This window comes from Dyadobacter ginsengisoli DSM 21015, assembly GCF_059568735.1.
Genome location: NZ_JCANTY010000005.1, coordinates 692,058 through 749,728, shown reverse-complemented (window position 1 = coordinate 749,728; position 57,671 = coordinate 692,058). Strand labels below are relative to the sequence as shown.

Annotated in this window: 45 protein-coding genes and 1 pseudogene (2 of these 46 cut by a window edge); 31 read left to right on the top strand and 15 right to left on the bottom strand. The window is 50.2% G+C overall.

From position 1 onward, the window contains the following. On the top strand, positions 1–3,688 hold the 3' portion of the coding sequence (locus tag BP71_RS21650) for a PVC-type heme-binding CxxCH protein (protein ID WP_496383056.1). It extends 221 nt beyond the left edge of the window; 3,688 of the gene's 3,909 nt are visible here — the last part of the coding sequence; its start codon lies off the left edge, out of view; it ends in the stop codon at positions 3,686–3,688. 1 nt (position 3,689) lies between these two features. Beyond that, a complete protein-coding gene (locus BP71_RS21645; RefSeq protein ID WP_496383054.1) occupies positions 3,690–4,628 on the top strand; it encodes an alpha/beta hydrolase in 939 nt (312 codons plus the stop codon). A 47-nt stretch (positions 4,629–4,675) separates the two neighbouring features. On the opposite strand, the gene BP71_RS21640 is transcribed toward BP71_RS21645, so the two are convergent. After that, the gene (locus BP71_RS21640) at positions 4,676–7,282 is read right to left on the bottom strand and encodes an ABC transporter permease (RefSeq protein WP_496383052.1); all 2,607 of its coding nucleotides are present in this window, start codon (positions 7,280–7,282) and stop codon (positions 4,676–4,678) included. A gap of 29 nt (positions 7,283–7,311) precedes the next feature. Then, a pseudogene (locus BP71_RS21635) lies at positions 7,312–7,458 on the bottom strand (PadR family transcriptional regulator); the annotation flags it as partial. Between the two features lie 589 nt (positions 7,459–8,047). Here BP71_RS21635 and BP71_RS21630 point away from each other — a divergent pair. The 22 genes from BP71_RS21630 (at position 8,048) to BP71_RS21525 (ending at position 33,919) form a co-directional block, all read left to right on the top strand. Beyond that, positions 8,048–9,001 (top strand): TraB/GumN family protein, encoded by a 954-nt coding sequence (locus BP71_RS21630; RefSeq protein ID WP_496383050.1) that lies wholly within the window; start codon positions 8,048–8,050, stop codon positions 8,999–9,001. A gap of 75 nt (positions 9,002–9,076) precedes the next feature. After that, a complete protein-coding gene (locus tag BP71_RS21625; RefSeq protein ID WP_496383048.1) occupies positions 9,077–10,684 on the top strand; it encodes a tannase/feruloyl esterase family alpha/beta hydrolase in 1,608 nt (535 codons plus the stop codon). Between the two features lie 360 nt (positions 10,685–11,044). Then, entirely contained in the window at positions 11,045–14,161 is a 3,117-nt protein-coding gene (locus BP71_RS21620; protein ID WP_496383046.1) for a SusC/RagA family TonB-linked outer membrane protein, read from the top strand. 14 nt (positions 14,162–14,175) lie between these two features. Next, positions 14,176–15,654: a RagB/SusD family nutrient uptake outer membrane protein gene (locus BP71_RS21615; protein ID WP_496383044.1), complete on the top strand. Its 1,479-nt coding sequence runs from the start codon at positions 14,176–14,178 to the stop codon at positions 15,652–15,654. Between the two features lie 39 nt (positions 15,655–15,693). Continuing rightward, complete coding sequence (locus BP71_RS21610; RefSeq protein ID WP_496383042.1) at positions 15,694–16,458, top strand: phytanoyl-CoA dioxygenase family protein; 765 nt, start codon at positions 15,694–15,696, stop codon at positions 16,456–16,458. A 35-nt stretch (positions 16,459–16,493) separates the two neighbouring features. Continuing rightward, positions 16,494–17,546: a hypothetical protein gene (locus tag BP71_RS21605; RefSeq protein WP_496383040.1), complete on the top strand. Its 1,053-nt coding sequence runs from the start codon at positions 16,494–16,496 to the stop codon at positions 17,544–17,546. Between the two features lie 52 nt (positions 17,547–17,598). Then, entirely contained in the window at positions 17,599–18,861 is a 1,263-nt protein-coding gene (locus tag BP71_RS21600) for an MFS transporter (protein WP_496383038.1), read from the top strand. Between the two features lie 87 nt (positions 18,862–18,948). Further along, positions 18,949–20,109 (top strand): sialidase family protein, encoded by a 1,161-nt coding sequence (locus BP71_RS21595; protein ID WP_496383036.1) that lies wholly within the window; start codon positions 18,949–18,951, stop codon positions 20,107–20,109. A 46-nt stretch (positions 20,110–20,155) separates the two neighbouring features. Further along, positions 20,156–21,370, top strand: a complete 1,215-nt coding sequence (locus tag BP71_RS21590) for a sialidase family protein (RefSeq protein ID WP_496383034.1) — start codon at positions 20,156–20,158, stop codon at positions 21,368–21,370. Between the two features lie 26 nt (positions 21,371–21,396). Continuing rightward, the gene (locus BP71_RS21585) at positions 21,397–22,110 is read left to right on the top strand and encodes a GDSL-type esterase/lipase family protein (RefSeq protein WP_496383032.1); all 714 of its coding nucleotides are present in this window, start codon (positions 21,397–21,399) and stop codon (positions 22,108–22,110) included. Between the two features lie 14 nt (positions 22,111–22,124). Continuing rightward, the gene (locus BP71_RS21580) at positions 22,125–22,910 is read left to right on the top strand and encodes an SDR family oxidoreductase (protein WP_496383030.1); all 786 of its coding nucleotides are present in this window, start codon (positions 22,125–22,127) and stop codon (positions 22,908–22,910) included. A gap of 58 nt (positions 22,911–22,968) precedes the next feature. Then, a complete protein-coding gene (locus BP71_RS21575) occupies positions 22,969–23,913 on the top strand; it encodes a hypothetical protein (protein WP_496383029.1) in 945 nt (314 codons plus the stop codon). Positions 23,914–24,031: 118 nt separating this feature from the next. After that, entirely contained in the window at positions 24,032–24,838 is an 807-nt protein-coding gene (locus BP71_RS21570; protein WP_496383027.1) for an HpcH/HpaI aldolase family protein, read from the top strand. A gap of 33 nt (positions 24,839–24,871) precedes the next feature. Beyond that, positions 24,872–25,825, top strand: coding sequence for an aldo/keto reductase (locus BP71_RS21565; protein ID WP_496383025.1), 954 nt, complete (start codon positions 24,872–24,874; stop codon positions 25,823–25,825). A gap of 9 nt (positions 25,826–25,834) precedes the next feature. Next, positions 25,835–26,737: a Gfo/Idh/MocA family protein gene (locus BP71_RS21560; RefSeq protein WP_496383023.1), complete on the top strand. Its 903-nt coding sequence runs from the start codon at positions 25,835–25,837 to the stop codon at positions 26,735–26,737. An 85-nt stretch (positions 26,738–26,822) separates the two neighbouring features. Beyond that, entirely contained in the window at positions 26,823–27,602 is a 780-nt protein-coding gene (locus BP71_RS21555) for an SDR family oxidoreductase (protein WP_496383021.1), read from the top strand. Positions 27,603–27,712: 110 nt separating this feature from the next. After that, positions 27,713–28,096, top strand: coding sequence for a RidA family protein (locus BP71_RS21550; protein ID WP_496383019.1), 384 nt, complete (start codon positions 27,713–27,715; stop codon positions 28,094–28,096). An 11-nt stretch (positions 28,097–28,107) separates the two neighbouring features. Beyond that, on the top strand, positions 28,108–29,088 hold the full coding sequence (locus BP71_RS21545) for a 3-hydroxyacyl-CoA dehydrogenase family protein (RefSeq protein ID WP_496383017.1): 981 nt from the start codon (positions 28,108–28,110) through the stop codon (positions 29,086–29,088). A gap of 29 nt (positions 29,089–29,117) precedes the next feature. Beyond that, positions 29,118–30,416 (top strand): aspartate aminotransferase family protein, encoded by a 1,299-nt coding sequence (locus tag BP71_RS21540; protein ID WP_496383015.1) that lies wholly within the window; start codon positions 29,118–29,120, stop codon positions 30,414–30,416. A 41-nt stretch (positions 30,417–30,457) separates the two neighbouring features. Continuing rightward, a complete protein-coding gene (locus BP71_RS21535) occupies positions 30,458–31,336 on the top strand; it encodes a 3-hydroxyacyl-CoA dehydrogenase family protein (protein ID WP_496383013.1) in 879 nt (292 codons plus the stop codon). Between the two features lie 7 nt (positions 31,337–31,343). Then, on the top strand, positions 31,344–32,429 hold the full coding sequence (locus BP71_RS21530) for a dipeptidase (RefSeq protein WP_496383011.1): 1,086 nt from the start codon (positions 31,344–31,346) through the stop codon (positions 32,427–32,429). Positions 32,430–32,548: 119 nt separating this feature from the next. Next, a complete protein-coding gene (locus tag BP71_RS21525) occupies positions 32,549–33,919 on the top strand; it encodes a hypothetical protein (protein WP_496383009.1) in 1,371 nt (456 codons plus the stop codon). 31 nt (positions 33,920–33,950) lie between these two features. On the opposite strand, the gene BP71_RS21520 is transcribed toward BP71_RS21525, so the two are convergent. Both BP71_RS21520 and BP71_RS21515 read right to left on the bottom strand, forming a co-directional pair. After that, positions 33,951–34,820, bottom strand: coding sequence for an AraC family transcriptional regulator (locus BP71_RS21520; protein WP_496383007.1), 870 nt, complete (start codon positions 34,818–34,820; stop codon positions 33,951–33,953). Between the two features lie 177 nt (positions 34,821–34,997). Then, entirely contained in the window at positions 34,998–36,305 is a 1,308-nt protein-coding gene (locus BP71_RS21515; RefSeq protein WP_496383005.1) for a BNR-4 repeat-containing protein, read from the bottom strand. Positions 36,306–36,915: 610 nt separating this feature from the next. Here BP71_RS21515 and BP71_RS21510 point away from each other — a divergent pair. Next, positions 36,916–37,278, top strand: coding sequence for a hypothetical protein (locus BP71_RS21510; RefSeq protein ID WP_496383003.1), 363 nt, complete (start codon positions 36,916–36,918; stop codon positions 37,276–37,278). A 182-nt stretch (positions 37,279–37,460) separates the two neighbouring features. On the opposite strand, the gene BP71_RS21505 is transcribed toward BP71_RS21510, so the two are convergent. Continuing rightward, entirely contained in the window at positions 37,461–38,435 is a 975-nt protein-coding gene (locus BP71_RS21505; protein WP_496383001.1) for a c-type cytochrome, read from the bottom strand. Between the two features lie 164 nt (positions 38,436–38,599). Between BP71_RS21505 and BP71_RS21500 the strand changes: the two genes are divergently transcribed. The 4 genes from BP71_RS21500 (at position 38,600) to BP71_RS21485 (ending at position 41,505) form a co-directional block, all read left to right on the top strand. Continuing rightward, entirely contained in the window at positions 38,600–39,139 is a 540-nt protein-coding gene (locus BP71_RS21500; protein WP_496382999.1) for an LVIVD repeat-containing protein, read from the top strand. Positions 39,140–39,183: 44 nt separating this feature from the next. Further along, complete coding sequence (locus BP71_RS21495) at positions 39,184–39,954, top strand: LVIVD repeat-containing protein (protein WP_496382997.1); 771 nt, start codon at positions 39,184–39,186, stop codon at positions 39,952–39,954. An 87-nt stretch (positions 39,955–40,041) separates the two neighbouring features. Next, positions 40,042–40,266 (top strand): hypothetical protein, encoded by a 225-nt coding sequence (locus tag BP71_RS21490; protein WP_496382995.1) that lies wholly within the window; start codon positions 40,042–40,044, stop codon positions 40,264–40,266. Positions 40,267–41,118: 852 nt separating this feature from the next. Continuing rightward, positions 41,119–41,505 carry a VOC family protein gene (locus BP71_RS21485; RefSeq protein ID WP_496382994.1) on the top strand — a complete coding sequence of 129 codons (387 nt, stop codon included), beginning with the start codon at positions 41,119–41,121 and terminating at the stop codon, positions 41,503–41,505. A gap of 12 nt (positions 41,506–41,517) precedes the next feature. Here the strand turns inward: BP71_RS21485 and BP71_RS21480 are convergent, their stop codons facing one another. The 10 genes from BP71_RS21480 to BP71_RS21435 all read right to left on the bottom strand — a co-directional run bounded on the left by BP71_RS21480 (position 41,518) and on the right by BP71_RS21435 (position 54,169). Further along, positions 41,518–43,938 carry a TonB-dependent receptor domain-containing protein gene (locus BP71_RS21480; RefSeq protein ID WP_496382993.1) on the bottom strand — a complete coding sequence of 807 codons (2,421 nt, stop codon included), beginning with the start codon at positions 43,936–43,938 and terminating at the stop codon, positions 41,518–41,520. Next, positions 43,919–45,268: an HTTM domain-containing protein gene (locus BP71_RS21475; RefSeq protein ID WP_496382991.1), complete on the bottom strand. Its 1,350-nt coding sequence runs from the start codon at positions 45,266–45,268 to the stop codon at positions 43,919–43,921. The genes BP71_RS21480 and BP71_RS21475 overlap by 20 nt, the downstream gene beginning before the upstream one ends. Positions 45,269–45,278: 10 nt before the next feature. Beyond that, entirely contained in the window at positions 45,279–46,403 is a 1,125-nt protein-coding gene (locus tag BP71_RS21470; RefSeq protein ID WP_496382989.1) for an imelysin family protein, read from the bottom strand. Positions 46,404–46,489: 86 nt separating this feature from the next. Then, a complete protein-coding gene (locus tag BP71_RS21465; RefSeq protein WP_496382987.1) occupies positions 46,490–47,692 on the bottom strand; it encodes a DUF4856 domain-containing protein in 1,203 nt (400 codons plus the stop codon). Positions 47,693–47,924: 232 nt separating this feature from the next. Beyond that, a complete protein-coding gene (gene msrB / locus BP71_RS21460) occupies positions 47,925–48,494 on the bottom strand; it encodes a peptide-methionine (R)-S-oxide reductase MsrB (RefSeq protein WP_496382985.1) in 570 nt (189 codons plus the stop codon). A 97-nt stretch (positions 48,495–48,591) separates the two neighbouring features. Further along, positions 48,592–49,320, bottom strand: a complete 729-nt coding sequence (gene bshB1 / locus BP71_RS21455; protein WP_496382983.1) for a bacillithiol biosynthesis deacetylase BshB1 — start codon at positions 49,318–49,320, stop codon at positions 48,592–48,594. A 13-nt stretch (positions 49,321–49,333) separates the two neighbouring features. Then, a complete protein-coding gene (locus BP71_RS21450) occupies positions 49,334–50,410 on the bottom strand; it encodes a peptidoglycan DD-metalloendopeptidase family protein (RefSeq protein ID WP_496382981.1) in 1,077 nt (358 codons plus the stop codon). A gap of 78 nt (positions 50,411–50,488) precedes the next feature. After that, positions 50,489–51,451, bottom strand: coding sequence for a thioredoxin-disulfide reductase (trxB, locus tag BP71_RS21445; protein WP_496382979.1), 963 nt, complete (start codon positions 51,449–51,451; stop codon positions 50,489–50,491). Positions 51,452–51,626: 175 nt separating this feature from the next. Further along, positions 51,627–53,633, bottom strand: a complete 2,007-nt coding sequence (locus BP71_RS21440; protein ID WP_496382977.1) for an OmpA family protein — start codon at positions 53,631–53,633, stop codon at positions 51,627–51,629. Continuing rightward, positions 53,588–54,169, bottom strand: coding sequence for a 7-carboxy-7-deazaguanine synthase QueE (locus tag BP71_RS21435; RefSeq protein WP_496382975.1), 582 nt, complete (start codon positions 54,167–54,169; stop codon positions 53,588–53,590). The genes BP71_RS21440 and BP71_RS21435 overlap by 46 nt, the downstream gene beginning before the upstream one ends. Positions 54,170–54,342: 173 nt before the next feature. Between BP71_RS21435 and mnmE the strand changes: the two genes are divergently transcribed. Together mnmE and BP71_RS21425 are read left to right on the top strand one after the other, a co-directional pair. Continuing rightward, positions 54,343–55,710 (top strand): tRNA uridine-5-carboxymethylaminomethyl(34) synthesis GTPase MnmE, encoded by a 1,368-nt coding sequence (gene mnmE, locus BP71_RS21430; protein WP_496382973.1) that lies wholly within the window; start codon positions 54,343–54,345, stop codon positions 55,708–55,710. 189 nt (positions 55,711–55,899) lie between these two features. After that, positions 55,900–57,671 carry the 5' portion of an NACHT domain-containing protein gene (locus tag BP71_RS21425; protein WP_496382971.1) on the top strand. The gene runs 823 nt beyond the window's last position, so the window shows 1,772 of its 2,595 coding nt (coding positions 1–1,772); its start codon is at positions 55,900–55,902; its stop codon lies off the right edge, out of view.

The window sequence follows — 57,671 nt, the reverse complement described above, 5'->3', positions numbered from 1 at the left end:
CATGGGATGGAGTGCGGATGAAGTGGGTTTACAGCCGCGCCCGCTCAATTTTCCGGGTTTTGGAGAAAAAACGAAAAGGCTGACCGAAGGCCAGAAGGAGGTGAAATTCCAGGGTTTTACGCACGAGGGCGAGCGCATTGTGATGCCCGTTGCACTCAATTTCGAGGGCTTGAACCAGGATCTTTACGATCAGAAAGCAGACATGATCTTCCTCTGTTTTGGGATGAATGAAGCATTTAAAGGTCCTGCCGGTTTGCTGCAGTTTGAGAAAGACCTCAATGCATTCATTCAAAACCTGCAAAAGAATCGATATAACGGTCGTTCTGCCCCTGCGCTGGTGCTCGTCTCTCCGATCGCGCATGAAGAGTTGGGTGTGAATTTTCCAAATCCTGCCGAGCACAACAGAAATCTGGAATTGTATACCAAAACCATGCAGAAAACAGCTTCCGCAAAAGGTCTTTATTTCATCGACCTGTTCACGCCTTCATTTGCTAAGATGAAACAAAAAGGGCAGGAAAAGCTGACCATCAACGGCATTCACCTGACCGGGAACGGTTACAGGTTCGCTGCCGAATGGATGGGCCAATCGCTGGGTTTCGGAAAAACCCCCGACCTGAACACCGACAACAGCAAAAAGCTTTTGGCCGTGATCAAAATGAAGGACGATCATTTTTTTTACCGCTGGCGTGCCGTGAATGGCGAATATATTTACGGTCGCAGAAGAGAGCCGTTTGGCGTCATTGCCTTTCCTCCGGAGCTTCGGAAAATAAACCAGATGACCTCATCGCTGGATTCGGTGATCTGGGAAATGGGGAAAAGTAATGGTGGCGAAGCTTATCAAAAAGCCGTAGAAATCGTCGATAGGCGTGGAAAACCCGTTGACCCGATGCTCACCCCTGACATTCCGATGACCGGCCGGCAAGGTGAAGCCGCGAAAGCGGCCGCTCATGCGCATCACGAAAAAATGTGGCCCGCGACCACCGATAAGTTCAAGCTGCCAGCCGGTTACGAGATCAATCTCTTTGCCTCAGAAAAGGATTTTCCGATCGAAAAACCGGTGGCCATGAACTTTGATGCACGTGGCAGGCTGTGGGTAGCGACGATGCCTACTTACCCGCAATATTTTCCCGGTATTCCCGTCCATGATAAAATTGTGATCCTGGAAGATACCGATGCGGATGGGAAGGCCGATAAGCACACCGTTTTTGCCGACGACCTTTACCTTCCGCTGGGTTTTGAATTTGGCGATGGCGGCGTTTACGTGTCCCAGGAACCGGATATCGTGTTTTTGAAAGACACAAATGGCGACGATAAAGCGGATCTCCGCGAAGTGGTTCTGACCGGCTTTGGCTCCGAAGACAGCCATCACGCCACGCACGCGTTCACATTCGGGCAGGACGGTGCTTTGTATTTCAATGAAGGGACATTCCTGAATTCACAGGTAGAAACGCCTTATGGCCCGATCCGCTCTTATGCCGGCGCTACTTATCGGTATGAGCCGCGGACCGCGAAACTCACGCATTACATTTCGTATCCCTATTACAATCCCTGGGGCAGTGTTTTTGATAAATGGGGCATGCATTTGATTGGTGACGCGTCCGACGGCTCCAATTATTTTGCTCCGCCCATGACCGGGAACGTCACTTATCCGGACAAGCATCCGCGCATTGAAATGTTCACGGAAACGCGGGTGAGACCCACTGCGGGTATCGAAATCGTTTCCAGCAGACAGTTTCCGGACGAAGTGCAGGGTGATTTTTTAGTCAATAATAACATTGGTTTCCAGGGGACCAAGCAGCACCGGATCATTCCACGCGGCTCAGGCATTGGCAGCAAGGAAGTAGAAGCGATCCTTCAATCCGAAGACCCGAATTTTCGGCCTATTGACATTGAATTTGGCCCTGACGGCGGCCTGTACATTGTGGACTGGTATAATCCGCTGATTTCGCATGGTGAAAATCCGCCGCGCGATCCAGCCCGGGACAAATCGCATGGCCGGGTTTGGCGGATTACTTACAAAGGCAAACCAGCGCTTAAGGTAACCGACGTTTCAAAGCAAAGCATTCCGGAATTGCTCGATAACCTGAAAGCCTATGAAGACCGATTCCGCTATCGTTCCCGGGCACAGATCAGAGAAAAGAAAGCGGCGGAAGTGTGGCCGGAATTAAAAAAATGGGTGGCCGCATTGGATAAAAATGATCCGCAATACGAACATAACCTGCTGGAAGGATTGTGGCTTTATCAGGATTTTAATGTGGTTGAACCAGGCATTCTCAAAACTTTGCTTCACGCAAAAGAGCCTCAGGCGCGCGCGGCCGCCACGAAATTGCTCCTCTACTGGCGCGACCGCATTCCAGGCTCGCTGGAAATGATGCGCGCCCGACTGAATGACGAATCAGCGCGGGTTAGGATAGAGGCCATTGTGGCGCTGAGCTATTTTAATTCTGAACAGGCAGTAACCGCAGCGACGGATATTTTCAAATATCCAACCGATTATTATATGGAGTATGCCATGCATGAAACATTCCGGTTTTTGAAACCGATTTGGCTGGCGGGTATGAAACAAGGCAAGAGCTTTGGGGAAAACCAGAAACAAGCCCATCGTTATCTTCTGAAATTGGCTAATGCGCAGGAACTCGCCTCCTTACCCCAAACGTCCGATGTGCTGACGGCGATGCTGACCAGGTCCGATATTGACGGGGCAAAAAAGCAGGAAGCTGTAAACCGCCTGGCCAAAGTTCAGAAAACAGGCAAGGTTAATGTGCTGTTAAATGCAATTCGCGACGAAGAAATGAGCAGAAAAGGGAATCAGCAAAGTGCCGTTCAGCAAGAGTTGGTCAAACTGTTACTGGCGTCCAAGCCGTCGGAACTGAAAGAGAATCAGGCAGAATTAACACAATTGATCGGCCGGGACACCAGCCTGACCATGCAGGCAACCGGTTTTGCAGCCCTGATCACGGCCGGGCAGCCGGACCAGTCTTTGCAAAAAGCCATTCAGGAAAAAACAGCCGCTTATCTGACAGGAATTGCAATGTTGACGAACGTCGACCTGAAAGTTTCCTTTTACAAAAAAGTGAAAGATCTGGCCCCAAGCGCACCTGCGACGGCCTATCCTTTGCTGATGCGAATGACAATGGAAAGCGAGGCTAAGACGCAGCCAACCAGAGATCTGATAGCAGCGCTTAGCACCACGCCGGAATCAATTCAGAATTCTCGGGCATTTGCGGACGCCATTACGGCTATGAAAAACATGGTGAATGGTGTTCCGGAAAAAGACAGGAAAGATGTATTGTCCATGCTGGAAAACATGGGGACTATCGAAATAAAGCTCGTAGCCATTGAAGCGAAAATGGCCTTTGACAAAAAAGCGCTGAGTGTCCCTGCCGGAAGAGCTGTCACATTGGTGTTCGAAAACCCCGATCTGATGCCGCATAATGTTGTGATTGTCAAGCCGGGTACCGCCGAAAAAGTAGGCGAAGCAGCAGATGCAATGGCGAGTCTGAAAGATGGTTTTGAAAAGAACTTTGTACCGTCAACACCCGATGTGCTGTTTGCAACGCCGTTGGTGAACTCAGGCAAATCGTTCCGGCTTGAATTCAAGGCTCCGGATCAAGCTGGCGAATATCCGTTTATATGTTCATTTCCGGGGCATTGGAGGGTGATGACGGGCATACTTACTGTGAAGTAATATGAAGCAAAATGCATTTCCCATTTCCATAGCGACCAGCCGAAAATGGGGCTTGATAATACTGATGTTAACACTGGTCAGGACGATGGTTACGGCACAAACTGTGATCAGGCTGTATTCCGGACCGATTCCGGGTGCGATCCCTTCCGAAAACAGGGAGTTCAAAAAGCCGGATGCATTGGTGGATTCACTGACTTTGAAAGTGTCGGTTCCGGATCTTACCGTCTTTGCACCGCCCAAAGGGAAAGCAAACGGGATTGGGGTCATTATCTGTCCGGGAGGCGGTTACGGGGTTCTGCTCACCAAACGCGAAGGGAGTGACGTGGCGAGGGCTTTCAATCGGCTCGGTGTCACCGCATTTGTGTTGAAATACCGGCTTCCTGATGATCGCATCATGACAGACAAATCGATAGGGCCTCTTCAGGATGCACAGCAAGCTATCCGGCTGGTTCGGGAGCGGGCGGAGGAGTTTGGCATTAAGAGCAACAAGATTGGCATCATGGGCTTCTCTGCGGGGGGACACCTGGCCTCATCCGCCGGCACTCATTTCGGGACACGTTATATAGACCCGCATGGTAAAACGAGCTTACGTCCCGATTTTATGATATTGATTAACCCGGTAGTCAGCTTCAACGATACGACCGGACATATCGGCTCTCGTGATAATTTGCTGGGCCGGGGCGCTAGTGATGCCAGAATAAAACTTTTTTCGAACGAACTGCAGGTTGATTCGCTCACGCCGCCTGCGATCCTGATCCATAGTGGTACGGACGTCGTAGTGCCTGTTGCCAACAGCTTAATGTTCTACGATGCGCTCAGAAAAAGGGCCGTAAATGGCGCTATCCATGTCTACTCTAAAGGAGAACATGGCTTTTTGACCTATCCGTCATTCAGTGAATGGTTCGGGCGGGTCTCGGAATGGTTGGAGGCTTCCATGTAGCTCATTCGATTTTAAGGCGGGTACCAACAAAGACTGTTTATTGAAAACTATTCACTCCGCAAACTCTTAACCGGATTCATCAGCGCCGCTTTAATACTCTGGAAGCTGATCGTAAACAATGCGATCCCAGTCGCCACTATTCCCGGCAGGGCAATGACCCACCATTCCAGGGTGGTTTGATAGGCAAATCCCTGTAACCATTTATTCATGGCATACCATGCAATCGGTGACGCAATAGCGATGGCGATCAGTATAAGCTTCAAAAAATCCTGGGAAAGCAAACGCACAACTCCGGCTACGGTGGCACCGAGCACTTTGCGTACCCCTATTTCCTTCGTGCGCTGCTCGGCCATGAAAGCGGACAGTCCATACAATCCCAGACAGGAAATGAAAATCGCCAGGCCGGCAAACAAATTGAAAATGCTTCCCATTTGCTGTTCGCTGCGGTACAGGTTATCCAAATCCTTATCCAGGAAGCCAAATGTGAACGGAAAGGCCGAGTTAAGCTTTTGATTTATATTTTCCAATGCCTTGATTGTCTGCTCATTACTTCCCGCAGTCGTACGCACCATCACCACGCCGCCACGCTTGTTAAGGCGGAGGATCAGCGGCTCCACGGCATATTGCAGCGATTTGAAATGAAAATCTTTGACGACCCCAATGACCGTTCCTTTGGTCTCCTGAAAGGTCAGGCTCTTTCCCACCGCATTGCCCACATTCAAGCCCATGATCTGCATAGCCTTTTCATTGATCATATAGCTGGAACTATCGCCCGAAAACGACTTGTCGAAACCCCGGCCTGCCAATACCTGCGGTTTAAATACATTGACGAAATTTTCATCCACATTAAGCGAGGGGAAAATGACCTGGTTGGGAGTTGTTTGCCCGTCCCAAATAACATCCGTGGTGCCGGATGTGAGCTTGGTAGGCAGATCTGAAATGATCGTGAAATTTTCCGTGAGCGGATTTTGTGCCAGTGACGCTTTCAATGCCGGTTGTTTTCCACGCAACTCACCGGTCACGGGCAGGTAAAGCAGGTTGGATTTGTCAAAACCCAGATTCCGCTTTTTAATAAAATCCAGCTGTTTGTAGACAACGGCAGTGCCGACAAGCAGCACAATGGCGACCACAAATTGTGTAACCACCAGCGCATTCCGGAAAAGCAGGTTTCCGCCGGCGACCGTTAGCTTGCCTTTCAGTACTTTTATCGGCGCGAAGCCAGACAGGAATAATGCGGGATAGCTGCCGGAAAGAAGGCCTGTCAATACCGCAATGCCGATCAGGCTTATCAAAAGCTTTCCATCCAGCAAATGAATGGCTAGGGTTTTCTCAGTCAACATTTTGAAGACAGGCAGCAGCAGGAACACAATTCCGGTCGCGATCACCAGCGAGAGAAATGAAAAGATGAGCGATTCGCCCAGGAACTGAAACACAAGCTGGTAACGATTCGCACCGACTACTTTGCGGAGTCCTACTTCCTTAGCCCTGCGCTCGGAGCGGGCGGTGGCAAGGTTCATGAAATTAATACAAGCTACAACCAGAATGAAAATCGCAACAACCAGGAAAATATTGACATACTGAATGTTCCCCTGCCCGGGCAGGTCGATCTGTAAATCAGAATGCAGGTGAATATCCGTTAGTGGTTGTAGCCGGAAGTCAATTTTGGTAGTTTGACCGTGGTCTTTGAAAATTTCTCCTATTTGTTGTGCGAGTTTCTGGCGGGCGAAGTCAGATACCGCCGTCTTTGCATCGAGTTCGAGATAGGTATAAAAGTTAAGATTATCCCATGTGTCGTTCTGCAAATCCCGGTTCCATTTGGCCATGGTTTTCATAGGAATAATCACGTCGAACTGCAAATGGGAATTAGAAGGCGTATTGGCCAGAATGCCCGCAATAGTAAAGTTTTCGTTATTGTTGATGCGGATGGTCTTTCCCACGGCATCGCGCGTGCCGTAATATTTTTTGGCCATTTCTTCGGTGATCAGTATCGCGCCCGGATCTTTCAGCGCTGTTGCCGCATTTCCTGCTATCAGGGGAAAAGAGAAAACTTCCAGGAAATTGGAATCGGCATAAAAGACTCGTTTTTCTTCCACTTTTTTTTCTCCCACTTCAAACAGCATCGGACCGGGTTTATTCATCCTTACCCCGCCTTTTATCTGGGGCAACTGCGCTTGTAAGCCTTTTGCCATACCCGCCGCACTTACGGCAGTTTTAAAGTCACCGGCACTGCATGTTAGCCGAAACAGCCGGGCCGCGCGGGTATGGAACCGGTCGTAGCTCAGCTCATTCTGCACCCACAGAAGGATCAGTATGCTGCACGCCATGCCGATGGATAATCCGGCAATGTTCAGTAGGGAATAAGCTTTTTGACGGACGATGTTTCGCCATGCGATTTTGAAATAGCTTTTTAACATATCAGGGCTAAGAAAAAATGGTTGTTCATAACTTGTGTTACCACGACGCCGACGAACAAATGGGGGAAGTACCGTCACTACATTCAGCAGATAATGCAGAAGTGCCTGTCTTTTTCCGGAGCGTTGCACCGAGTATGCATACAGCTCGTCCAGATCTCCTTCCACTTCCTCAATCGTATTTTCAGGGTGCAGCCAGCGGAGCAAAGTTTTTGCCCACCGCGGCGGTTGTGGATGATTCATATGCCGCTTAGCTTCAAAGTGTCATCGGGCGTATTGTGAACCGCACCGAAAGTGACGATCCTGCCTGTTTGCTGCTCGATTTCCAGCGAAACCGTAACGCCACAAGCGTTTCCGTTCAGGATTGCGATCATGAGCAAAACAAGTTCTTCAAATTCTCCCAGATACGTCCGGCGCATGCGCAGAATATTTGTTTATATTTTCTAGTAGAAATACGTGCCAATTTTCAAAAACCTGCCTGGTGAGGCCCAAATAGTTATTTCTAGGTTCTACTGAAAAATCTGTGTCCGTAAAAGAACAGATCGTGTCCAGTAATGAACAGCAATCCACCTGTGATGCCAATTGTTAACCCAAGGATGTTCAACAAAGTATATTGGCACTGATAGCGTAAATTACGTGCCGCTGTCTTGAAATAATTTTGTAGCATCAGATCCGGCTTCTATATGTTCGAAATTTACTGGTCGCAATTAGTTTTATCCTCGTGGGAAATCCATTTTGATAAAATTTAACAACCGGATAAATCGAAAAGGCAATGAAGACTAGTTGCTGCATTTCGATTCTGCATTGCGCAACCCGTACGGTCACTATTTAAGATGTCGTTACTTGAATTTGTAAACGCTTTTTGGGGACGGATCAGTTTTTCAATTGTCTCAATAGATCCAATACTTGAAAACAATTATGAGCCATGGAAGTGCAAGACCGTTGATACATTAATCAACGTATATTATTTTTAGGTTTCAGCATCGTGAACAGCTCGAAGGTAAATGTATGAGACTGGTTTTTGCAATGAGGCTTTTAAAGTATTCCTTCTTTTTCGTGCTGATCTGCACGCTCGCTGTTGCCTGTTGTTGGGGACAAAAGCAAAAACAGGATCGGAAGACGGATCCTGCCACTATTCTATGGAAAATAATGGGACCCGGATGCCCCAGGGCGTCTTACATCATTGGAACCTTTCACCTCACCGATGCCAGCTGGCTTTTGAAATATCCTGAAATCACAAAAGTAATAGACAGTACAGGGTATATTCTTACTGAGGTCTTCACGACCGAGCCCGTTCCAAAGGCACCACAAAAACGGGAAGTATTAAAAGCGTTGCCTTTGCTTGACAAAGCGCAGTTCGAAATGTTGGATTCATTTTTTGTGGCACGGGTAGGCGAGGGTATCCGGAACAATATCGATGCCGAGCTCATGACGGTTGCTGAAATGGAAGGTGCGATTCTGACAACGTTAATATCGGGCAGGAGTAATGCAAATGGCATCACGAAGTTAATGGATAAAGACTTGTTCGACCTCTACGTCAAACTTGGAAGAGGAGGCGACCATTTGGATCGGGTCTTGAAAACTGATTTTGATTCGTCGGAAATCGCGTATGCGAAGGATTATATTACGCGTGCAGTCAAGTATATCAACAATAGCGACAAACCGGATTGGAATATTTATCAAATGAACGGAGTAGAGGAAGCGGAAGCCCGATATAAACAAATGAAAGTTGAATACCGGCTTCATGAGTTCCCGACGAAAGTAATGACTTCCAACGCCTTGGATTTTATCCCGCTCGAACAACGGAACAAGAATTGGATACCAAAGATTATCGCAAAAATTACGGACCAACCAACCTTGATTGCAGTGGGACTTGCGCATCTCTATTACCGGACTGGCATCGTCATGTTATTGCGGGAGCAAGGTTATAGTGTTGAACCGGTGGCACTCAATAAGCCCTGATTCAATAGTCAGTTTTTTTACAATAGATTGGTTTATAGTTTAATATATCAAATCACCCTATCCATCATTGTCCCTGTGTTAAGAGTTTTGATACTTTTTTTCCTGCTGGCCGGGAGTGCTGTTTGGTTGGAAGCGACCGGTGAGCCGGAACAAGTTTCATCGGATACATTGACCTGCCCTTGTGCGCGGCTTGCTGATCTTCATTTTCCGGCAATGACCATTACCTCGGCAGAACGGGTAGTATCCGGGAATTTTGCCCCGCCGGGTAATGCCCGGCCGATATCGGCACTGCCTGCCTTCTGCCGCGTTACGGCTATGCTGGCACCAACACCTGATTCCCACATCCGCATTGAACTGTGGCTTCCCGAGCAGGCCTGGAATGGACGTTTCCTGGGAACAGGAACCGGGGGCGGGGCAGGCTACATCAACTACGGCTCGTTGGCCATGGGATTAAAAAGAGGCTTTGCAACAGCCAATACCGATATGGGTACCTCGCCCGGGGCGAACGGCTTGACGGGGCATCCGGAAAAATGGACAGACTTTGGGCACCGCGCTACACACGAAATGACCGTGGCCGGCAAGGCGATTGTCTCCGCTTATTATAAAAAGCCGCCCCACCATGCCTACTTTTCCGGCTGCTCGACCGGCGGACAGCAGGCGTTGATGGAATCGCAGCGGTATCCGCTGGATTACGATGGTATTCTGGCCGGCGCGCCGGCCAACAACCGGACCCACCTGCACACGGGTTTTGTTTGGAACCTGCGCGCCACCAACGATGCCCGGGGCGGTGCATTATTACCCAAGCAAAAAATAGACATGATCACACGGGCGGTGTTGAAAGCCTGTTCGGGCAAAGACGGGGGCGCTCCCGGCGACAACTTCCTGACTGATCCCAGTGCCTGCCATTTCGACCCGCAAACGCTGCCGGTGTGCCCGGAGGGAACCGACAATGAGACCTGCCTGACACAGCGAGAGCTTGCCGCTCTCAAAAAGATTTATACAGGCCCGGTCAATCCGCGTACCGGTGAAAGGATTTATACACCTATCCCGTTTGGAAGTGAAAATGTGACTTCGGGTATCGAACTGCAGCAGAACGCCCAGCAATCGCCGAATGCGCTTTTCTATCAGTACAGATGGGCTTTCGGCCCCGAGTTTGATTACAACACATTCGATTTCGATCGCGATCAGGACAAACTCGACTCGTTACTTGGCCCGGTCCTGAATGCGAACAGCACAGATCTTACTGCATTCCGGCATCATGGTTCCAAGCTCCTGATGTATTCGGGCACAGCCGATCCGCTGGTTCCCTACCAGGATGCATTGAACTATTATGAAAGGGTGGTGAAGGCACAGGATGGGCTGTCTGGGACGCAGGAATTCTTCCGGTTTTTTCTGATACCGGGCATGGGGCATTGCAGCGGAGGGCCTGGCCTTAACGACGGGGGAGATATGCTGGGGGCATTGATCAAATGGAAGGAAGAAGGAGTAGCACCGCAGCAGCTCACAGGTACTGCCTACGACCAGGCCGATCCTCAGAAGACCGTGCGCTTCAGGCGCCCCGTTTATCCTTACCCGTTGCTACCCGTGTACGTGGGTGGCGACATCGCTATGCCGGAAAGCTACAAAGCAATGGCATTTCCACAACGCAAGGTGGCAGCACCTGCGACGCGTTATTTGGAATGACGAACTGAATGCAGCATCATTCCCGCCTTACCTGATTTCCTTCAATTCCTGATATGGGTCTTTGACGGCCGGATGTACCCCTGTGCCGTTTTCATCAGATCCGGGGCCACCTGGCAGCACAGACAACCTGTTAATTATCTTCCATTTAATTTGTCGAAAAATAGTATTACAAAAGCACACAAAAGTAGAGGATCGCAGAAATAGCAGAACTTAATTTTGGATTTGTTAAATCAAGCCAAACCTTCTAAGCTCGTAGCTATGCAAAAGAAAATATTACTACATCTTTTCCACCGGAGATCCTGTTTGTTAGTTGTTGTATTGATGTGCTTTTGTACGACTGTTGTATGTTCACAAACGGCAGTGAGAGTTTCCGGGAAGATTGTCGATGAAAAAAACGAAGCGTTGCCGGGCGTGAATATCCAGGTGAAAGGGACCACCACCGGGGCCAGCACCGATGCGAACGGAAATTACACCGTCAGCGCCCCAACAGGCTCTTCGCTGATATTCTCTTTTATAGGTTATCAGAGCCAGGAGATACTGATCGGAAACAGCTCCGAGATCAATGTAACACTGAAAGGCGATATCGCCGTATTGCAGGAAGTTTTGGTGGTGGGATATGGGGTGCAGTCCAGGGAAACACTCACCACTTCCATTTCTAAGCTCGATAATAAAGTGCTGGAAAATGTTCCTTTCGCCAATGCGGCTTCCGCTTTGCAAGGGACTGTATCCGGCGTCAGGGTGCAGAGCATTTCGGGTCAGCCCGGTGCGGCTCCCCGCGTTATCGTAAGGGGTGGAACATCCATTAATAACCCAAACGGCGCCAGTCCTTTATACATTATCGACGGTGTGATCCGTACCGACATGAACGATATTAATTCCGAGGACATTGCATCCATGCAGGTTTTGAAGGACGCCGCTTCCACGGCGATATATGGTGCCAGAGGCTCAAACGGGGTGGTGATCATTACGACAAAAAATGGCAAGGCGGGACAGACGCGCATATCCTATTCTTACGATCTCACCACTTCGAAGCCGGGAAAGCTATTTGAACTAGCCAATGCAAGAGATTACTTGAAGATCAACAGGTTAGGGGTATTTGGTGATCCGAAATTCGGCGATTATACATCCAGACTGACACTCCCGATGGGTTACGGAACGGGTAACGACCTGACCAACAACACGGCCTTCACCACGCAGTACCTAACACCAGCGAATGAACACAAGCTCAAAGAAGGCTGGCAAAGCATGCCCGACCCTGCGGATCCTACCAAAACGCTGATATTCCAGGATACCGATTTTCAGGCACTTAACTATCAGACCGGCCTATCCCACAACCATAACCTGGCGATTTCGGGCGGAACCGAGAAAGCTACCTTCAATGCGGGTGTAGGGTATATGTCTGCAGACGGTACGGTAATCACTACCAAATACAACCGGTTAAGTTTCAGTTTGAATGGCGATATAAAGGTCAGGAAGAACCTGAGCGTTTACTCACGGGTGATGTATTCCAGGGCTAAATCCAATATGCCGTACGGATCCACCGCAGTTACTTTTTACCGCAATGCGGGCCTGGCCCCGACGGCCAAATACAAGTTCGAGGACGGAACGCTTGCTCCGGGTACCAACAACGGGATCGGTAACCCCGAGTACCAGATGAATACGAGGGTCTATGACAATTCGAATGAAAAGCTCACCCTAACATTGGGTTCTCACTGGGATATCCTGCCCGGGCTGTCTTTTGACCCTCAGATCTCGATGTACAATGTCTCCAGGGACGCGCGCTCGTTTCAACCCGGATACTGGAACGGGCCGCTTGCGTTTGTAGACTCCCGTGTATCCTCGGCCAGCGCCTCCAAGTGGCGGCAGACACAGGCCGAAGGGGTGTTTTCTTACACCAAAACACTGGCCAAGGATCACAACCTGGACTTAAAAGCGGGCTTTTCATACTTTGTCCGGGATACTTCCGGTATCAGCGCCACAGGAAGGGGGGCTTCAACCGACCTGATCCCCACGTTGAACGCCTCTGCTGAGGCCACAGCGGTGAGCGGAACGGTGACCAGGCAAACGATTCTGGGGTATTTCGGGAGCGCCAACTACAACTATCACCTCAAATACCTGCTTACCGTGAATATGCGCTACGATGGCGCCTCCAATCTGGGCGACGACTACAAATGGGGATTTTTTCCGGGGGTGTCCGTTGGCTGGAATATCCATAAAGAAGATTTCTGGACGGGGATTTCAAGAAGCGTCTCGCAGCTGAAACTAAGGGGGAGCTATGGGGTTAATGGGAATATCAGTGGCCTGGGCGATTTCACGGCTCAAGGCGCATATGGCGTGGGCGGCAAATACGGCGGCGCAGCCGCGATCCAAAATACCGTGATCCCGAACAGTGAACTGAAATGGGAACAATCCAAAACCTTCGATATCGGTGCGGACCTGGGTTTCTTTGACAACCGGATTACGATGATCCTGGATTATTACAGGCGTGCAACGAGCAATTTGCTTACCAGTCTGCCTTTGCCCCAATCCACCGGTTTTGGAAGTGTGCTTACCAACCTGGGTACATTGGAAAACAAAGGCTTTGAAATCGAAATCGGTGCGCGTGTGCTGCCGGCCAACTCGCCGCTGCAATGGAGCGTCTCTTTCAATGCGTCCAAAACCAGAAACAAAGTACTGAAACTGCCTTACAACGGGATCGCAAACAACAGGGTAGGAGGTATATTGGTTTGGGACGATGCCATAAAGGACTATGCCTGGAAGGGCGGCTTGCAGGAAGGCCTGCGGTTAGGGGAAATGTACGATAGGCAGCAGGTGAGGATCTACCCCACAGATGAAGATGCCAAAAACGGCCCTGTCGCTTCCTACATCGTGGGCGCGGACAAAACACAATATGGCGGCGACGTGGAATTCTATGATGCGGACAAAAACGGCATCATCGATTCCCGGGACAAAAGATACATGGGAAATGCCTATCCGCTCTGGACAGGAGGCTTGTCCAATACATTGAGCTACAAAAACTTCAACCTGTATGTGCGCATGGACTACACCACTGGACACACCATTTTCAACTGGGGCCGGATGTTTCTGGATGGCAATATGTATTCGGACGGAAACCTGACGCAAAGGATGGTAGAGCGCTCCTGGAAAAAGCAGGGTGACATCACCGATATGCCGCGTTCGTACTGGGGCGGCGAGCGCGTCCAACGCAACCTGTTCGACGGCGTGACCACTTCCGGAAATTCGATGTATATGGAGTCAGGCGATTTTCTGGCGATCCGGGAGGTGACGCTGAGCTATTCAGTGCCTTCCAGAATACTGAACAAGCTGAAACTCGCGAACCTGAGGTTTAACGTCACCGCAAACAACATTCATTATTTCACCAAATATTTGGGATTGAACCCCGAAGAGGGAGGCGTGGACGACGGCCGGTATGCAATGCCTAAGAACATCATCTTCGGAGCAAGTCTATCATTTTGATAATCAAAGGAATCATGAAAAAAATTAAACAAATAGCTTTTACCCTCCTGGTGTGTTTCTGCGGAGCTTCGTGCGATGTACTGGATGTGTCTCCAACCAGCGTGATTACCACTACTTCCTTCTGGAAAACGCAGAATGATGCGGAAGGAGCGCTGAATGGAATGTATGTCAATTTGCGGAACATATCCGGTGCCATCTACACGGTAGGAGAGCAGCGGAGCGAGGTTTTTGAAGGAGGCGTATACGGTAGCGGCAGAAACGACTTGTTTCTCAATGAGTTGAGCGGCGATCAGCCCAATCACCCGGACTGGAGTGCATTTTACACGGTGGTCAATTCCGCTAACCTGATTATCAAATACACGCCCGGTATCACTTTTAAAACCGAAGCGGCCAAGAACAATGTGCTGGCGCAGGCCTATGCCATGCGGGCCTACACCTATTTCGTCATGACCAAAACATGGGGAGATCTGATCATACGCACCGAGCCGACGGAAAGTTCGAATGCGGAGATTACCATCAAAGAACGCTCGCCGCAGGCAGAGGTCTTTGCATTGATTAAAAGCGACATCGAGATGGCGCTGTCGCTGTTCCCCGATAATAACTTCGCAGCAGGACGCTCCCGGTGGTCGCGAGCCGGTGCCAACACGTTGAAAGCAGACGTATTTCTTTGGACCGGCAAAAGGATGAACGGAGGCCAGGCCGATTTTACCACGGCCCTTGCGGCGATCGCGGAAGTCGAAAAAGCGGACATTTCCCTGCTTCCCAACTTTGCAGACCTGTTTGAATATGCCAATAAGGGCAATAAGGAAACGATTATGACCATACGTTATCAAGACCTGGACGGGGCGGCCAATAACCAGTTCTGGCTGCATTGGATCATCGACAGCGCCATTCCGGCAAATATCGATGCGGCCACCAAAGCATTGATCCAGCCCGTTGGCGGCGGACAGGGCCTTCTGGTGATCACACCGCTGGTACGCAACCAGTTTACAGAAGACGATACCCGGAAAAAAGGCTCATTCCACGAAATTTTCACCTACGATTCGGCAGGTAAGGCAACGTTCTACACGACGCTGGCTATGAAAGGGCGCGGTTTACTAACGGGCGGAACCCGGCTTTTTCTGAGCGATATTGTGCTTTATCGTTACGCGGATGTGCTTTTGCTCAAAGCAGAAGCCAAAAATGCCCTCGACCAGGATCCCAGCGAGGAGATCAATAAAGTGCGTCAGAGGGCTTACACGACGCATTATAGCAAACATATTTTTGTAAAAGGGACCAAGCAGGCCAATGATGAGGCTATCCTGAAAGAAAGACTTTTCGAGCTGGTCTATGAGGGGAAAAGATGGTGGGACCTGGTCCGTTTTGGAAAAGCTTTTGAGCTCGTACCCAATCTTCAGGCCAGAAAAGGGCAGGATTATCTCTTACTTTTTCCTATTGCCAATACGGTACTGAGCCTGGAACCGAAAGTGAAGCAAAATCCCGGTTATAAATAAGGAAACCATTAGAGAGCATTCGTTTTAAATAAGAAAGAAATGGATATTGAATCGATCAAAAAACAATTTGAAGAAGACGGTTATGTCTTTCTGCCGGGGTTTCTGTCTGCGGAGGAAATCGCGCTCGTGAATGAGAAACTGACGTATTTTATTGAGAATGTGGTGCCTGGATTACCTGCCCACGATGTGTTTTACGAAGATAAGAACGATCCGGCCACTTTGAAGCAGATCATGCATGTTTCCGAGCATGAGCCCTATTTTGCGCCCATGCTCCACCAGAGCAGGTTCAGCAAAATAGCGGGCGAGCTGTTGCAAGATCAGGTAGTCCCCAAGATCCTGGAATATTTTAATAAGCCGCCCGGCATCGGAAAGCCGACACCTCCGCACCAGGATGGTTATTACTTCATGCTCAAACCTGCCAAGGCGGTTACCATGTGGATGGCGCTTGAAAATGTGGACGAGGCCAATGGATGTGTGCGATATGTGAAGGGCTCTCACAAAAAGGGAATGCGGCTGCACGGGCGTACCCAGACCTTGGGCTTTTCGCAGGGAATCACCGACTACGGCCTGCCCGAGGATGTACAGAACGAGATCGCATTCCCGGCCCGGCCGGGTGATTTACTGATCCACGATTCGCTGACGATCCACCGCGCCGACGGTAACCAGACACCTGACCGTACTCGCAAGGCTCTGGGTTTTATCTATTTTGGTGAATCGGCCCGGGAAGATGTGGAGGCGAAAGCGGCTTACCAGGCTCAGTTGCAAAAGGAGATGCGCGAAAAAGGCGAATTAATGAATGAATAAAATTATTCAATACTCACTTTCCAAAGTGTCAGAATATGCTAAAAATAAGGTTGTTTCTGTTCTTGCTCCTTTCGGGGGCGGGTACCTTTGTCAATGCAGGAAGCCCGGCAGATTCCATCCGGATTTCCAGGGTTTGGGACAAAGAAAAGCACAATGCATTCCCCGATCTTGTCCGGTTTAAAGACCACTTCTACATCACTTTCCGGGAAGGTGCCAACCACGTCGGCAACGAAAACAACGGAAAAGTAAGGGTAATCAGGTCTAAAAACAGGAAGGACTGGGAGACGGTGGCTTTGTTCGACATGGAAGCAGAGGACGTGCGGGAAGCCAGGCTGTCGGTCAGGCCCGACGGGACTTTGATGGCCATTGTCGCGGCGGGTATTTTCAAAGACGGCAAATACCTCACGCTTGCTCCCTACGTTTCCATTTCCGACCAATCAGGGACCCATTTCTCACAGCCTGAAAAAACCACTTTCGGTAAGGACATTACCCCAACCCTGGACTGGATCTGGCGCATCACCTGGCACAAGGGCATTGGTTACGGTATTATGTACACGGCCGACTACCAGCTCGTGGATGGAAAGCGCGTCAGGACCATGTACGCCCAACTGTTGCGCACGAAGGATGGCCGGTATTATGAAAAAGTACCAGGCTTTGAAGTTGACGGCAGCCCGAATGAATCGACCATCCGCTTTGACAAAAACAACCAAATGTATGTGCTGGTAAGAAGGGAAACCGGTGACCAGATGGGCATGCTTGCAACAAGTGACTTTCCTTACAACCAATGGAAGTATCACAAATTGACGGTCAGACTTGGCGGGCCGAATTTCCAGTTTCTGGGGAACGATAAGCTGCTGATGGGGACCCGGCTGCACGAAGGTAAAGAAGCTTTTACCGCATTGCACGTCACGGATCTGAAAGGTGAAATCCTGAAAACCATCAAGCTTCCCAGCAACGGCGATAGCAGCTATCCCGGCTTGATCGTTGAAAAAAATCAGTTGTATGTGGCCTATTATTCCAGCCATGAAGGTAAGGCTATTGTTTATCAGGCCGAGATTCCCCTGAAAGAGCTGCAAACCGGTAAGTAGCCCTCAGGCGCATTTCAGCAATCAATCATCATTCAAATTACCCGCCTTGTTTATGTCAGCAATCCAAGCAGCACCATTGAAAGCCGTGCACGTACTACCTTCGGGCGCCTGGCGGATTGTTGTTTTATTGTGTTTTGTGGGTTGTCTCAATTACCTGGACCGTACCATGATCACCACCATGCGTACCTCCATCGTTCAGGCGATGCCGATGACCGACGCCCAGTTCGGGCTGCTAACCTCCGTTTTTTTATGGGTATACGGAATACTCAGTCCTTTCGCAGGTTTTCTGGCCGATCATTTCAACAGAAGCCGGGTGATCATCGGAAGCCTTTTCGTCTGGTCTGCGGTGACGTGGCTCACGGCCTACGCAACTACATTTGAACAGCTGCTGGCCACCCGGGTATTGATGGGCGTGAGCGAGGCATGTTACATTCCCGCTGCAGTAGCCCTGATTGTCGACTACCACAAAACCACGACCCGCTCGCTGGCGTCGGGCATACATATTGCGGGTGTTATGGTAGGGCAAAGCCTCGGGTTCGTGGGTGGCTGGATCGCCGAGGACTACCACTGGAGTGCGCCATTCAGTGTGTTTGGGGTTATCGGTGTGGCGTATTCCTTTATTCTGCTGTGGCTGCTGAAAGATGCGCCTCAAAGCGGGGAGAGCGAGCAAAAGCCGGTGGAGCCTCCAGTTGATTTCTTCCAGGCAATCCGCAGCCTGTTTAGTCAGCGGGCATTTATCCTGCTGATCATCTTCTGGTCTTTGCTCGGGATTATCGGGTGGATGGTGATGGGCTGGATGCCGACTTATTATAAAGAACATTTCAGTCTCTCCCAGGGAATGGCCGGATTGTACGCCACGGGTTATCTGTATCCTGCCTCGATTGCCGGGGTAATATTGGGAGGTTTTTTAACCGACCGTTTTGCAAGAGGAAGTGCCAATTCCAAATTCCTGTTTCCTGTGATCGGACTTTGTATTGCGGCGCCGAGCATTTTCATTGCCAGTAATACTTCGTTTCTGCCGCTGGCGATTACGATGTTTATGCTCTATGGACTTACCCGCATGTTCAGCGACGCCAACCTGATGCCAATTCTATGTCTGGCTGCGGATGCACGTTACCGGGCTACCGGATACGGGGTGCTCAATTTCTTCGCCTGCGTGATCGGCGGCCTGGGCTTGTATGCCGGCGGGGTATTGCGTGATATGGATGTGGATCTGGGTAAGATATTTCAATCTGCGAGCCTGCTCATGTTGGTATGCATCGGCCTTCTGTACCTGATCAAAAGAAGGGTCAACGAAAATGCAACTGAAAAATGAAGAAGCCGGATTGGTAAGATTCGAATGATCAGCTGCGCAGCCATTTCAGTTTATAAACAGCATTTATTCCTAAACCTTTAAAAAATCATGAATACCACCCAATTTTTGCGTTTTCTGCTTCTCGGCTGTATGCTGGTATGGGCCTGTCCGCTCGCAGCTATGAACAACGCAACATCCGTTTCGGATACGTTAAAGCCGTTACTTATTTCAAAAGGAGGTGATGCCGGAGAGTACCAGGCGTTTCCCGACGCATGCCGGCTCAAAAACGGGGATATCCTGGCCGTGTTCTATGCCGGCGACGAGCATGTGACTAAGCAGAGCGAAAAATATCCGAATGCCGGGCGGATTTGTCTGGTACGTTCCAAAGACGAAGGCCGCACGTGGAGCAAGCCGGTTACTATTTACGACGATACCGATGACAATCGCGACCCGCACATTGCCCAGCTGAGCAATGGTTCGGTGGTGGTCAGCTTCTTTTCTCTTCGTTATGCCACTTTTGGCGCAAAAGAATATAAAGTGTTGGGAAGCCCGCAGTTGCTTTGGTCGCGGGATAACGGCAAAACCTGGGACAAGCAGGCAACGCTGCTGAAAACTGGTGACATCGACTGGATTTCATCGGCCCAGGTGCGGGAAATGCCCGACGGGACAACGATTTTGCCGGTTTACCATCAGGAAGGGAAAGGAGGACTGAAAGCCTGGGGCGGCGTAATGCTGTCCGGTGATAAAGGCAAGACCTGGGGCCCGGTGATCCCCATCGGGGAAAAAGCTAATCTCCCGCTGGCGGCCGAAACTGACGTGATCCTGCTCAAAGACGGAACACTTTACGCAGCTTTGCGCGCGCAGCAGGAAGTACATATGCATTTTGCAAAAAGCAGGGATCTGGGCAAAACCTGGTCGAATGTGGAAGATATTGGTTTTCGCGGTCATTCCCCCTCATTTACCAGGCTGAAAACGGGGGAGATATTGCTCACTACCAGGGCATTCAGGGATGCGCCTTCCAAGAAAGGCTACACGGGGTTGCGCATCAGCAGGGATGAGGCTAAAACGTGGGAGGGACCTTACCTGGTGGATGAAACGCTGGGCGCATATCCGTCTACGGTTGAGCTGAAAGATGGATCGGTGCTGGTGGTTTACTATGAAGAAGGCAAGGGAAGCGGAATCCGCGCGTACCGGTTCAAAATGCCGGCCAAATCAGCTGACGTACCTTTTGCCCAGCCCAGGCCACTGGAAGTGCTTACGAGCCGATGAGCGCGCTGCCTATTGCCCTTATTGATTTAAAACTAACCCGTTTTCTATGAAATTGAATAAAACACTGATCGCTGCACTGCTTTTTCCATGGTTTATCCATCAGGTCCCGGCCGTTTCTGCCAACGGGTTTTTGTATCCTGAGATCACGATGCCGGCCGCAGACAGCATTCCCGGCGTGCGTAAAATCGAAGACGTGATCATTTATCAGGACGAAAAATTTCACTCGGCTTTCCCGTCAGTGGTCAAGAAGAAAAACGGGGAGATTGTACTGGCTTTCCGCCGCGCGCCGAGCCGGAAGGTTTTTGGTGAAAAAGCAACCAGCCATGTCGATCCGAACAGTTACCTGGTGGCAGTCAAATCCAGGGACGGCAAAGCCTGGACACCGGAGCCGGAGCTGATCTACGCCCACCCATTCGGAGGGTCGCAGGACCCATGCCTGCTGCAGTTGAAGGATGGCACGCTGCTTTGTGCGAGTTATGGCTGGGCCTTTGTGCGGCCGGAAGGGATGGATCACCTTCAAAAACCCTACTTCCTGGCAGGAGGAGCGGTTTTTCTGGGAGGCTATGTCCTTCGTTCCTCGGATGGTGCCAGGTCGTGGCAGGGCCCGCTGTACCCGCCGCATATCGGGCCTGAGATCAATCACACTGCCATGGGCAATATGGTGCCGGCTTATAACAGGGGCGCTATGTACGAGGGAAAAGACGGACGTATTTTCTGGGTAGTTGCCGCAACCGACCGCCAGACGCCCAATAAGACTTCAAACCATTTGATGATCTCCGCCGATAAAGGACTGACCTGGAAATACGCCGCACCCGTGGCAGTGGACGATCAGGTATCTTTTAATGAAGCTTCCGTTTACGAAACACCGAAAGGGGACCTGGTTGCATTCCTGCGGACAGCCGGGCTGGACGATCAGGCTTGCATTGCGCGCTCCACAGATGGCGGCAAGACATTTAACGCCTGGGAGAAGATGGGTTTTCAGGGGCACCCGATGCAGGCGCTGCGACTCCCGGATAACCGCGTGCTCGTTTCATATGGTTACCGTCACAAACCGCTGGGTATCCGGGCGCGTATCCTCAATGCCGAATGCACCGACTTTGCCACTGCGCCGGAGATCATATTGCGCACCGACGGCGGAACGACCGACTTGGGTTATCCATGGGCGGTGCAGCTCGACAAGAACCGGGTACTGGTCAGTTATTACTTCAATCTGCCCGGCGGCCCACAGCATATTGCAGGCAGTATCCTGGAAATAAAATAGTTGTTTGGCCACAAGCTACCTCGCTCTTGAAAAAGTTGATTTGTAAAGGTTTACGACGGAAAGATATTATTGGATCTCTGGTGCTGCTGCTGACATGGATTAACGTTTTGGGGCAGGCTGCGAGCTGGGACAGTACCATTCGCCCGGAGATCTACCATCCGCGTGTTGCTTTGATGAAAACCTTTCATCACTCCGAAAAGGACATCGTCTTCCTGGGGAACAGCATCACTTTCTGGGGCGAGTGGCAGCAATTATTGCGAAACAGCCATATCAGAAACAGGGGAATTCCGGGAGATACCAGTTATGGTGTACTCGACCGTCTGGATGAAGTTACCGAAGGTAAGCCGGCAAAAGTGTTCTTAATGATCGGAATTAACGACCTGGCCCGCAACACGCCCGCAAATGTGGTGATTAACAACTGCCGGAGGATAGTAGCCGGGATAAAAGCAAAGTCACCTGCGACGCGGATGTATGTACAAACGATGCTGCCTACCAATGATTCTTTTAAGAAGCTGCCCAATCATTGCAATAAAGATGGGCTGATCAGGGAAGTCAATATCGGGTTGGCAGTCTTGGCAAATGAAGAAGGAGCCACATTTATCGATCTATACAGCCATTTTACAGACACTGCCGGCAAGCTAAAAAAAGAGCTCACCTGGGACGGTGTCCATTTAACGGCGGAAGGATATCTGCTTTGGGCTGAAATATTGAAAAAAGGTAAATTTTTGAAACGGAAATAACACCTGCTTAGCCGATGACAAACGCTGCCGACATACTGAATCTGAAAGACAAGCACATCTGGGTTTTTGGCGGGGCCGGCTATTTGGGGCAGGCTACCGTTTTAGCACTTCATACGCTGGGTGCAAAGATCCTTTGTGTCGATCTGGGCGATCGCGCTGAAGCTTTTGTGAAAAAACAAAACCTGACGAATGCCGCCTTCGCTGAGCTGGACATCAGGGATACCGGTCGCGCTGAGCAGTTCGTGGGCGATCAGATTGCGGATCGCGGAGTGCCGGATGGTTATGTAAACCTGACCACTGCCACTACTGCGAAGAAAATGGAGGAGCTCACTGCGGATGACTTTGATGAAGTGAACCACGGCGGGCTTACCGCCACATTTATTCTCACCCGCGCAATCGGAAGCCGGATGGCTGCGGCAAATGGGGGCAGTATCGTGCTTTTCTCGAGTATGTACGGATCGGTGTCCCCGTATCCGGAAGTCTACCTGGATCCGATGAATAAAAACCCGCTTGAATACGGAGTAGGCAAAGCCGGCATTTCTCAGATGAGCCGTTACCTGGCCGTCCATTGGGGCAAATCCGCCGTGCGCTGCAACTGCATTTCGCCGGGGCCTTTTCCTAATCCCGATGTGCAAAAAAAACACACGGCTTTTGTAGAAAGGCTGGCGCTTAAATCTCCTATGGGCCGCATCGGGCAGGCTTCGGAAATTGCCGGTTCAGTGGCTTTTCTACTGTCTGACGCCGCTTCTTACATTACCGGTCAGGATCTGGCCGTGGATGGGGGCTGGACTTGCTGGTGACGGGCCAGATATGCAGGATTTTCATCGAGGCATTGATTGTAAATATTTTATGAAATGTATGTTCACCCTTTTTACGCTTATCGTTCTATCAGCCATGCCGGGAGCGTGTATCAACCAAAAGCCGGATTCATCGATATCTCGGGAAATTGAACAGCAATCGATCGCAGTTTTGAGGCAGGTTCTGGCCACGCAAAAGGAATGGGTGAAGGTACATGCAGCGGAATATCTGGTCTGCTCTGCACACCCGGAGGGCGTGCGGAACGCTTTCCTGGAAGAAGAGAAGGCGCTGGGGACGAAACCGCAGTACCGGATAGGAATATGGCGTGTGCTGGCACAGGCAGCGGAAACGCCGGCTGAGAAGCAGGTTTGGACGGATAAAATAATGGCTGTCTATCTGGATTCGTTGGCAAGCGACCGGACGCACGCCGCTGAAACGCTGGCTAAACTTAAAATCTCCCCGTTCGAAAACAACAGGATTTTGACGGAAAGCACCTTGAAAAGTCCGGTAAAATCCCTGGCGCTTTATACATTATGGAGCACCGCATTTACGTCGCCGGATTCACTCAAAGCAGTTTCTGCATCTTTTTTGAAAATGATCGCCAATCCAAATGGTCCGGGGGCGGACAAAATCATCCCAGCCTACGCCTTGCGTCAATTAAGAAAAGGGCTTTCTGATGAAGAGTCGGCCCTTCTGGTGGATGCTGCGCTGGCCGAACCCGGGGATTCCCCGGCAAGGATATATTTGCTGAGTGCTGCTTTTACCACCGCTGCCCGGCAGGCAGACCAGCTACATACGGAAATTTTGAAATACAGAACCTCAACCTCAAAAGGTCAGATTTCGGAAATGGCTGCGGCGCTGGCTGAAAAAGGTACGAGCGGGGACATTCCCTTGCTGGCTCCCATGCTTACGAGCGTAAGCCAGCTCCCAGACGAGGCTGACCGCGCGGATGTAGCCGCTGCTGCCGCGCACGCTATATTGAAAATCGCCCGGAGACAAGATTGAGAGCGGACCCACTTGATGTAAAGAGTTTACCGGCTATTGAAAAATAGTATCAGTAATAGGAATGAAAGTAACAGAACGGTTTAGGGCGGGATATTAATTTTGATAAAAAGAGAAGACCATGAAAATGCGAGAAAGCAGGGTGTTGAAAAAGCTCAGGGCGGGAGAAATAGCAAGCTGTTTCAAAATAAATTTGTCTGACGCCCGTGTGGCTGAAATTGCTGCTATTTCGGGTTTTGACTGCGTATGGACAGATCAGGAGCATATTGGACAGGACTGGTCGATACTCGCGTCCAATATCTGGGCTACCAAGGCACACGATACCGATATTCTGGTGCGGGTGCCAAAAGGGAGTTACAGCGATTTTGTCCGCCCGCTCGAACTCGACGCGACCGGGATCATGGTCCCGCATATCATGAACTTGGCCGAAGCGGAACTGATCGTCAGCATGACCCGCTTTCATCCGACCGGCCGCCGGCCCATCGACGGAGGTAATTCCGACGGCGCCTACACGGCCCTGGATTTCAATGAATACCTGGTGCAAGCCAACCGGCAGCGTTTTGTGATCTTTCAGATCGAAGATCCCGAACCTTTGGCCGAGCTGGACGAAATTGCCGCGCTGGACGGTTATGATATGCTGTTTTTCGGGCCAGGCGATTTCAGTCAGGGCATTGGCGCTCCCGGTGAGTGGAACCACCCGGAGCTGATCGCGGCAAGAAAAAAAGTGGCGCAGGTGGCCCGGAAGCACGGGAAGTTCGCCGGAACAGTAGGAGGGCCCGGGAATGCGGATGAGTTAGTCGCGATGGGATACCAGTTTATCAGCATGGGCGCGGATGTGGTGGGGATTAAAAACTACTGCCAGGATTTGGTTGGCGCTTTCACCAAAACCATCGCTGCCGGGTCGAAGAATTCCTATATGGATACCTGAAACAAAGGTTCAAAACTTAAAACTGATCATGCTTTGAAAAATAGACCGCTGGGGAATACCGGTATCCAGGTATCTGAGATTGCTTTTGGCGGAGTCGAAATCGGAATGCCCTATGGAATCGGTGTGACGGGTAAAGACGATATGCTTTCTGAAAGAGATGCGATTTACCTGCTTCATCAGGCCATGGAAAGTGGCGTGAATTTTTTTGACACAGCCCGATTGTATGGCGAAAGCGAATCAATTATGGGGAAAGCATTTGGCAGCCGGCGGGCCGGGGTCGTGCTGGCAACCAAATGCAATCATTTCAGAAAGGAAGGCAAGCTGCTGCCGAATCACGAGCTGAAACCATTCATCCTGAATTCTTTACAGGAAAGCCTGAAAGCGCTCCGGACCGATTATCTGGATGTTTTTATGCTCCACCAGGCCGATGCTGAGATCCTGCAAAACCCGGTCATCGCCGATGTCTTTTCTGAATTAAAACATAAACAAATAATCAGGGCCACAGGCGCCTCTACCTATCTAGAAGCAGAAACCGGACTGGCGATTGGGTGCGGGAACTGGGATGTGATCCAGCTGCCGTTTAACCTGATGGATCAGCGGCAGGGCGTTTTCTTTGAAAGGGCGTCGGAAAGTGGTGTGGGGCTCGTGATCAGATCTGTTCTGATGAAAGGGCTGCTCAGCGACAGGGGGAAAAACCTTCACCCGGCCCTGGCTGATGTTGAAGCGCATATCCAGGGTTATCATGCATTAACCGGCAACCGGTTTCCGGACCTCCCCACACTGGCGACGAGGTTTGCACTGTCGTTCGCAGAAGTATCTTCCGTGCTGGTAGGCATCGACAAAATGGAGTATTTACACCAGGCATTAGCCACAGCGAATGGTGACTACATGGACGAGGCAATGCTGAAAAGAGCTGGAAACCTCGTCTATCCCGATCCGGCATTTTTGAATCTGCCGCATTGGGACAGAATGGGATGGTTAAAATAAAAATCCAATATGTTAAAAATCGGAATCATCGGCATGAGCCCCGGCAATGCCCACCCATACTCCTGGTCGGCGATCATCAACGGGAAGTTCGACGGTGAAGAAATTGCCCGCGTAGGGTATCCGGCCGTGGCCGCCTATCTGCATGCCAATCGGGATACGCTGGGCTTGCCGGCTGCGCAGGTCACGCATGTGTGGACGCAGGAGCGTGAAATTTCCGAAAGTATTGCCCAATCTACCGGGATACGGGTGATTGTGGATGAGCTGGCAGATATGACAGGAGCAGTCGATGCGGTGATTCTGGCGCGCGACGACCCCGAAAACCATAAAGAGATGGCCCGGCCTTTTATTGAAGCGGGCGTGCCGATTTTCATAGACAAACCCCTGGCATACTCCACCGAAGACCTGAACTGGTTTTCGGCTCACCATGCAGCCGGAAAATTCATTATGTCCTGTTCTTCTATGCGCTATGCCAACGAAGCGCGTATTGCCCGGCAAGAGCTGAAATCGCTCGGTAAACTCGAACTGGTGACCGCTGTGGGCAAGAAAGACTGGAAAAAATACGGGGTTCACCTACTGGAAGCCATTTTCAGTATCCTGGACGATCCGAAAGCCATTTCCGTCCGGCATATCGGACAGCTGGATAAAGAGATCATTCACCTGCGCCTGGAAAACGGCCCGGAAGTAACGTTACATCTTTTCAACGACATCACCGGGACCTTCCAGATTTCCCTGTTCGGACAGGATGCATGGAAACTGGTAGATATCCGCAACTCCTATTCCATGTTCCGTGATAACCTCATCGAATTCGTCCGTTCGGTAGAAGAAGGAAGGCCAAGGCTGGATTTTGAAAAAACCGAACGGATTATGCAGATTATCATAGCAGCGGGAGAGAGCCGGGAGCGGGATGGGTGACTCCATGACCGACCCGCCTTGAGGACGAATTAAACAAGTACTAAACGCCAACAGCTATTAACCCACTGCTAACCGATTCCGTAAAATGCATATCAAAGACCTGTTAAGTCTGAAAGACAAAGTGATCCTCGTAACCGGTGGGTCGGGAAATTACGGGAAATGTATTGTCGAGGGGCTTGCCGAGGCGGATGCCACCGTGATTACCACCTCCCGGGATATCGCTTCGGCGCAGGCCACGGCTGCCATCTTTACGGAGCGGGGCCTGGATGTACATCCGATGCAGGTCGATCAGGGGGATCACGGGTCGGTGATGGCTTTGAAACAATATGTCCTGGACACTTTCGGAAGACTCGATGGCTTTGTGAATAATGCTGTTTCCAGGCCTATGAAGGGCTATCATGCACCTTTGAGCCAGTTTGAGGAATCCATGCAGACGAATGCGACCGGTATGCTGGATCTGCTGCGTGAAATGACGGATCTGATCGTCCGGAGCGGTGGCGGCAGCGTGATCAACATTGCATCGATGATGGGGATGTTCGGCCCGGACCTTTCCAATTACGACGGTACTGAAAATATGGGCGATCTGCCGCCGGACTATTTCTTTCACAATGCGGGCCTGATCAACCTGAACCGCTACATGGCCCAGATGAATGCGGGAAAAAACATCCGTTTCAATTGCATTAGCCCGGGTGGACTTTTTAACAACCAGCCGGCTGCATTTGTCAGTAATTACACCAAAAAAGTGCCTCTCCGCCGCATGGCAAACCAGGACGATATCAAGGGGCTCGTGGTGTTGCTGGCCTCGGATGCAGGCGCGTATATCAATGGGGAGAATATCCTCATGGACGGTGGGCTGAACGCATAAAGCCGCTTTAAAAAATAGTATTAGTAATCGGCAGAAAAGTAGGAGAACGCCCGAGTATGTGCTACGTACTTTTGTAGGGTAGTTGTTTTTTGAAATAATATTTCGCTTTTATGAAAAATATAATTCATCCTGACCGCGATCCTGCTTTTGCTACCGGCGCTTATTCCGATGGTATCGTCGCCGATGGTTTCCTGTTTGTGAGCGGTCAGGCCGCGGTGGACTTTAAAACCTCGCAGTTTGTGCTGGGAACCATCGAAGAGGAAACCGCGCGCACGCTGGACAATATTGCCGCTATCATCAAAGCCGCCGGTGGTTCCATGGAAAATGTAGTGAAATGCACGGCGCATTTATCGGATATCAACGACTTCGACAGATACAATGCAGTGTATGCCAGCTACTTCCCGGGAATTAAGCCAGCCCGCACCACCGTGCAATCGGTTTTAGCCGAAAACATTAAGGTCGAAATCGACTGCATTGTAAAACTGCCTGCCTGAGCGCCACACCTATGAATGAACAGTCGAATGTAGCGGAGATACCTGTGGGCGTGGTCGGTTTGGGATTGATGGGCAGCAGTATTGTGGCTGCATTGCTGATCGCGGGACATTCCGTCAAAGCGATTATTCCTTTGGCATCCGATGCTGAAAATGCACGCGAACGCATCTTTACCCAATTGAACTATTGCCTGCAAGCCGGGTTGACGGATTCGGTGACGAAGTTTGACTCCAGGCTTGTCGTATCAGAAGATTACACAGCGCTGGCATCCTGCCAGGTCGTGATTGAATGTGTGATCGAGAAGCTGGAAATCAAATCTGCGGTTTACAAAAAAATAGGCTCGGCGGTAAGCCCCACTTGCATCATCGGCAGCAACACTTCGGCAATACCGATCAGCGACCTGCAGCCATACGTTGAACACCCCGAACGCTTCCTGGGGATCCATTGGGCCGAGCCTGCATTCATGACCCGCTTTCTTGAAATAACCTGTGGCGAGCTAACGGCCACAACCTACGCTGACCGCATCTTTTCCCTTGCGCATCAATGGGGCAAGGAGCCTACGCTACTGAAAAAGGACATTCGCGGCTTTATTACCAACCGGCTGATGTACTCGGTTTACCGCGAAATATTTTATCAGATAGAGAGCGGAAATGCCAGCCGCGAAGACATCGACAAGGCTTTTCGCTACGACGCGGGGTCCTGGATGACATTGATGGGGATTTTCAGAAGAATGGATTTTATGGGACTGAAAGATTATGGCACGATCCTGAACAAGCTTTTTCCCGAACTCAGTAATACCGCAACGGTGCCGCCGATTATGCAAAAAATGGTAGCAGACGGTGCCCGCGGGGTGCACAACGATAGGGGAATATATCCTTATGAACCCGGAGAAGGCAAGCAATGGGACGAAGCATTTACCCGCTTCAATCTCGAAATCCATACCCTGGCCGCCCAATACTCCGAAAGCAAAGTGAAAGAACAGCTGGACTCCTGAGAGACCGGTAGCCGAAAACCGATACAAACATGAAAACCTACACGAAATCCGCAGCTTTGCTGGAAAGAGCCAAAAAAGTGCTCGCCAGCGGCGTTTCATCTGAATTCAGAAAATACAACCACCCACATGCACTTTTTTATACACACGGGAAAGGGAGCCGGATTTACGATGTCGACGGCAACGAATACCTGGATTTTACCCTCAGCCAGGGCCCGCTTATCCTGGGGCATTCACATCCGGAGGTTCTAAAAGCGGTCGGGGAATATTCAGAAACGGGGCAACTGTTTGCTGGTCAGCATATTAAGGAAATAGAGCTGGCGGAAAAGCTCAGCGAGCTGATCCCTTCCGCGGAGCTGATGCGATTTTGTCTGGACGGCTCTGAGGCTGTGCAAACGGCATTCCGGGTGGCCAGGGCAAAGACCGGCAGGAACAAATTTCTCCGTTTTGAAGGACATTACCACGGCTGGATGGACAATGTGTGCTGGGGTATTTCGGCGCCTTCCCCGGAAGCATTGGGTAGCCGCGAAAACCCGAACGTATTTCCATGGACCCAGGGTTTACCGCAGGGGGTTGAAAATGATTTTATCGTACTGCCCTGGAATGATCTGGACCTGGTCCGAAAAACGGTGGCCGAAAGAGCTGCCGAAATTGCCGCGATCATTACGGAGCCTATTATGTGCAATAATGGCTGCATTGAGCCCAATCCCGGGTTTTTACAGGGATTAAGGGATCTATGCACCGAGCATGGCATCGCGCTGATATTTGATGAGGTTATCACCGGTTTCCGCATATCTCTGGGAGGGGCGCAAAAATACTTCGGCATCACGCCCGACCTGTCCATTTTTGCCAAAGCGATCGCCAGTGGCTATGCCATCAGCGCGATTGTGGGAAAATACGAATGGATGCAGCTTATTGAACAGGCCAAAGTGATCCATGCCGGTACCATGAATGCAGGTAACCCGACGGTGGCGGCAGCCTTGGCCACGATTGCGGTTCTGGAAAAAGAACAGCCCCATGACAGGATGTTCAGGCTGGGGAGAAAACTGATAGAGGGGCTGCGGGCGGCTGGTTCAAGAAGTGGTCATGCGTTGCTCGTTGAAGGGCCCGGGCCTATGTTTGCCCTGAGCTTTACTGCTTTGAAAAAAAATGGAGATTACCGTGATACACTTCTGGCCGACAAAACGAAACTGGCAAGGTTTATTGCCGGAATGCACGAAGAAGGTGTCCGGGTGATAGGCCGGGGGCTATGGTATATCAGTGCCGTGCATACTGATGAGGATATAGAACAGGCGATAGAAGTTGCCGGTAAAGTGCTTCAAACTCTTTGAAAAGGTATTTAGCTGGATAGATGAAAGAGACGGGACGACAAATGGAACCAGTATTGCTGATAGGCGATCATCCGTTAACACGCAGCATTGCATCCTGTTTACAGCGAGGGGGATTTAGTTTCGCATCCGAAAACCGGCTGCCTGAACAAGCGGTTCCGTTCGCGGCAAGGGTTTATGGAATGGCCATTCTGATCACAGACGAGGATCTGCTTATGAAGAAAGAGATGCTCGCCAAACTGGAAATGATACTGCACAGGGATGCAATTATTGCAGTTAATACGGAAACGATAGGCCTTGACCTCTTGCAGGAAAATGCATCTTTTCCCCGTCGGATCATGGGTGTAAACTGGACGCAGCCTGCGGATACGACCTGTTTTCTTGAAATTATTGCCAACGACATAACCGATCCGATCCTGACAAGCCAACTGCAGCGGACAGCCATTGATTTCTGGAAAAAAGATCCTTACATTATAAAAGGGAACACCGGGATCCGTATGCGCCTGACGGGTGCGCTGATACGTGAGGCTTTTTATCTGGTGAAACACGGATACGCGACCGTGGAGGATATCGACAGGGCATGCCGCAATGACGCGGGATATTACCTGCCTTTTGCCGGGAACCTTCGGTACATGGATCTGATGGGCACCTATGCGTATGGAATGGTGATGAAAGACCTGAATCCCGAGTTGTCGACCGACGGGCATATTCCTGATTTTTTTCAACGGATGTTGGCCGGAAAAGAATGGGGAATGGAGAGTGGAAAGGGTTTTTACACTTATGTTCCCGGTGAAAGCGAAAAGTGGCAGGAGCTACTGAGTAAATTCGGCCGTCAGGTACGGGAGTTATTCGAAAAGTATCCCTTTAAATACAATCCCAAGGAAGTAGCCGAACCTGTTCGCGACGGGTTTGATTTTCGCTAGAAACACCATGAGTAGATTCATTTTCGATGCCCATCTGGACCTGTCGATGAATGCCATCGAATGGAACCGTGACCTTACCCGGCCGCTGAACGAGATCCGCCAGCGGGAAATGCACATGTCCGACAAAAATGACAGGGGCAAAGGCACCGTGTGCCTTCCGGAGCTTAGAAAGGGCAATGTCGGACTGGTAGTCGCTACGCAGCTTGCTCGCTTTACACCGTCGGGCAGCGCGTTGCCGGGATGGAATTCGCCTCAGCAGGCCTGGGCGATGACGCAGGCACAGCTTGCATGGTACCGGGAAATGGAGGCACTGGGTGAAATGGTGCAGATCACGGACCTGGCCGGGCTTGAATCACATTTGGCAAAATGGAACGATGCGGCGACAGCCAGCGAAGGGAAGCCGGTTGGTTACATTCTTGGTCTGGAAGGCGCTGATTCCCTGGTAGACGTCTCGTATTTACACCGGGCTTACGAATATGGCTTGCGGGCGGTGGGGCTTTCTCATTTCGGGCCGGGAAGATACGCTCCGGGGACGAAAACGGAAGGGCCAGTTACCGGGCTGGGATTTGAGCTCATGCGTGAAATGTCCAAACTGAATATGATCCTGGACACGACGCATTTGACTGACGAAGGTTTTGACCAGGTTCTGGACTTTTATGAAGGGCCTGTATGGTCGAGTCACCATAATGTACGCAAAATCGTGCCCAACCAGCGCCAGCTTGCTGACCACCAGATCAAACGGCTCATTGAGCGAGGGGCAGTAATTGGTGGAATGCTCGATTGCTGGGCAATGGACATCCGCTTTATTGACATGGTTTCGGACCCCTGGCAGCTGGATATCAGGCTCGAACATCTGGTTGACCATTGGGACCACATTTGCCAGCTCGCCGGGAACAGCCATCACGTGGCGATAGGCAGCGACCTGGACGGTATTTTTGGCACCGAGCAATCTCCCTGGGATATGAATTCAATCGCGGATTTACAGAAATACGAAGCTATCCTCGCAAGGAGGGGTTATTCGGATGAAGACATTGATAACATATTCAGCCAGAACTGGATACGGTTTTTGAGGAAGGCGTGGAGAGCGAAATGAGCAGAAAAAATCGGCCGCAGATGCGATGAATCAGCGAATGCTGGCCGAACGAACAAATGAATATATAGTTAAACCTGAAAACGAGAGCGTATCAATTGTCGACCGCCGATAGCCAAAATATGCTTCCACTTCTAGCTGGTGCTGCCCGTGTTAAAACTACCCCGCCGCTTGGAACGCGGATCAATGGGGATTTTATCACGCATTATGCTACCTATATCCATGACGAGCTGTATTCCAAAGCTTTGGTTTTCAAACAGGGCGATACTTTTGTTGCTGTTGTGGTGGTGGATATTTGCGTGATGCCCAAGGATTTCCTGGATTCGGTAAAAACTGAAATCACGCGGTCGACTGGTATCCCCGCGTCTCACGTGCTGATTTCCGCCACACACACGCATGCCGCGGGTTCGGTGGCGGACGTGCATTTGGGTAGCGTAGACCCGGCTTATGCTCAAAAGCTACCCGGACTCATTGCCGCATCGGTGGGGCATGCAATTCGAAACCTCAGACCTGCGCGGATCGCATTTGGCGCGGTCCACGCACCGGAGCATCTGCTTTGCCGGAGGTATGAAATGAATGCGGACTACACAGCTCTCAACCCCGTAACCGGCCAGCCCGACCCTGTGAAAACCAATCCGTTCGGAGCTGAAAATATGATCCTTAATAGTGTCGCGCCTACGGATCCGGAACTAGGATACCTGGCGGTAAAAGGGCTGGATGGTCGGTGGATTAGCGTGCTCGCCAATTACTCGCTGCATTACGTAGGCGATTGGGAAAACGGTACGATATCAGCCGATTATTTCGGCGTGTTCTCCGAAGAACTCCGGGGAAAATTACAGGCAGATGAGGACTTTGTAGGTATGATGAGCAATGGAACCAGCGGCGATGTCAACATCTGGGATTTTCTTGACCCGGAACGTTACCCTGCTGAGCATTTTGCGAAGAGTGAACTGATTGGCTCTGACCTGGCTGGTAAAATAGCTCAGCGTATAGACGCATTGGAATGGCAGAGTGATGCAGTGCTGGAAGCGGCCCTGGAGATCGTGCAAGTACCCGTCGCCAAGCCGACCGAGGCGGAGCTGGAAATCGCCGCCAGGCTGGTAGCCGAAGCGCATTACGAAACCATTGAGCCAGATTTTGCTGGTTTAAGGCAAATTTATGCCAGAGAGCAGTTGCTACTGAACGAAACGCCCGATCTGCGGGAATGTCCTGTACAGGTGATCAGGATCGGCGATGGGATCATCGGTGGGCTGGCGGGTGAATTTTTCTCAGAAACAGGCTTATATCTGAAAGAAAAAGTAGTTGCAAAGCACTATTTTACGATCAGCATGGCGAATGGAAATGTGGGATATGTACCGCCTTCCGGCGAAATAGCTAACGGTGGTTACGAAACCTGGCGCTGCAGGTACAGCTGCCTCGTCGCGGGAGCCGAGGAAACGATTCGCGCGAGACTGCTTGTAATAGCTGCGCGGCTTGGCATTTTGGCAAGCTGATACTATTTTTCGGGGCCACTTTGAAAAACAACTACCGGACAACCAATGTTTTCCGATAGTCACTCGGGGTCATACTTTTTAGTTTTTTGAACTGCCGGTTGAAGTTGGCCAGGTTATTGAACCCGCATTCATAAGCTACTTCAACCACATTCCGGTCGTTTTCCGAGAGCAGTTTGCATGCGTGGCCGATGCGTACCGTCGTGAGGTATTCAACAAATGTGACGCGGAACTGCTCCTTGAAAAAGTTACAAAATGCGGTGACGCCCATACTACTCACGGAGGCGATTTCGCTAAGGCTGATATCCTTGTCGAAGTTCTGCATGATATATCCTGTGATTTTTTTGAAGCGGTCGGAGGAGTCGTAGTGGAAGTTCTGCACGAAGCGTGGACTCGCTAAAAGATCATATTCTGTTGTGCTGGACATGATATCGAAAATCAAAAACAGCGAAGACAGGCGTTGTATCCCGTTCTTGGCCGGCATTTCCCTGATCAGCTTGTTGATCCTGCTGCGCGTTTCTCCCCGAAGTGCCATGCCGCGGTCGGCCAGGTTGAGGACTTTTCTGAAATTGTCCATTTCAGGTATATTCATAAAGTCTTCACCCAGGAAGTCATCTGTGAAGTGGATTACCAGGGCATCAGCTTTGTCTTTTGCGCGCTGTTCCAGGTAGATAGGGTCGTTTACCCAGACATGCGGAAGTAATGATCCCATAAAAACCAGATCGTCCTCCTCAAAGTAGCCGATATGGTCGCCGACCATGCGCTTGCCGGTACTTTTATTGATCAGAACAAACTCGAAATGCGCGTGATAATGCCAGGGAGCTGGAAAGAAATCGCCTTTCTCACGAAACACGATAAAGGATTTGTCGACATCCTGAGGTAAGTGAAATTCAACAGCTTTCATTGTCCAGGGTTTTAGTGCCTGTGTAAACTAATACAAATTTTCAATCCAATCCAGTTTGTGAAAGATAGTATCAGAAATATGGACAAAAGTAGCAGAGGAAGCCCCTTTCTGATCCTCACAGCATTTCCTGAAACTTCTACGGAACGTTACTGAGAGGATAGCAAGGATGTATATGCGCTACGGGTTGATGACCTTGTACAAAATACTGCTGTCGTAATCCGTATAGTGAATGTAGGACCTGTTCTGCATCCACAAAAGCACCGTTTTGTTCCTGGCTGTCTTGTTGCGGGGAACGAATGGCCTGACGTTGTCCAGCCGGGAATTGCGGGTAACGGGCGAAATTTCCCACGAGCGACCCGCGTCTTGCGTGCGCCCACGCGAAATCTCAAAGACGCCATCGATCTGATGCGAAAAATAGATGATATCGGGAGAGGCAGGGTCGAATGTCATTCCTCCCGAGTAGTTAACCTCCCGTTCTTTCTGGCCCGCAGGTGTTTGTGGAAACCATTTACCTGCTTCGATGATCTTGTGGTCAGCCCATCGGGAGCCATCGAAGGAAGTATAATAGTAGTGGTGTTGCTGGTCGGTGGGGTAGCGGGCGTATAGAATCACCGGTCGGCCCCGACCGTCGGCGACAATGTCGAAAATCCAGGCCTTGCCGGTTTCGGGTGTCGCTTTGTAGACCACGGTGGCGTCCGACGAACGGAACGGCAGGGCATCCACGTCGCAGATTCTGGTGCCATCCGCACGCCAGAATGCGTTGTTCTCGTAGTAGCAATAATACACCGAATTAAGCGGCTCAACCGCCGGATGGCCGTCGGTAAACACAATATGGATTCGCGACTGCCCGTCGGAATAGTATTTGACATAGGGCCGGTTGTTGATATCCAGGACTTTCGAGGTGATCATGATTTTCGGCTCCGACCAGGATAGGCCATTGTCGTCGGAAGTGATCATATTGGGCTTGTAGCCGATCCAACGCCCGAAGCAGTACAGCCGGTTCTTCTCCGTTTCCAGCACGAACGGGTTGGCGTAAGTGTAGGTGTCTTTCTTATACAGCGCAACGAGCGAGTCGGTGCGGGGTTTGAACACGTTCGCTTTGCCAAAAGTGCGGATATCGAGCGGTTTTTGGGTGGTGTTCCGGATCACACCTTTCGGTTCTTCGTTCCTGCCGTGCCAGGTGTAGAGAGCGAGAATGCGTTTGTCGGGAAGAATGGCGAATGCTGGGTTGTCGTGGTCGTCCACTTCCAGCTTCTCATAAAGGGTCGCCTTCTCGGTCTTACCGGCACTTGCATCGAACATGGCCGCCTCAATGTCACCCTGCCTGGTGACCCAGCCGGTTACAATTCTGCTGCCGGTGGCTTCGGTGTACAACGCCCGCGGGTCGCTGAACCAGCACCAGGCGCCGTCGCTGGTGAGGGTTTGCTGGGCCGTTGCCCGCATTGCCAGAATTTGTAAAAGGGTCAGGAACAGTAGTTTTCTCATTGGTGATCGGGTTTGACTCCGCCGACCGTATGGAAGGGCCGGTAGCGTTTGGCATAAACAGGTATGCAAAATAACGATTTGATAGTTTCCGACGGTGATTCGTTTCTTTCCGGTTCTCACATACCAGAGGCTCTGGTTGATGCGGCCCTGGGTATTGAGGGGGCATTATGACCGAAGTCGATCGGCCAGGCAAGCCGTGCTGCGTGATTCTCAGGCCTTCCCGGTCAATGTAAACAAGCGGATCGTGACTTTGTCATCAGCGCGTTCTTACCACATGCAACCTTCTTGATAGGGGAGTTGCGGACCGTTCCGGGAAATTGATTTCCCGCTTTCCGATCCTGGGACGGTGGCCTTCGATGAGATCGACACAGTTCTCGTTGACATTGTTATTTATTCACAGCCGCTCACGCTGGCAGCGCTTTCAGCGGTGTAACCCGCGACTTTAACCGTTAAATAAGAATATGAATTATTTGATGCCGGGGGGAATCTTTTCAAGTGTAGATAAGGATTTGCGCCAGAGTTTGTTGCGCGATTTGGGCTATTGTTGCAGGTGAATCGTGGACTGGCTCGGATTGTAAGAACTGGCGTATAAGTCTAGATTCGTAATCAAATGTTGTTTTACCAACAATCCTACCCTCTGTTCATGCAGCAATCAAACATTTTCGCTTACGTTGAACTTTCAAAATTCGCCGAAGGCTTAACACTCAACTTGGACCGATCCCGGTCAGATCTTTTGGCCTTGCATGCCTTTTTTAAAATTCTTCCTTCCAAGATGTTTTCGCAGGAGTTAGCCGCTGAATGGGACGCCATCTGCAAAAGAGTTTCCCGCTCGGGCCCTGCGGTCGACGATCAGGGGCGGATTATTGTCAATGATGTGAAAAATACAATCAGCCAGATGGAAAGAGAAGAATGCTTCGAAATCGTAAAGCAGATTTATAGTCTGAAACAAAAAGTCGCTGGTGAATTTAATTAGTGGTGAGGTCTGACTAGGATAAAACTAAGAAACTTCCTTTTGGGCAAGTGTTAGCGGATAGGCAATAAGGTCATGCAGTTCCTATACAGTTATCAGGCGCGACGCAATTAACATTACCCATCGGGATATGTTAACTGCGCCGCCCTTAGCATGGAATTTTGTCCGATACGACAGCGTGAATCCTAATTAGGCATGAACTTGACGACCTTGTGATCGAGCGGTCGTACGGTCCGCAGGTACGCAAAGATCGCTTTCAAGTCAGTGTCCTTCATCCCCGCATACATCATCCAGGGCATGGCGGTATTCATTTCTTTCGGACCGACCTTGTGGGGTTTGTAGGTTGAATCCGCGTAAGCTTTGAATCGTTTTACAAAAGCGTCCTCTGTCCATAGTCCGATGCCGGTCTTCTCGTCGGGGGTTATGTTGGCGGATCTTAAAACGCCGTTTGGCATTACGAACTCCATCCCGCCTCCATACTCGGTTCCGGGAACTTTGGTGCCTTTTTCCCGCTGACTGTGGCATTCTACACAACTAGCGGCAGTAGCCATGTAGCGGCCATATTCCACGAGGTCGGTTTCGGCCGGTCTTTGGGTCAGGTTGGACTTGGTCGGCATCGTGTTGATCAGGATGTTGACCGGAAAATCGGCTTCCGCGGGCGCAATATCATGCTCGACGGGTGCGAGTGTCCGCACGTAGGCGATAATGCTGTAAATGTCTTCCTGGTCGAGTTGCCCGTAGTTCAGGTAGGGCATAATGGGGAACAATGCATGGCCGTCGCGGCTCTGGCCGGTTGTAATCGCCCTGAATACTTCGCCATCCGTCCATTTGCCGATGCCATAGGGAGTAATGTTGCGGGCGTAGAAAACGCCGGGGAAACCCAGGTCTCGGCTGAAAATTTCACCGCCGCCGCCGAAATTACCCGCAGCCAGGGGCGCTGAAAACAGACTCCAGTCGCGCGAACTGTGACAATCCATACAGACCGTGACATGGTTGGCAAGGTACTTGCCGCGTTCGATTCTTGCAGGCGTTCTCTCAATGGAGATGACCGGCGGCTCGCCTACGTTGGGCAGAGCGGTTTTGACGTAAGTGGCAGCAGCCGCGGCAAAAAGGATTGCGGCCAGCAGCACAAAGCCGAGGATTTTGAAGAGCTTCTTCATGATAGAGGAGTACAGAAAATGGTGAATGTGAGTTTTTTGTGAAAATTTACGATAAATCAGGGAGCAGTCAAAGCGATAATTATTAAGCGAAAAGCCGGGCCTGTGCAACGTTTAGGTGTAATATGGTGTCTAAGCTAGCAATCTGTACATCCTGACTATACGCCATGAAAAGAACACTACTGCTTACCGGCATTACCTTGATGCTGTTTTCGTGCCATTACCGTGACTCAGAGCCCTTTGTAGGTGATGTCAAATTCGATGGAACAGGTTACCGTCCCGTATATAAGAGCCCCGAGGATGTCGCCAAGGTTGAGATGGGCGCGGCACGTTCGCTGAAAGAACCCGGGAAGATCTACACATTCGGCCGGTATTTGTATATCAATGAGTTGGGAAAGGGAATTCATATCGTGGATAACCAGGATCCCAAAAAGCCGGAAAATCTTTCATTCATTTCCATTGTCGGAAATTATGACATTGCAGTCAAAGAAAACTGGCTGTATGCGGATAACCTGTCCAACCTGCTGGTGATCGACATTACGAACCCTACCCAGCCCAAACTCGCGAAAACCATTCCCAATGCCATTCCGGTTCACAGTTACCCGCCGCTTCGGGGGATTTACTTTGAATGTGCCGACAGTAAGAAGGGTGTTGTGGTGGACTGGGAAAAGGTTGATATGGAGAAACAACCCAAATGCTACCGGTGATCATACAAACGACTCGTTATTCTGATAATCAACTTCATCCGACCATGAAAAAAATAATCCCGCTGCTATTTCTCGGGCTTGCTGCCTTGGGTTTGTTGCTGATACTCAACGCATGTGATGGTAGCAGAGACGGCGATCCTTCCATGAACCCGCAAACCGGATCCGGCGGTTCGATGGCGCGTTTTGCGATTACCGGAAACACTTTGTACATCGTCTCGAACGAATCCCTGGAAGTATACGATATCAAGGAAGGGGGCAGCCCGGTCAAAGCGACTAAGAAAGATCTGGGAGTGGGTATTGAAACTATATTTCCCTACCAGCAGAATCTGTTTATCGGCGCTATGGACGGTATGTACATTTACAACAATAGCAGCCCCAATAATCCTGTTCTCCTGTCGAAGTTCACCCATGTGCTCTCTTGCGATCCGGTGGTTGTGCAGGGTAAGTATGCGTATGTGACACTCCGTGCAGGCGTGAGCTGCCGGCCGGGCGGTTTGTTCAGTTCCCTGGACGTGGTCGACATTAGCAATCCCACACAGCCTGCCCGGGTGAATAGCCAGCGACTGGATTCACCCTATGGACTTGGGGTTTCGGGCAATAAGCTCTTTGTCTGCGAGGGTGAGAAAGGATTCAGGGTAATGGACATTACCGACCCCAAGGTGCCGTTGTTTAAGCATTTTTATCCGGAAATCCCTTCCTATGACGTGATTGTTCGCAAGAACCACCTCATTATCACTGGAAAAAAAGGGCTGTTTCAATACAAGTTCGATCAATCCGACAGCATTGAATACCTAAGCCAGATCCCGGTTCTATGAAAAGAGCGCTACTGATTATTTCCGTTCTTTTAGCCACAGTTACAGTTCCATTGCCCAGGTAATCGACGCAGAGTCCGCAAAAGCCTCGTGATCGTCAAGTACTCGCCCGTGGCAATGTTCGATTTCGACAATACGGTTCAGTTCGGAGCCGGGATACCGTTCGGGAACGGAGATTTTACATTACAGCAGGACCCGGGTTACGGCACTTCTGCGTTCAATTTGTGGTATTATAACGAAGATTGGTCGCCAGACAAACGGCCATTAAGAGCAGGACGCAGTTCAGGTTTTATTACTTCGGAAGGCGTAGAATGAGAGGCTATGTAGGGCCTGAACTTCTTTTTAAGAAAGTGTTTTACAGGAAAAATCAATGGACAGGGATGGACTGCGCCTGCGGCAATTGTCAAGTAGGAGCATGAGCGGTGTAGGTTTATCAAACGGGGTCCTGCTGGCAAATGCCTGATAACCTGTGAATTATTTCGCGGTGTGCACAATTTTAAGAGAAAAACGGATAACGCGGGGTTGCTCGACGCAAGACCCCGCGCTGCAATTAACGTTGAGTAAGCAAGATATTCGAATATAAATATCTTGTCGCTAAATCGCTACAAACAGCCTGTTTATTCCAATTAGTTCTATTGATATTACAACCAGTTTGAGTTAACGGTAAAAAATAGCTGGTGATTCCTGGCTTTGAAGATGAATCTGGCTTGATAGCTCAGGAGAAGTCCTTTCTGAAAGTGGTCAGGAAGAGGATTGATCAATCGTGGATTCCATATAGACGTCACGAGTTTTTGACGTGTTACGGCCGCAGTGATGATTTTGCAGCGTTGGCCCGGGATGGGTTTGATCCGGGCCTGAGACCTGTTCGGGGCGTTTGAAGAGAGCCGGTATTGAAAAATCATTTTTCCGAATTACTCGGAAAAATGATTGAAACTACTTACTCAACGTTACCCGATTTCTCGGTTAAAGTGATGCGATTTAGCTTTTTATCATCAAAAAGGCTCATCCGGGTGACTTTACTTTTCAAAAATTCGACTAATACAGCGAAAACGTCGACAAATGAGGTGGATAGCGGCTTCATGCGTTGCGGATTTCAGCCAGACGGCTTTGGAAAGGTTTAAGGGATTGATTATCTTAAAGTATCGCTTACCGCTAAACTCCCCCACTATGGACAATGCTATCAGCTGGTTTGAAATACCCACCACCGATCTGGACCGCGCAACAAGTTTTTACGAGCAAATCTTTCAGATCAAGCTTTTTCCGATGGATACACCTAATCTGAAAATGAGGATGTTCCCGATCGACGATATGATGACAGGCATCGGAGGGGCGCTGGTATTCAGTGGTGGCTTCCATAAACCTTCGGCTACCGATGGGCCATTGATTTATCTGAATGCAAACCCGGATGTGCAGATCGTACTCGACCGGATTCCTGCGGCGGGAGGTACTATCATTGTACCTAAAACACAGATCAGCCCTGAGTACGGCTACATGGCAGCCTTTCTGGACTCGGAGGGAAACCGGATCGCACTGCATTCTGCGCCGGCTTCCTGATTCTGGTTCGCGTCAGATTTTGACCTGCAATGTCAGATAAAAACCGCGCCCGTCGGACGGTAGTATTCCCGGGCCGGGATAACCGGTGGCGCGGCGGGTAAAGTACATTTCGTTGGCCAGGTTGTTGATGCTCCCCTCGGTGCGAAACCGTTTCCATTCGTATGAGAGGCTCACATCCATAATCTTGTAAGCCGGAATGAGGCCTACTACCGACGATACTCCACCCTCAACTGCATTGGTAGCTTCCGAAAACTGCTCCGTGAGGTGTGCAAACTGGAAGGAGCCTTTCAGTTTTTTGTATCCCAGTCTCAAACCGGTCTTGATGTTCACTTTCGGTACGAATTCCACCTGGTTGCCTTGCACGCCCGGGATTTCGCTGTGCTTGTAGTCGGAACTGATGAAGGCTGCATTGGCAAACAGTACGCCACTCCAATTGGTATTTTCCCCGTTAGCCAATCGAAGCAGATCCGCCTCGGCATATGATTCTATCCCCATGATAATGGCCTGCCCTACATTGCTGCGCAGGCGGAGGACGCGATTGCTTTCGTCATAGAACTGCACCTCGCCGATTCGGTTGTTGTAGTTGAGGTAAAACAAACTGATATCGTAGTTGTAAAGGGCAGTCTGGTGGCTGCGCACGCCCAGATCGATCGAGTAGCCTTTTTCATCTTTCAGATTGGGGTCTATCACTGAAGACGGGTTGGCAATGCGCATGTCGCTGAAAGTGATGGACCGGTAATTTTGTGACATATTCCCGTACAGCTCCACATTGGTATGGGGTTTGTAGCTGATCCCGACTCCGGCCAGAAGAAACTGCCGCCCGTTGGAGCGATATTCGTCGGTCCGCGAAATGTTGATGACATTACCCGCCAGATCACGGGCGATGTTGCCGTAATAGCCGTCTGCAGTGGTCTTAATGTATTCAAAACGAATACCCGGCGTAATGGAAAGCCGATTGCTCAGGTAAAAGATGTTTTCAGCAAAAAAGGAAATGTTACGGTTGGGAAAGCGGTAATCGTAGGTGATGAACCGGTCCGGTTCCACAAAGCTAAAATCGGCATCTTTACCATTGGACCCGAGTCCTTGTAAATTATGGTTGTAGCCATAGTAGTAGCGGCTTCCGACGAGCAATACGGACATTTTTTTGGCTAAAAAATACCGTTTCAGGTAGCGGGCTTCGGCGCCCCAGTTGGTGAAATCGCCTTTGATCAGGTCACGTTCGCTGTTATCGTCTATCGTAGCGACCCTATTAGGACGGAAACCAAGGGAGTAGCGATTGGCAGCCAGCCCGAAAATTCTCAGGTTAAATTCGTTGGCCGCATTAAAGCGGTGATCGAAATGCAGGGCCGCCATATTCCAGTTAACCTGAAACCAGTTTCGCTCCCGGTTCGTCTGCCTGGGATCCGCCCGGAACATCGCGTCGGACAGGCCTCCGGGCTGCTTAGCCAGGTAATGCATGTGTGTTACATCCAGGCCAATGGTGGTCTTCTCAGTAAACTTGTAGTCAAGATCGGCGTAGACCGTGTAGTTATTGAATTTTGAGTTTGCCCGCCATCCGTCAGCCCGTTTGTATTGAAAGAACGTATAGCAGCTAAGTTTGCCGACCGTGCCGCTGGCGCTGGTGAACGTGTTGTAAAAACCGAACGAACCTGTACTTTGCCTGGCCACCACTTCCAGTTTTCGATCCTGGACTGGTTTTTTCATAACAAAATTGATGAGTCCACCGAACTGTGTTCCATATTGCAAGGAGGCTGCACCACGCACGATCTGGATTTTGCCCACGGCCTCGATGGGTGGCGTATAATAACTTTCAGGATATCCCAAGGCATCCGCGCTGATGTCATAACCATTCTGGCGCACATTGAAATTGGAGCTTCGGTTAGGATCCAGGCCGCGTCCTCCGATGTTCAGCTGCAAGCCACCGCCCTCGTTTTCCCAGATGTTAAGACCTGCCACGCGTGAGTATACCTGCCGCGCATTATTGGTTGATAAATTGGCAACCAGCTGATCAGGCGTAATTACTTCGGATTTCTTGCCTTCGTAAATGCCCATGTTTTCCACGCCCCGCAGCCGCGAGAAGCCAAAATCAGCTCCTTTTTCTTTCACGGTCAGTTCATCCAGATTTTGCTCGGAGCTCGCCAAATACAGCTCGACATACAGTTCTCTCCCCCGGACATTAAGCTGTTTTTTCAGGATGCGGTATCCCGACGAAGCGGTTTGCAGCGCATAATTGCCGTTTGGGATGGAGAGGAACACAAAGTTTCCATCCTGATCGGTATGAGTACTCAGTTTTTCATTCAAAAATACGGTGCAAGCCTGGATGGCGGAGCTATCGGACCGGGACAAAATACGACCTGATAACCGCGTCTGGGCCATGGAAATGCCGGTGATCAGTAGTAGAAGAGGTAAAAATCTAAAAGCCTTTAATTTCATCGTTAAACGGGGTAATCCAGGATTTATGCCGGTGGGATTCTGTCTGTTGAGCCAGGTCCACATTCGGATCGATTAATGGTTTGCCCATGCGCCCGTTCAGGGCTACATAGGAATCTACGCGTACTTGAGGGTATTCAAAACCGCGTGCGGCGTAATGGTCGCGTAGCATATGCGCGTATTGCAGGATCATGTCTGGCTGGGTTGACATCATTTTTTCCTGCAAACGGGTTAAAAAAGCATTGTTATTGACGACCTGCTTTTTCCCTTTTGCGTCGGTGATGGTAAACTGGGTATAGCCTGCTTTTTCCATGAGCATTACCCGCCATGAAAAACGGTAACCTTCCTCAGTCCAGAAAAGCTCGTCGTGGTAGAGCAGGTAGCGGAAAGGGAAGGTGAATTGAAATGCAAAAAACATGGCGAAGACTGCGTAAAGTGCTGGTTGCAAAACCGTCGGGAACTGATAACGTCCCTGCGGCCTGAGATACGATTCCGGCAGTCTTAGCCAGAAGGCGACCACGCTGATAATTTTTTGATGGAATTTGGCCGGGAAAAAGATCAGCGCCGTGACGATCATGATGTAGGGAAACATGCCGATCGGAAAAAGCAGGGAGGTAGCCAGGTGAAAAACGACCACGGAAACATAAGCAAATGGTCTTGTTTTCCGGTTCCATAGCAGGAAACCAATGCTTAGGTCATAGATACAGCCCATCCAGCTGAAAACATAAGCCGTCGCGGTGTCGTTGAACAAAGTTCCGACCACCGGGATGTCATTTTTAGCGGGTAGCCATATTTTGAGCGGCAATGCATGCAGTAGCCAATCACTGTTGAGTTTGGCCAGGCCGGCGTAAAAGTAAAGCATGCAGACGATCACCCGGATGCTGTCTGTGCACCACGCGGGTATCTGTGCGGCGAGCAGCTTTGAATCGCGGCGGGAGTCAACTGAAAATAGCGTGTGAGCCGGCAGGAACACGAGCATAAAGCAAAGCACGCTGACGAAGTAGTAGTGGTTCAGATAGGTGCTCTTGTCCATGAGTTCGATGTAGGTAAAACTCAGGAAAAGTGTCACCGAGGCCCACCTGTAAAACCACCCGATGGCGACCAGCAGGGCGGAAAAACCGCATAGCGCAAAAAGGGCATACGTCCACTCGCCAATAGGCTTCACAAACTCAAAGCCGTAGAACGGAAAAAAGAACTGCGGACTGATATACAGCTCCCTGACCCAGCCCATAGTCACAAAACGACAGATACTGATGAGCAGCATGGTGCCGAAAATGGCCCTGAACACGGCCAGGGGAGCTGCGGAAGAATATTTTTGCAGATAAGCCCGCATGGTTCAGAACTTAGTCGCCGTCGTTGTCGGTATAGGTAATGGTAATGCTCATCGCCGAGGTCATATCCACTTTGAGCATGCGTACGGCTTTTTGCATCTCGTTGTAGGTGTCCTTCATAACCTGGTTGTTGGTTTTTACCTCTTCGTAGAGGTTGGGCTTTAATGCTTCGAGTTTGCCGGTAGTTGCCAGGAATTGTGCATTGATGCTCTCGCTCAGTAACTTGCCGGTGCTACTGTCCTTCGCGCCCAACGCGTCCAGATAGGTTTTGAGGCCGACCCCGGCCTCACCGGTGCCTACATGCCGGCCGTTGAAGAAGTCGAAATATGCCTTATGCGCTGTTTCGGCGAGGACTTTCGAAATATCCTTCTTATAGTAAGCTTCCACCTTTTCGGGAGCGGGAATGCCATTGGCCATTGCACCGGACGGAATGCCAAACTTGCCCGAGCGGATGTAGCGCTCGTAGTGTAGCACAATGCCGTTCACCATCAGCGATGTCGATGAGCCGATATCCAGGCCGGTTTTGGTGGTGAATGTATTGAGATACTCACCGTTCCATTCTCCCATGACTTTGCCCAGCAGCGATTCCATGCGGGTCGTGACCTGGTTAATGTAAGCGAGTTTTTTGGCGGCGTCGCGCGCAGTGGTGTATTCTGCCAGGATTGCGGCATCGTCGGCACCAATGCCGTTGATCAGGTAATCGAGTGCAGGAAAGCCCTGGGTGGCGTAGGAGCTGGGCACTTCGAGGCTGGATGTCGGATCGGCGATGTTGGCAGCAATGCCATTGACATTCGCAGGATAGATGTTGAAGAAGTTACGGATGGTGTGTTTTTCACCAGGGCCGAAATCAAACAGTTCTACACGCTCCCAGGCAATATAGGCCGTGGCCCACGCGGAGCGGAATTCGGTCAAGGTCTGGGCGTCGGGCTTAGCCGTAAATGCCTTGGATTTTTCTACCATCCGGTCAAACCGGGTTTTGAACTGATCGTAGGAGGGGAGTATGATCCTTTCCGCAATACTTTTCAGCACAACCGAGCGGTCCTTGCCTTCGTCTGTCGGCTGCGGATCAGGTTTTTCGCTTCCGCCCGAACAGCCCAGGAAAAGCGATGTCAGAAGGAGCGCGAAGTACTTTTTCATCAGAATCACAGGTTAGATTTTAAACGACAAATGGTGGACCGGCGAAATTGCCGATCCACCCACTTGAAAAGAGGTAATATGCGCTGTTACAGCTTGAATTTCTTAGTAATAGCTTCGGATGCCGCGTTGATCTTATCATTGGTAAGGTCCCAGAAGCCGTTCGACGAACTTGTCGTACCTAACAAACCTGCCAGGATGGTGTTGGAGAAAGTATCATCGGCCCCGTTGATCGAGCAGTAACGCAACGAGTAAATAAAGCCGAGTCCTTCGCCAATAGCGTGGGCGCGGGCAGCGTCCGTTGTTCCGCTTTTCCATTTAGCAAGGTAACCCAATGCGGCGTTAGCGATCGCTTTCTCCATTTCGGTGCGGATAAATGTCGCCTGTGTTTTCAGCTCGGTTTTGTCGTTGTTCACGATCGCCACTCGGCCTTTCAGAAATGCGGTGTGGATTACCGAGGAAACAACTCTGTTGTATTCCCAAAGGTAAGATCCCAGAAATTGCTCATTTGCTTTGGCCCCTTTGGCATCAAGCGTTGCTCCTTCGAGGAAAATTGGGTTTGGTGTAAGCAAGCCAAAAGCTTCGTCCCAGTTGTGTTCAAGCGCAGTGTATTTTTTGCCTGAAACCAACACCGTGTTATCGGCATCTAAGCCTTTGTCCAATAGTACATTGCCGATATAATCCAATTGTAATGCACCGATGAGGCCTTTTTGGATGATCTGGGCGATCTCGATGCCCTTCGCATCTACCAGGTAGGTACCCAGTTTGCCGGCCTTGCCTTTTTCTGCCGTTAACTTGACCGACTTGCTTGCTTCCGCCATTTGCGTGAAATAGCCTTCAAGTAACGTGCGTTCTACATCTGCGGTAGATCTCGACAATGCTGTAATGCCGCGCAGCTGTACTCCCGATGCATTCAAATCGTTACCATTCACGAGCACCGCCCCTGATTTGACGTCTTTGAACGGGTTACCACTATTCGCAAACATGTTTTTCATTACAGTCGCGTCCAGGGTGGCTGAGTCGCGGACGGCACTACCGATGTAGTAGTTCAATGCCTGGAACATTCTGTAACGGTCAGTTCCGGATTTCAGATCGGCAGTGGTATCGCCTTTGGCGTCGATGAAAAGGCTTTTGTAGGGGGTAGTTGGCGTTACTTTTGCATAATCAATCTTGGCACGAAGGTCTTGCTGCGCAGGAGGCGTTGGCTCGTCGTCGTCGGAGCAGGAGACAAGTCCGAACGCAACGACTGAGGCGAACAACATGGCCCGCAACTTGAAATTGTAGTGTAGCATTTGATGCAGTAAGCGTTTTTGTTAAGGATGTAACTGGCTGGTTTATTTAGAATAATTATAAACCGCGACAAACATAGATATTATTTAGAATTGGAACAAATTATAAGACAAAGAGTGTGAAAAAGTTTTGCGGGATACAATGTAAAAGGGACATCCCTCTTTGAATGCGAGCCGTTTGGCCCCCGCATCTGAGGAATGTCCCTACATGTTCACTAAATCAGAAGCGGAGGTATCAGCTACCGGACTCCGGCTTCTTTTTGCTGTTGAATTTTTTCTCGGCCGTCTTGGCCTTTTCAAAATCCAGTACTACGCCGTTGATGCAATAGCGCAGCCCGGTTGGGGGGGGACCGTCGTCGAACACATGGCCCAAATGCGATTTACAACGGCCGCACATAACTTCGATCCGGTGCATACCGTGGCTATCATCTTTCGCCTCAAGAATGGACTGTTTGCTGATCGGCTCAAAGAAGCTCGGCCAGCCGCAGCCGCTCTCATACTTGGCATCGCTTTTGAAAAGCGGATTGCCGCATACCGCGCAGTAGAAGGTTCCGATTTCCTTCGAGTGTTCATAAGGACTGGTAAACGGCCGCTCGGTTCCTTTCAGACGGGCTACTTCATAGACTTCCGGCGAGAGTATTTTCTGCCAGTCGTTGTTGTTTTTTTGTACGGGTGCCTTATCCGTATGGGAGTACTCGGGCGCTTTCGGTGTTGTTTTAGCCTGGTTGGGGGAGGATTGGCCGTAACAATTCTGAAGTGCCACGGTAAAAACCACCGCTATGGCCAGCATGATTATTTTTTTCATATGTCGGTAATCTGTTGTTTGCTAAGATATACGATAGAAACGCTGCCGGAGGTCAAACAAATTCCCGAATATTATAACAAAAGTATCACGGCCGGTATCAGAGGAAGACTGAAAGATCCTTTACACCCAGCTTACGTGCTGTGGTGAACCCTTCCCCATAGGTTACGCCGATGGCGTGGCCCATTTCCTTTGCACGTGCTATGATGAATTCAAGGAATTCCGGAGTGGAAATGTAGCTTTGCGGCTCACCTTCACCCTGGTATTCCGGCACATGAAACTGGCTTTTGAAGGCCCTGATCGCCTCGACCTTTTTGTCGTGGTATGGCGTGATGTCAACAATGAAATCCGGTTGAATATGACGGTCCTGGATGGTATGGAACACTTGTTTCGGTCGCCAGGCTTCCTGTTCATTGCCCGCTTCGTCAAATGTTTTGATCATCCGCAGGCCGGAATAAAAGCAACTGTCAGAAACGAGCTGTGCGCCGCGGCCATGGTCGGGGTGCCGGTCGTGGATAGCGTTGGTGATCACGATGTCCGGCCGGTATTTGCGGATGTAAGGAATGATGGCTTTCTGATGTGCTTCGTCATTGAGAAAAAAGCCGTCGGCCAGGCCCACATTGTCGCGGACTTCTACACCCAGGATCCGGGCGGCGTCTTTGCCTTCCTGAATTCTGCCTTCCGGCGTGCCCCTGGTGCCGAGTTCTCCGCGGGTGAGATCTACAATGCCCACCTTTTTTCCCAGCGCGATTTGCGAAAGGAGTGTACCGGCGCAGCACAGCTCCACATCGTCGGGGTGGGCTGTGATGGCAAGGATATCTAATTTCATAATTGGTTTCTGATTATTTAATGCGCAGTTTCTGTCCGATCCGCAAGGTAGCGCGGGTAGACATCCGGTTTCTGCGGGCAATGGATGAAATGCTCACGCCATAACGTGAGGCGATTGAGCCTAAGGTATCACCTGACCGTACTTTGTGTAAAATGGAACGGGAATATGCGGCAGGTGCATCACCGGCTTCAAATTCACTTTTGGTTGACTTGCCCCGGATGTGGCTCCATGCCGCGCTGGTCAACAGGAAGTGGTCGGAGCGAATAGTTGTGTTTTCCCAGTCAAATATACTTTGAGGATCAAATGGATTGCCTTCATACCGGTTTTCATAATGCAAATGTGATCCGGAGCTTCTGCCGGTATTGCCACCCAGACCAATTACTTCTCCGGCTTTTACGAGTTGACCCGATTCCACCATTTGTTTCGAAAGGTGGCCGTAAAGTGTTTCCAGGCCATTGTAATGCCTAACGACTACAAATCGGCCGTATCCGCTGCCATCCCATGCCACGATGCGCACCATACCATCATAAGTGCTGCGGACCGAATCACCCGTTTCGAGATCAAGGTCAGTACCGTTGTGCCAGCGGCCCCAGCGGTAAGAGAATTTGGAGGTAATCGGGGTGCGGGTCATGGGGGTTGCCCACATGCGGTTGGCTGCTTCGTCGTACAGTTTTAGATCCACCGGCTCATCGAATTCAGCCGGGCTCAGTCCGTAGGGGTTGATCGTCCGGGCATCCCAAATGACGTAGTATTCGGCTGCTTTTACCCATTCGTCGGCCACCAGGAGCGAATCTTCTGCAATGGCCACTTCCGGTTCGCTTTCATCGATTGTGGCTGTGTCTTCGCTGACGACAGGGTTCAACGGCTTTACGGGTTCGAACTGGCTCTGGAATTTCAGATTGGATGTTTCCACCTCGTATTCATCCTCGGGCTGAGGAGCGGAGGCTTTGGTGGTCGGGCCCTCATTGGCATTGTTCCCCGACTGATTGATTTTCGGGTTTTTTCTGAATTTTCCTCGCTCTTGCGCTTGCGTGTTCCAGGAGATCAAACACACGGCCATTAGCAAACATACAATAAGCTTTACTCTCATAAGTATAATACCAAATCAGACTACGCTGGTGCTTACCATTCAACGTAGCCTGATTCCTATTAGGGGTTGTGCGATTAATTAAGCTGTTTCTTCTTCGATAATAACGTCCACTTCCCGCTCTACCAGAAATCTTTCAGCATCCAACGCAGCCATACAACCTGTTCCGGCAGCGGTAACTGCCTGGCGGTATACATTGTCCTGAGCGTCACCGCAGGCGAATACGCCTTTGATATTGGTGCAAGAACTTCCTTTAATGGTCTGGATATATCCGGTTTCGTCTAAATGAAGATAACCTTTGAAAATATCCGTGTTGGGTTTGTGGCCAATCGCAACAAAGAAACCGGTTGCTTCCAAAAGTTGCTCCTCGCCGGTTTTATTATTTTTAACCAGTACCGATTCAAGTCCTTCTTCACCGTTGAGCTTCACCGTTTCGGTATTCCAGAGGATCTCGATATTGGGCAAAGTTTCAAGGCGTTTCTGCATGATCTTCGATGCGCGCATTTCATCGCGACGAACAAGCAGGTACACCTTGCGGCAAAGTTTGGCAAGATAGCTGGCTTCTTCGGCAGCCGTATCGCCGGCGCCTACCACTACAACGTCCTGGTTGCGGAAAAAGAATCCGTCACAAACTGCACAGGCAGACACGCCGCGGCCATTCAAACGCTCTTCGTCTTCAAGGCCAAGCCATTTGGCAGAGGCACCTGTGGAAATAATGACCGCGTCGGCAGTGATTTCGTGCTTGTTGTCGATAATCACTTTATGCGGGTACCCCGTAAAATCAACCGAAGTAGCCAGGCCATAACGGACATCAGTACCGAAACGTTTGGCTTGTTTTTCAAAATTGATCATCATTTCAGGGCCGGTAATGCCGTCGGGATAGCCCGGGTAATTGTCAACTTCTGTGGTGATGGTCAGCTGGCCGCCCGGCTGGGCACCTTGGTAAAGTACAGGATTCAATCCCGCGCGGGATGCATATATGGCGGCTGTGTAACCGGCAGGGCCGGAGCCGATAATTAAGCAAGAGACTTTCTCGGATGACATGTTAATATAAAACTACTGTTAATGACGAATTTTCTAGGTTTTGGCTGGAAATCCCAGCGGTGCCAGACAAGGCAAATCTTCGTGTGTGAACCTGGATTCTGCCTTATTGTACCTGTCAGTACAACAGCGGCAGACTGACAAAAGTGCAAAATTTCAGCCCGTTATGCAAATGCATTTAAAGGATGCGCCATTCGATCCTTCGGTTTTTTTGCCGGTTTTCATCCGAATCGTTAGGTGCCATGGGCTTTGTCTCACCATAACCTTTGGCCAAAATCCGGTCGGCCGAAATTCCTGCCTGTTGCAGATAATATTGTACCGACTGCGCCCGGCGTTGCGAGAGCGCCATATTCTCGCTGTCCGAACCCACATCGTCGGTGTGGCCGGATATTTCAATTTTGATAGTTTTGTTCTTGCTCAGAAAGTCGGTCAGCTTGTCGAGCTCCACCTTGGATTTGTCGTCGAGAATGTATTCTCCTGTCTTGAAGAAAATGTTGTGCAAAACTTCGGCGCGGTCTTTCTCGATCGCTTCAAGCGGAATTTCAAGGTCTACAAACGACTGGGTATCATCGACCGAAAACGAAAGGCTTTTAAAGAGGTATCCCGGCTTTGAAACAAAGAAGGCATATTCGCCCCCGTTGTTTAGTACCGCCAAAAACGAGCCGTTCTGACTGTCGGAATTGAACGACCCTACCTTGGTCTGGGTTTTCAGGTCGTAAAGATCGATATCGGAGGCGAGTACGGTTCCCGTTTTTTTATCAAAGACCTTGCCCTTCGCATAGCGTGTAGGCGTAATGATTTTTTGCAATGACTCGGGAACGCGGAAGGTGTACAGCAGCGAGCGGCCGTTGCCTTTTTCGGTATTGTCGTCGGTATAATAGGCATTCTCCCCGTTGGCCGCGATAAAAAGCCCTACCTGGTCGGAAACGGTGTTGATAGGGTAGCCAATGTTGGCAGGCTGTGCCCAGACCGTATCCATTTTTTGGGTAATAAAAATATCGAAACCTCCCATTCCCGGCAGGCCGTTGGAAGAATAAAACAGCGTGCGGCCGTTCGCGTGGATGAAGGGGGCATTCTCATCGTCGGTCGTATTGATGGCCGGGCCGAGGTTTTTGGGAGCGGTCCATTGCTTCTTGTCGTCCAGACGTGTCACCCAAATATCGCGCTTGCCAACGCCGCCTTTCCGGTCGGAGGCAAAATAGAGCGTATGGCCATCCGCGGATAGAGAGGGTTGTGATTCCCACTCGCGGGAGTTGACCTGTTGTCCCAGATTTAGCGGCTGGCTCCATTCTTTCCCTTCTTTGTGGGAAATGTACAAATCGCAGCTACCATGGCCGTCGGGCCGGTTGCAGGCTGTGAAAACGAGCGTGCGGCCGTCTGCGGAAACGGTGCAAGTACCTTCGTTATTGGTAGTGTTAATGGCTTTGGAGATTTCTTCGGGCACATCCCAACGGTCAGCCACGCTGCGGTCAGCCGGGCTGCGGTCAGCCGGGCTGCGTTCAGTCGCGCGGCCGCCTTTTATGCGGCGGGTGACATAGATATTCTCGTCGCGGTTTTCGGTAAGTCCGGTGAAGATCAATGTCTCATCATCGGCAGTCATCACGGGGAAGTACTGAGTACCCAGGAAATTGACTGTATCACCCATCGATTTTTTCTCGATAACCAGGGGGTTTTTAGTTGCCTGCTGGGCAAAACGTGCGGACGCTACCGATTTTTCTGCCAGCCTTCCCAGGCTCGATTTCGGTGGGAATAGTGCCAAAGCCTTCCCGAAATAAAATTGTGCCGAATCATAGCGCTGCACGTTGAAATGGTCGCGGCCGATCCATTGGAATGCCGGCGCGGATTGAGGGGCATCCGCTTTGAGACTAACGGCCTTGTAGTAATGCTTGCGGGTAAGGTCCGTCTTCCTTTGCAGTTCGTAAATCTGCGCCAGCCGCAAATGTGTATCGTAGCTGTTAGGCTCGATTTCGAGCACTTGCTCAAACAGTTCTGTCGCTTCGGGGAGCCTTCTTTCCTGCCACGCCTTTTGTGCCTTGTCGTATACTTGGCGCGCTGTTCTGGATAATGTAACGTCCTGAGCTGAAACGTATTGGAGAGTGGAGATGCCTAGTGCGAAACAAAAAAAAATAACCCGGTGCATTATGGAATATTCATAAACTTGTGAGTTTGTAACGACATTTTCCATTTGGGATTGTCTTTGATATAGTCAATTATCAAAGGCAGCATCACGTCCTGCTTACTCCATTCGGGTTGTAACAGAAGAGTACAATCCGGCGAAACTTTGGCTGCGTGCTCTTCGGCGAAGTCGAAATCGCTCTTATTATAAATGATCGCTTTCAACTCGTGGGCGTTGGCGTAAATGTCCGGGTGCGGGGTTTTGAATTTTTTAGGAGAAAAACAAACCCAGTCCCAATGACCCGTAAAGGCGTAAACGCCCGAGGTTTCGATATTGGTTTTGAAGCCCGCGGCCTGCAAGGCGCCTGTCAGCTCATCGAGATTGTACATCAGCGGCTCGCCGCCGGTAATGACCGCCAGGCGGCCGGGATACTGCAATGCACCTGCTACAATGGCATCTATATCAAATTTGGGATGGATGCTGGCGTCCCAGGATTCCTTCACGTCGCACCAGTGGCAGCCCACATCGCAGCCGCCGAGGCGGATGAAATAGGCGGCACGACCGCTGTGCTGGCCTTCACCCTGCAAGGTGTAGAAGGCTTCCATCACCGGCAGTTCTGATGTAACGATAGGCAAAGTTTCGGTAAGCAAAATCTTGAAATTCTTAATGTTGTAAAAATGGGTAACACACCGCGTCGGCAGAAAAATCCCGTAAAGGTACAAAATTCAAACTTCCTGCTTCGGATATTGGTTCTTTCAAATAGTAGCATATTTGCATTATGAACATAGTACCCATCCATCAGCAGGAAGTGATTTGTGCGCTGGCGACGCCCTCGGGTGTAGGGGCGATCGGCGTTATACGCGTGTCGGGCCTGGGCGCGATCGCCATGGTCAACGGCGTTTTTAAAGGAAAAAACCTCGAAAATGTCGAAACCCACACCGTGCATTTCGGCACGATCAATGCCGGCGACGAGATCATCGACGAAGTGCTGGTAAGTGTTTTCAAAACCCCGCGCTCGTTCACCAAGGAAGACTCCGTTGAAATTTCCTGCCACGGCTCCGACTACATTATCCGCCAGATATTAAAGGTGCTCATCACCAAAGGCGCAAGAATCGCCAAGCCCGGCGAGTTCACCCAGCGCGCCTTTCTGAACGGCCAGTTCGACCTGGTGCAAGCCGAGGCCGTGGCCGACCTGATCGCCGCCGACTCGCAAGCCAGCCATAAAACTGCACTAAATCAACTGCGGGGTGGTTTTTCCAAAAAACTCGCCTCCCTACGATCCGAGCTGATCCATTTCGCTTCCATGATCGAGCTGGAACTCGATTTCGGCGAAGAAGACGTAGAATTCGCCGAGCGGGACGATTTACGCAGGCTCATTGAAGCCCTGCTGGCGACGATCCAACCGTTGATCAGCTCGTTTGATTTTGGTAACGCGATTAAGGAAGGGGTGCCCGTAGCGATCATCGGCTCGCCGAACGTGGGCAAATCGACCTTGCTGAATGCATTGTTGAATGAAGAAAAGGCCATAGTAACTGCCATTGCAGGCACGACGCGCGACGTCATCGAAGACACCATTATACTTGACGGGTTGAAATTTCGCTTCATTGATACCGCCGGGATACGAGAGACGACCGATGTTGTGGAGTCGATCGGTATCGAGCGCTCGAAAGCGGCAATGGATAAGGCTGATATTGTGATCTTCTTGTTTGATAGCGCTGCGACACTTGCCGAGAATAAGGCATTGGCTGCATTACTGCCTGGGAATAAGGATCTGGTTTTTGTTTTAAATAAGACGGATATTAATCCTTCGCTTGCTTCCGAACTAGCTGGCGAGGCATTGGATATTATACCCATTTCCGCTCATACCCAGCAGAACTTGCCTGCATTGACGGGTAAGCTCGTTTCACTCGTGCACAGCCAGGCCGCCGGTGACACAGTAGTTACCAACTTGCGGCATTATGAGCATTTGGTTAAAACTTCCGCGTCTTTGACAGATGTTTTGAATGGGCTGGCTTTGGGTGTTACCGGAGATTTTCTGGCGCAGGATATCCGGTTGGCGCTGCATCATTTGGGAGAGATTACGGGGACGATTGTGACGGATGATTTACTGGATAATATATTTTCGAAGTTTTGTATCGGGAAGTAATATCAGCAAGAGTGCAAGTCACTGGTTCCGCAATGTAGTTGCTTGCTAGGTAATGGATATTTTAGTTTTTTTTACAAAGGTATGGTTTGAGAGAAGGTCAATCTAAAACGTTATAAAAAAATATTATTTTATAGAGTTTTTAATGGCTTATTTTGTTATTGTTAATCCTCCCATCTAAATGCTACTGCTATGATTAGTAACAGGTATACTGATCTAAATCGCAAATTCTATAAACTCCCGAAAGCAGAACAAACTGACGAATTCGAACGAGAATTTGAAAGCACCATCCCTCAGTTTGAGCGCGGTATTAGCTGGGATGAATTGATCCGGGACTCACGAGTAATTATTCTTTCCGAAGCTGGGTCTGGAAAATCATGTGAAATATATAATACCGCAAAAAAACTACGTGGTGCGAATCGCACCGCATTTTTTATCAGAATCGAAGATATCAGTGATGATATTGGTTTTGAAGTTGGCAAAATCAACGAATTTGATCAATGGATCAATAGTGAAGAAGAAGCGTGGATCTTTTTAGATTCGGTCGACGAGGCAAAGCTGTCAGATCCCAGGGACTTTAGTAAAGCAATTCGGAAGTTTGGCCGCATGATTGCGAGCGCCTTGGACAGGGCTTTCATATTTATCACTTCAAGAGCCTCATCTTGGTCTTACAAATCTGACCTGGCTCTTTGCAATCAATGTCTACCGAAGGACAGCGTCGAAGAATACGATTTTGCAAATGAATGCTTTAATGTCTACTCGCTGACCGATTTAGACGGCGATCAGGTGAAGGAGTTTCTCGTTGCTAATGACGTTCCTGACAGAGAAGGTTTTCTAGCGGAAACAAATAGGCAGGAGGCCCGAATGTTCACAAGTAGGCCGCAAGACTTGTTGGAATTAATAAGCTACTGGAAAAGACACGGATCCATCGGTTCCAAGTATCAATTAATTCAAGACAGCATTGAGTGGAGATTAGAAGAACAACACGAGACCCATGCTCAACTAAATCCGATCTCCAAGGACAAACTTAGGGCCGGTGCCGAGAAAATAGCTGTTGCTATGATTCTAACGAAGAAATTTACAGCAAAAGTACCTGATGGTAACAATCATTCGAGTGGAATTGACATAAAGAATATTCTCCCTGACTGGGATAATAGAGAATGCAGCACTTTATTAAGCAGACCAATTTTTGATGATGCGATTTACGGATCAGTTCGTTTTCACCATCGATCGGTCAGGGAATACTTGGCGGCTAGATGGTTTTTCAATAGGCTAAATGACGGATCTCCAAGGTTTCCAATAGAGAGCCTCTTTTTTAAATCTCACTATGGAGTTGACGTAATTGTTCCAGCGATGAGACATATTCTGCCTTGGCTTGCGCAAATGGATGCAAAGGTCAGGCAAAGAGTGATCGGAATTGACCCTCATGCAATCTTAGAAGGAGGAGATCCTGCTATGTTTCCACTCCACGTCCGCGAGGCGCTGTTTGAGATGGTCTGTTTAAGCGTGCATAACAAGGGGTCTAATTGGCATTTCGATAACTGGGAATCGGTTAAAAAAATGGCCAAACCAGATGTAGGCGAAAAGATAAGCAACTTGCTGAAATATTATTCTGGCGACTCGACAATCGTAGCGCTACTTATGGACTCAGCTCTCTCTGGGGGGATTACGGAGTGCTTGTCAGTAGCAACTTTAATTGCAGTAAATACATCTTTGGACGATCACGCAAGGATATCTGCGATCAAATTGATTAGGGATTTTGACGAAGACAGGCTAAATGACATCAGGAATTTCTACGCTACCGAGAAACTTGTTGTGGGGAGATCTTTGGCAAAAGAATTAATAGTTGGCCTTCCAAGCGATAGGAGCAGTTTAAGTTGGCTGATGCAGATTCTGAATTCAATATCTGATGTTGATGATTATCGGATGACGGGACTAACTAGCCAATTGATTGGCTTTTCTAA

What these genes read in the sequence shown, in the direction of transcription:
- BP71_RS21590 (WP_496383034.1), top strand. Translation starts at nt 20,156, where the DNA reads ATGAAATTGAATAAAACACTGATCGCTGCACTGCTTTTTCCATGGTTT.
- BP71_RS21605 (WP_496383040.1), top strand. Translation starts at nt 16,494, where the DNA reads ATGCTAAAAATAAGGTTGTTTCTGTTCTTGCTCCTTTCGGGGGCGGGT.
- BP71_RS21600 (WP_496383038.1), top strand. Translation starts at nt 17,599, where the DNA reads ATGTCAGCAATCCAAGCAGCACCATTGAAAGCCGTGCACGTACTACCT.
- BP71_RS21440 (WP_496382977.1), bottom strand. Translation starts at nt 53,633, where the DNA reads ATGGAAAATGTCGTTACAAACTCACAAGTTTATGAATATTCCATAATG.
- BP71_RS21515 (WP_496383005.1), bottom strand. Translation starts at nt 36,305, where the DNA reads ATGAGAAAACTACTGTTCCTGACCCTTTTACAAATTCTGGCAATGCGG.
- BP71_RS21560 (WP_496383023.1), top strand. Translation starts at nt 25,835, where the DNA reads ATGTTAAAAATCGGAATCATCGGCATGAGCCCCGGCAATGCCCACCCA.
- mnmE (WP_496382973.1), top strand. Translation starts at nt 54,343, where the DNA reads ATGAACATAGTACCCATCCATCAGCAGGAAGTGATTTGTGCGCTGGCG.
- BP71_RS21555 (WP_496383021.1), top strand. Translation starts at nt 26,823, where the DNA reads ATGCATATCAAAGACCTGTTAAGTCTGAAAGACAAAGTGATCCTCGTA.
- BP71_RS21575 (WP_496383029.1), top strand. Translation starts at nt 22,969, where the DNA reads ATGTTCACCCTTTTTACGCTTATCGTTCTATCAGCCATGCCGGGAGCG.
- BP71_RS21470 (WP_496382989.1), bottom strand. Translation starts at nt 46,403, where the DNA reads ATGAAAAAGTACTTCGCGCTCCTTCTGACATCGCTTTTCCTGGGCTGT.
- msrB (WP_496382985.1), bottom strand. Translation starts at nt 48,494, where the DNA reads ATGAAAAAAATAATCATGCTGGCCATAGCGGTGGTTTTTACCGTGGCA.
- BP71_RS21550 (WP_496383019.1), top strand. Translation starts at nt 27,713, where the DNA reads ATGAAAAATATAATTCATCCTGACCGCGATCCTGCTTTTGCTACCGGC.
- BP71_RS21450 (WP_496382981.1), bottom strand. Translation starts at nt 50,410, where the DNA reads ATGAGAGTAAAGCTTATTGTATGTTTGCTAATGGCCGTGTGTTTGATC.
- BP71_RS21495 (WP_496382997.1), top strand. Translation starts at nt 39,184, where the DNA reads ATGAAAAAAATAATCCCGCTGCTATTTCTCGGGCTTGCTGCCTTGGGT.
- BP71_RS21485 (WP_496382994.1), top strand. Translation starts at nt 41,119, where the DNA reads ATGGACAATGCTATCAGCTGGTTTGAAATACCCACCACCGATCTGGAC.
- BP71_RS21645 (WP_496383054.1), top strand. Translation starts at nt 3,690, where the DNA reads ATGAAGCAAAATGCATTTCCCATTTCCATAGCGACCAGCCGAAAATGG.
- BP71_RS21475 (WP_496382991.1), bottom strand. Translation starts at nt 45,268, where the DNA reads ATGCGGGCTTATCTGCAAAAATATTCTTCCGCAGCTCCCCTGGCCGTG.
- BP71_RS21505 (WP_496383001.1), bottom strand. Translation starts at nt 38,435, where the DNA reads ATGAAGAAGCTCTTCAAAATCCTCGGCTTTGTGCTGCTGGCCGCAATC.
- BP71_RS21500 (WP_496382999.1), top strand. Translation starts at nt 38,600, where the DNA reads ATGAAAAGAACACTACTGCTTACCGGCATTACCTTGATGCTGTTTTCG.
- trxB (WP_496382979.1), bottom strand. Translation starts at nt 51,451, where the DNA reads ATGTCATCCGAGAAAGTCTCTTGCTTAATTATCGGCTCCGGCCCTGCC.
- BP71_RS21580 (WP_496383030.1), top strand. Translation starts at nt 22,125, where the DNA reads ATGACAAACGCTGCCGACATACTGAATCTGAAAGACAAGCACATCTGG.
- BP71_RS21630 (WP_496383050.1), top strand. Translation starts at nt 8,048, where the DNA reads ATGAGACTGGTTTTTGCAATGAGGCTTTTAAAGTATTCCTTCTTTTTC.
- bshB1 (WP_496382983.1), bottom strand. Translation starts at nt 49,320, where the DNA reads ATGAAATTAGATATCCTTGCCATCACAGCCCACCCCGACGATGTGGAG.
- BP71_RS21540 (WP_496383015.1), top strand. Translation starts at nt 29,118, where the DNA reads ATGAAAACCTACACGAAATCCGCAGCTTTGCTGGAAAGAGCCAAAAAA.
- BP71_RS21545 (WP_496383017.1), top strand. Translation starts at nt 28,108, where the DNA reads ATGAATGAACAGTCGAATGTAGCGGAGATACCTGTGGGCGTGGTCGGT.
- BP71_RS21520 (WP_496383007.1), bottom strand. Translation starts at nt 34,820, where the DNA reads ATGAAAGCTGTTGAATTTCACTTACCTCAGGATGTCGACAAATCCTTT.
- BP71_RS21510 (WP_496383003.1), top strand. Translation starts at nt 36,916, where the DNA reads ATGTTGTTTTACCAACAATCCTACCCTCTGTTCATGCAGCAATCAAAC.
- BP71_RS21570 (WP_496383027.1), top strand. Translation starts at nt 24,032, where the DNA reads ATGAAAATGCGAGAAAGCAGGGTGTTGAAAAAGCTCAGGGCGGGAGAA.
- BP71_RS21530 (WP_496383011.1), top strand. Translation starts at nt 31,344, where the DNA reads ATGAGTAGATTCATTTTCGATGCCCATCTGGACCTGTCGATGAATGCC.
- BP71_RS21610 (WP_496383042.1), top strand. Translation starts at nt 15,694, where the DNA reads ATGGATATTGAATCGATCAAAAAACAATTTGAAGAAGACGGTTATGTC.
- BP71_RS21480 (WP_496382993.1), bottom strand. Translation starts at nt 43,938, where the DNA reads ATGAAATTAAAGGCTTTTAGATTTTTACCTCTTCTACTACTGATCACC.
- BP71_RS21615 (WP_496383044.1), top strand. Translation starts at nt 14,176, where the DNA reads ATGAAAAAAATTAAACAAATAGCTTTTACCCTCCTGGTGTGTTTCTGC.
- BP71_RS21595 (WP_496383036.1), top strand. Translation starts at nt 18,949, where the DNA reads ATGAATACCACCCAATTTTTGCGTTTTCTGCTTCTCGGCTGTATGCTG.
- BP71_RS21640 (WP_496383052.1), bottom strand. Translation starts at nt 7,282, where the DNA reads ATGAATCATCCACAACCGCCGCGGTGGGCAAAAACTTTGCTCCGCTGG.
- BP71_RS21435 (WP_496382975.1), bottom strand. Translation starts at nt 54,169, where the DNA reads ATGGAAGCCTTCTACACCTTGCAGGGTGAAGGCCAGCACAGCGGTCGT.
- BP71_RS21525 (WP_496383009.1), top strand. Translation starts at nt 32,549, where the DNA reads ATGCTTCCACTTCTAGCTGGTGCTGCCCGTGTTAAAACTACCCCGCCG.
- BP71_RS21465 (WP_496382987.1), bottom strand. Translation starts at nt 47,692, where the DNA reads ATGCTACACTACAATTTCAAGTTGCGGGCCATGTTGTTCGCCTCAGTC.
- BP71_RS21535 (WP_496383013.1), top strand. Translation starts at nt 30,458, where the DNA reads ATGGAACCAGTATTGCTGATAGGCGATCATCCGTTAACACGCAGCATT.